At 69.2% G+C, this 43,750-nt stretch carries 38 protein-coding genes (1 of these 38 running past the window's edge); 26 read left to right on the plus strand and 12 right to left on the minus strand.

Features of this window, described 5'->3' with window-relative positions; all coding sequences use genetic code 11:
• Both ACJ8AN_RS14105 and ACJ8AN_RS14110 read right to left on the minus strand, forming a co-directional pair.
• Nucleotides 1–97, minus strand: partial view of a glycoside hydrolase domain-containing protein gene (locus ACJ8AN_RS14105; RefSeq protein ID WP_407755852.1) — the 5' end (the start) only. 1,592 nt of this gene lie to the left of the window's left edge; only the first 97 of its 1,689 coding nucleotides appear in the window; its start codon is at nt 95–97; its stop codon lies beyond the left edge, outside the window.
• 33 nt (nt 98–130) lie between these two features.
• On the minus strand, nt 131–943 hold the full coding sequence (locus tag ACJ8AN_RS14110) for a DUF3108 domain-containing protein (RefSeq protein WP_407755853.1): 813 nt from the start codon (nt 941–943) through the stop codon (nt 131–133).
• 328 nt (nt 944–1,271) lie between these two features.
• Between ACJ8AN_RS14110 and ACJ8AN_RS14115 the strand changes: the two genes are divergently transcribed.
• A complete protein-coding gene (locus ACJ8AN_RS14115) occupies nt 1,272–1,481 on the plus strand; it encodes a hypothetical protein (RefSeq protein WP_407755854.1) in 210 nt (69 codons plus the stop codon).
• A 28-nt stretch (nt 1,482–1,509) separates the two neighbouring features.
• On the opposite strand, the gene ACJ8AN_RS14120 is transcribed toward ACJ8AN_RS14115, so the two are convergent.
• Complete coding sequence (locus ACJ8AN_RS14120) at nt 1,510–2,175, minus strand: YggS family pyridoxal phosphate-dependent enzyme (protein ID WP_407755855.1); 666 nt, start codon at nt 2,173–2,175, stop codon at nt 1,510–1,512.
• On the minus strand, nt 2,172–2,771 hold the full coding sequence (locus ACJ8AN_RS14125; protein ID WP_407755856.1) for a Maf family protein: 600 nt from the start codon (nt 2,769–2,771) through the stop codon (nt 2,172–2,174). The genes ACJ8AN_RS14120 and ACJ8AN_RS14125 overlap by 4 nt, the downstream gene beginning before the upstream one ends.
• A gap of 46 nt (nt 2,772–2,817) precedes the next feature.
• Between ACJ8AN_RS14125 and ACJ8AN_RS14130 the strand changes: the two genes are divergently transcribed.
• Nucleotides 2,818–3,909, plus strand: a complete 1,092-nt coding sequence (locus ACJ8AN_RS14130) for a diguanylate cyclase (RefSeq protein ID WP_407755857.1) — start codon at nt 2,818–2,820, stop codon at nt 3,907–3,909.
• 86 nt (nt 3,910–3,995) lie between these two features.
• On the opposite strand, the gene ACJ8AN_RS14135 is transcribed toward ACJ8AN_RS14130, so the two are convergent.
• Nucleotides 3,996–5,579, minus strand: coding sequence for a SurA N-terminal domain-containing protein (locus tag ACJ8AN_RS14135; protein ID WP_407755858.1), 1,584 nt, complete (start codon nt 5,577–5,579; stop codon nt 3,996–3,998).
• A gap of 229 nt (nt 5,580–5,808) precedes the next feature.
• On the opposite strand from ACJ8AN_RS14135, the gene mreC reads away from it, so the two are divergent.
• From mreC to ACJ8AN_RS14175, 8 genes are all read left to right on the plus strand, one after another.
• Nucleotides 5,809–6,675, plus strand: coding sequence for a rod shape-determining protein MreC (mreC, locus tag ACJ8AN_RS14140; RefSeq protein ID WP_407755859.1), 867 nt, complete (start codon nt 5,809–5,811; stop codon nt 6,673–6,675).
• Nucleotides 6,675–7,187 (plus strand): hypothetical protein, encoded by a 513-nt coding sequence (locus ACJ8AN_RS14145; protein ID WP_407755860.1) that lies wholly within the window; start codon nt 6,675–6,677, stop codon nt 7,185–7,187. Before mreC ends, ACJ8AN_RS14145 begins: the two co-directional genes overlap by 1 nt.
• Nucleotides 7,184–9,196, plus strand: a complete 2,013-nt coding sequence (mrdA, locus tag ACJ8AN_RS14150; protein ID WP_407755861.1) for a penicillin-binding protein 2 — start codon at nt 7,184–7,186, stop codon at nt 9,194–9,196. Before ACJ8AN_RS14145 ends, mrdA begins: the two co-directional genes overlap by 4 nt.
• 7 nt (nt 9,197–9,203) lie before the next feature.
• Nucleotides 9,204–10,331: a rod shape-determining protein RodA gene (gene rodA / locus ACJ8AN_RS14155; protein ID WP_407755862.1), complete on the plus strand. Its 1,128-nt coding sequence runs from the start codon at nt 9,204–9,206 to the stop codon at nt 10,329–10,331.
• A gap of 179 nt (nt 10,332–10,510) precedes the next feature.
• Nucleotides 10,511–14,320 carry a hypothetical protein gene (locus ACJ8AN_RS14160; protein ID WP_407755863.1) on the plus strand — a complete coding sequence of 1,270 codons (3,810 nt, stop codon included), beginning with the start codon at nt 10,511–10,513 and terminating at the stop codon, nt 14,318–14,320.
• Nucleotides 14,321–14,327: 7 nt separating this feature from the next.
• Nucleotides 14,328–14,897, plus strand: a complete 570-nt coding sequence (locus ACJ8AN_RS14165; protein ID WP_407755864.1) for a prepilin-type N-terminal cleavage/methylation domain-containing protein — start codon at nt 14,328–14,330, stop codon at nt 14,895–14,897.
• A 20-nt stretch (nt 14,898–14,917) separates the two neighbouring features.
• Nucleotides 14,918–15,997, plus strand: a complete 1,080-nt coding sequence (locus tag ACJ8AN_RS14170; RefSeq protein ID WP_407755865.1) for a hypothetical protein — start codon at nt 14,918–14,920, stop codon at nt 15,995–15,997.
• 18 nt (nt 15,998–16,015) lie between these two features.
• On the plus strand, nt 16,016–16,675 hold the full coding sequence (locus ACJ8AN_RS14175) for a hypothetical protein (RefSeq protein ID WP_407755866.1): 660 nt from the start codon (nt 16,016–16,018) through the stop codon (nt 16,673–16,675).
• A gap of 30 nt (nt 16,676–16,705) precedes the next feature.
• On the opposite strand, the gene mgtE is transcribed toward ACJ8AN_RS14175, so the two are convergent.
• Nucleotides 16,706–18,085: a magnesium transporter gene (gene mgtE / locus ACJ8AN_RS14180; RefSeq protein ID WP_407755867.1), complete on the minus strand. Its 1,380-nt coding sequence runs from the start codon at nt 18,083–18,085 to the stop codon at nt 16,706–16,708.
• A gap of 89 nt (nt 18,086–18,174) precedes the next feature.
• On the opposite strand from mgtE, the gene ACJ8AN_RS14185 reads away from it, so the two are divergent.
• Entirely contained in the window at nt 18,175–18,993 is an 819-nt protein-coding gene (locus ACJ8AN_RS14185; RefSeq protein WP_407755868.1) for a PilZ domain-containing protein, read from the plus strand.
• Between the two features lie 70 nt (nt 18,994–19,063).
• Here ACJ8AN_RS14185 and trxA read toward each other — a convergent pair whose 3' ends face one another.
• Nucleotides 19,064–19,393: a thioredoxin gene (gene trxA / locus ACJ8AN_RS14190; RefSeq protein ID WP_407755869.1), complete on the minus strand. Its 330-nt coding sequence runs from the start codon at nt 19,391–19,393 to the stop codon at nt 19,064–19,066.
• A 193-nt stretch (nt 19,394–19,586) separates the two neighbouring features.
• Between trxA and ACJ8AN_RS14195 the strand changes: the two genes are divergently transcribed.
• The 8 genes from ACJ8AN_RS14195 to ACJ8AN_RS14230 all read left to right on the plus strand — a co-directional run bounded on the left by ACJ8AN_RS14195 (nt 19,587) and on the right by ACJ8AN_RS14230 (nt 28,831).
• The gene (locus tag ACJ8AN_RS14195; RefSeq protein ID WP_407755870.1) at nt 19,587–19,958 is read left to right on the plus strand and encodes a hypothetical protein; all 372 of its coding nucleotides are present in this window, start codon (nt 19,587–19,589) and stop codon (nt 19,956–19,958) included.
• A 27-nt stretch (nt 19,959–19,985) separates the two neighbouring features.
• Complete coding sequence (locus tag ACJ8AN_RS14200; protein ID WP_407755871.1) at nt 19,986–20,798, plus strand: inner membrane protein YpjD; 813 nt, start codon at nt 19,986–19,988, stop codon at nt 20,796–20,798.
• A gap of 2 nt (nt 20,799–20,800) precedes the next feature.
• Nucleotides 20,801–22,111, plus strand: coding sequence for a glutamyl-tRNA reductase (hemA, locus tag ACJ8AN_RS14205; RefSeq protein ID WP_407755872.1), 1,311 nt, complete (start codon nt 20,801–20,803; stop codon nt 22,109–22,111).
• Nucleotides 22,108–23,049 (plus strand): hydroxymethylbilane synthase, encoded by a 942-nt coding sequence (hemC, locus tag ACJ8AN_RS14210; protein ID WP_407755873.1) that lies wholly within the window; start codon nt 22,108–22,110, stop codon nt 23,047–23,049. The genes hemA and hemC overlap by 4 nt, the downstream gene beginning before the upstream one ends.
• Before the next feature lie 11 nt (nt 23,050–23,060).
• On the plus strand, nt 23,061–23,822 hold the full coding sequence (locus tag ACJ8AN_RS14215; protein WP_407755874.1) for a uroporphyrinogen-III synthase: 762 nt from the start codon (nt 23,061–23,063) through the stop codon (nt 23,820–23,822).
• 30 nt (nt 23,823–23,852) lie between these two features.
• Nucleotides 23,853–25,709, plus strand: coding sequence for a GspE/PulE family protein (locus tag ACJ8AN_RS14220; RefSeq protein WP_407755875.1), 1,857 nt, complete (start codon nt 23,853–23,855; stop codon nt 25,707–25,709).
• Nucleotides 25,710–25,927: 218 nt separating this feature from the next.
• Nucleotides 25,928–27,484, plus strand: coding sequence for a TldD/PmbA family protein (locus ACJ8AN_RS14225; RefSeq protein WP_407755876.1), 1,557 nt, complete (start codon nt 25,928–25,930; stop codon nt 27,482–27,484).
• Nucleotides 27,485–27,496: 12 nt separating this feature from the next.
• Nucleotides 27,497–28,831, plus strand: coding sequence for a TldD/PmbA family protein (locus ACJ8AN_RS14230; RefSeq protein ID WP_407755877.1), 1,335 nt, complete (start codon nt 27,497–27,499; stop codon nt 28,829–28,831).
• 24 nt (nt 28,832–28,855) lie between these two features.
• On the opposite strand, the gene ACJ8AN_RS14235 is transcribed toward ACJ8AN_RS14230, so the two are convergent.
• The 5 genes from ACJ8AN_RS14235 to ACJ8AN_RS14255 form a co-directional block, all read right to left on the minus strand.
• Entirely contained in the window at nt 28,856–29,227 is a 372-nt protein-coding gene (locus ACJ8AN_RS14235; protein ID WP_407755878.1) for a VOC family protein, read from the minus strand.
• Between the two features lie 28 nt (nt 29,228–29,255).
• The gene (locus ACJ8AN_RS14240) at nt 29,256–29,957 is read right to left on the minus strand and encodes a Coq4 family protein (protein WP_407755879.1); all 702 of its coding nucleotides are present in this window, start codon (nt 29,955–29,957) and stop codon (nt 29,256–29,258) included.
• Between the two features lie 105 nt (nt 29,958–30,062).
• Complete coding sequence (locus tag ACJ8AN_RS14245) at nt 30,063–31,595, minus strand: hypothetical protein (RefSeq protein WP_407755880.1); 1,533 nt, start codon at nt 31,593–31,595, stop codon at nt 30,063–30,065.
• 86 nt (nt 31,596–31,681) lie between these two features.
• On the minus strand, nt 31,682–33,808 hold the full coding sequence (locus ACJ8AN_RS14250; RefSeq protein ID WP_407755881.1) for a hypothetical protein: 2,127 nt from the start codon (nt 33,806–33,808) through the stop codon (nt 31,682–31,684).
• Nucleotides 33,808–36,207 (minus strand): bifunctional metallophosphatase/5'-nucleotidase, encoded by a 2,400-nt coding sequence (locus ACJ8AN_RS14255; protein ID WP_407755882.1) that lies wholly within the window; start codon nt 36,205–36,207, stop codon nt 33,808–33,810. Before ACJ8AN_RS14255 ends, ACJ8AN_RS14250 begins: the two co-directional genes overlap by 1 nt.
• A gap of 121 nt (nt 36,208–36,328) precedes the next feature.
• On the opposite strand from ACJ8AN_RS14255, the gene ACJ8AN_RS14260 reads away from it, so the two are divergent.
• From ACJ8AN_RS14260 to ACJ8AN_RS14290, 7 genes are all read left to right on the plus strand, one after another.
• Nucleotides 36,329–37,003 (plus strand): NUDIX hydrolase, encoded by a 675-nt coding sequence (locus tag ACJ8AN_RS14260; protein ID WP_407755883.1) that lies wholly within the window; start codon nt 36,329–36,331, stop codon nt 37,001–37,003.
• 54 nt (nt 37,004–37,057) lie between these two features.
• Complete coding sequence (locus ACJ8AN_RS14265) at nt 37,058–38,452, plus strand: MFS transporter (protein WP_407755884.1); 1,395 nt, start codon at nt 37,058–37,060, stop codon at nt 38,450–38,452.
• 287 nt (nt 38,453–38,739) lie between these two features.
• Nucleotides 38,740–40,299 (plus strand): hypothetical protein, encoded by a 1,560-nt coding sequence (locus tag ACJ8AN_RS14270; protein ID WP_407755885.1) that lies wholly within the window; start codon nt 38,740–38,742, stop codon nt 40,297–40,299.
• A gap of 51 nt (nt 40,300–40,350) precedes the next feature.
• Complete coding sequence (locus ACJ8AN_RS14275) at nt 40,351–41,094, plus strand: hypothetical protein (RefSeq protein ID WP_407755886.1); 744 nt, start codon at nt 40,351–40,353, stop codon at nt 41,092–41,094.
• Between the two features lie 148 nt (nt 41,095–41,242).
• Nucleotides 41,243–42,367: a pyruvate dehydrogenase (acetyl-transferring) E1 component subunit alpha gene (pdhA, locus tag ACJ8AN_RS14280; RefSeq protein WP_407755890.1), complete on the plus strand. Its 1,125-nt coding sequence runs from the start codon at nt 41,243–41,245 to the stop codon at nt 42,365–42,367.
• Nucleotides 42,368–42,415: 48 nt separating this feature from the next.
• Nucleotides 42,416–43,402: a pyruvate dehydrogenase complex E1 component subunit beta gene (locus ACJ8AN_RS14285; protein WP_407755887.1), complete on the plus strand. Its 987-nt coding sequence runs from the start codon at nt 42,416–42,418 to the stop codon at nt 43,400–43,402.
• A 7-nt stretch (nt 43,403–43,409) separates the two neighbouring features.
• Nucleotides 43,410–43,750: biotin/lipoyl-containing protein (locus ACJ8AN_RS14290; protein ID WP_407755888.1), on the plus strand; the 341-nt coding region annotated here is incomplete at its 3' end.

Raw genomic sequence — 43,750 nt, forward strand, 5'->3', positions numbered from 1 at the left:
GGACCTTCTCCAGCGCGGACACCACCCGAGGCTCCGGCGCCGCGGCCAGCATCCCCGCGAGCACCCATTGCGCCGCCCAACCCGCCCCCGCCCCCATGTCTCCCCCTGTCCGCGGCCACTGAGTGGCGCGCTAGAGTCCGTTGCGTGCCGTCGCCGCCGGTGCCGGCGCGAGGGCCTTGCCCTGCTCGTAGTCCATCAACTCCGCGACGATGGAGCCCAGGGCGAGCTCCGCCTCGATGCGCACCGGGACGCGGCGCCCGTCCGCCGTGAACCAGGCCACCATGTCGCGCTTGGAAGCCAGGTTGCCGGAGAACTCGGTGTACACGCGCATCCGGTACACGTCCTGCTTGCCCAGCGCCGTCGCGAGCGTCTCCCGCGCCTCCACCTTCGCCTTCATCTGGAAGCTCTTCGAGCCGGTGAAGACGGGGTAGCTGTACTCCCTGCCCACCTCGAGCGCGACGTTGCGCAGCGCGAAGGTGGCGCCGGCCACGTCGAGCGTGCCCTCGGGCAGCTCGTGGGTGGACTCGCGGGGCGTCTCGCCCTCCTTCTGCTTCACCACCAGGGCGGATCTGCCGTCCTCGCCCATCTTCACGCGCACGCGGCGGCGCTTGTTGTTCTGGTCCTCGAGCATGTCCGAGCCCAGCACCCGCTGCGTGGTGAAGTCCCAGTAGGAGACGTACTTGTCCTTCACGGGCCAGACGCCGGCCACGGACTCGGACTTCGCCATCGAGACGATGGGCCACACGTCCTTGCCCCACTGCTTCATGGGCGCGCCCACCGTCACCTGCGCCGAGCCCGCCGTCACCCCGAGGTACTGCACGCGGTAGCGCGCCTGCTCACCGGGGCTGAAGGCCGAGCGCGTCTCGCCCTGCGCCAGGGCCGCCCCCGACAGCAGGAGGCCGAACATCCACCCGGTGAACACTCCCTTGTACTGCTCGCGCATCGATGGCTCCTGGCTCGGTACCCCGCGGCCTGGCCAGTGGGCAGGTGCGGAAAGTAGGCAGCCGCGTCCTGGCGCGCCAACTCCACGGCCAGACTGCAACCCCCGGCTGATTCCTCATGGACGATAGGCCGGTGGGCGCATTCAACCGTGGATGGGGCCCGTCATGCCCGCCGGGCGCCAGAACCGGACAGACCCGGCCGGACAGCATGCGGCCAGGCACGGTGCGTCTCCCTGGAGAGGAGGCGCGCCCTTCCCCCCGCGAGGCTGCTAGCCTGGGGATGAACCGGCCGGTGTGTGCCGGAGCCGACACTGGCTCAGGAGGAACGCGATGTCGTTGAACTACTACGAGGACGATGACGACAAGAAGGACTCGGGTTCCAAGGGGGCCCGCAAGGACTTCGACTGCCCCGAGTGCAACGCCAACAATCCGGTCGAGGAGGCGCTCGCGGACGGCCAGGAGGTGCTCTGCAACTATTGCGGCTGCGAGTTCCTCGTGAAGGCCACCGACTCCGGCCGCTTCAAGTTCAAGGAGCTGTGAGCCCCAAGGAAGGGGGCCTCCGTCCGGCTCAGGTGCGCTCGCCGAAGATGGCGGTGCCCACGCGCACCAGGGTGGCCCCTTCCTCGATGGCCCGCTCGAAGTCGTGGGTGGTGCCCATGGACAGGCCCGTCAGCCCGTGCCGCCCGGCCAGCTCGCGCAGCGTGCGGAAGTAGCCGCGTGCCACCTGCTCGTCCTCGGTGGGCGGGGGCAGCGACATGAGGCCCTCCACCCGCAGCCCCGGCAGCGCGCGCACGGACTCCAGGAAGGGCCCCAGCGCGTCCGGCGCCAGCCCGCTCTTGCTGGCCTCGCCGCCCACGTTCACCTCCACGTAGCAGGGGAGGGGCGCGTCCTGCCGGCGGCGCGACAGCTCCTGCGCCACCTCCAGCCTGTCCAGCGCGTGGAAGGAGCGCGCGGCCTTGGCTACGTACTTCACCTTGTTCGTCTGCAGCGGCCCGATGGCGTGCCAGCGCAGGCCCTCCAGGTCCGCCAGCTCCGCGGCCTTGTCCCGCAGCTCCTGCGCGTAGTTCTCCCCGAAGTCCCGCTGCCCCGCCGCATACGCCTCGCGGATGAGGGCCGCCGGCTTCAGCTTGGACACCGCCACCAGGGTGACGCTCCCGGGCTCCCGGCCCGCGCGAGCGCACGCCTTCTCCACCCGGGCCCGCACCTCCGCCAGCCGCTCGGCCACGCCGCTCATGGCTGGCTCCAGGGGAGGGGGACGCCCGCCCGGGCCAGCAACCCGAGCGTCTCGCCCAGGGGCAGGCCGATGACGTTGGTGGGGCTACCTTCGATTCTCTCCACCAGGAACCCTCCCTTGCCCTGGATGGCGTAGCCTCCCGCCTTGTCCAGGGACTCGCCGGTGCTGGCGTACCAGGCGATTTCTTCCGGACTGAGAGACCGGAACGTCACCCGGGTGCGCACCACCAGGGCCTCCTCGCCCGCGGGGCCCGCGAGTGCCACACCCGTCTGGACTTCGTGTATCCTACCTGACAGGCGGGTCATCATTTCCCGGACCTCGGAGGTGTCATGCGGTTTGCCGAGAAGCTCCTCCCCCAGGACGACGGTGGTGTCGGCGGCCAGCACCCAGGCGCCAGGATTTCGATTGGCCACCGTTCTGGCCTTTTCCCGGGCCAGCCGGAGCACGTAGGCTGGTGCCGCCTCTCCCGGGTGGGGGGTTTCGTCGATGTCCGCCGCGGACACCTCGAAGGCCAGTCCAAGCTGGCCGAGCAACTCGCGCCGACGCGGCGAAGCGGACGCGAGAACGAGCCGGGTTTGACCCACTGTTGTGTGCATGTTACGGCTCGCCTCTAGCAGAACTGCGCCCTGGAGTGGACCCTGGATGAACCCCGCGGACCTGCTCGCGGCCATGACGCGCACGGTGGAGCAGTTGGCCGCCTACAACGACATCGCCAAGGCACTGACCTCGACGCTCGAATTGCGCGAGGTCCTGAACTTGATGATGGAGAAGGTGCGCAGCCTGCTGAGGCCTCGCAATTGGTCCCTGCTTTTGCAGGACGAGCGCTCCGGCAAGCTCTATTTCGAGATCGCCGTGGGCGAGGGGGCGGACGTCCTCAAGGGGCTGCAGCTGGCCCCGGGCGAGGGCATCGCCGGCACCGTCTTCTCCACGGGCGCGGCCCGGCTGGTGGAGGACGTGTCGAGGGACCCATCCTTCGCCTCGCGCTTCGATGATGCGTCGGCCTTCCGTACCCGCTCCATCGTGGCGGTGCCGCTCATCGCGCGGGGGAGGGTGCTGGGCGTCATCGAGCTGGTGAACGGGGTGACGGACCGGCCCTTCACCCAGGATGACCTGATGGCGCTCACGGCCATCGCCGACTTCGCGGCCATCGCCATCGAGAACGCGCGCAACTTCCGGCGGGTGCAGGAGCTCACCATCACCGACGAGCACACGGGCGTGTACAACGCCCGGCACCTGCGCGCGCAGCTGGAGCACGAGGTGCGGCGCTCGCAGCGCTTCCACCACCCGGTGTCGCTCATCTTCCTGGACCTGGACCGCTTCAAGTCCATCAACGACGCGCACGGGCACCTGGTGGGCAGCGCGGTGTTGAAGGAGGTGGGCGAGCTGCTCGTCTCGTGCTGCCGGCAGCTGGACTACGTCTTCCGCTACGGCGGGGACGAGTTCGCCCTGCTGCTGGTGGAGACGGGCACGGACGGGGCGGTGACGAGCGCCACGCGCATCCGCGACGCCTTCCGCAACCGCCTCTTCCAGCAGGCCCAGGGGCTGGAGCTGCAGATTACCGCGAGCCTCGGGGTGGCCACCTACCCGGAGCACGCGCTGTCCTCGGTGGACCTGGTGCGCGCGGCGGACTTCGCCATGTACGCCGCCAAGGCCCGCGGCCGCGACGACGTGTGTGTCGCCGTGCCGCACGCGGACATGCCCGGCGGCGTGGCCATGAAGCCCGGCCGCAAGTAGGCGGCCCATGAAGAAGGGGGCGCCCCCCGAAGGGTGACGCCCCCTGGAACCAGCGGGTGACGAGGGGTCAGCGCCCCTCGCGCTGGCTACCCGCCGGCGACCTGGTCGATGACGGTGGAGTTGAGCTGCACCTTGCCGCCCTTCTTGAGCTGCTTGAGGAAGGAGTCGGCCACCTCGTACGCCTTGGCCTGCTGGGCCTGCTTGCGCAGCTCGTCGCGCTTCTCGGCGAACTTCGCGTCATCCGGCAGCTGGCGCTCGGTGACCTGGGCCACCACGTAGCCCTCGCCCACGGCGTAGGCCTGGTCGAGCACCTGCGGGCCCTTGCTGGCGAACACCGCGGTGAGCAGGTCCGGCGCCGGGCCGAGGTGCGGCACGTTGGTGCTGGCGGCGTTGAAGGTGTCCGTCTGCACCGCCTCCGGACGCGTCTCCGTCTCGAAGCGCAGCAGCGCCGGCTGCTCCTTCTCGGGCGGGAAGAGCGCGGTGAGCGTCTTGCCACCCTTCTTCACCTCGGCCAGCGCCTTCTGCGCCTCGGCCTGGGCGAGCGCCTTGGCCTTCTCGCGCTTGTAGAGCGTGGTGGCGATCTCGTCCTGCACCTCCTCCAGCTTCTTGTCCTGGGCCGGCTTCTTGTCCTCCACCTTCACCAGGTGGATGCCGAACTGCGTCTCGATGGGCTGCGTCACCTTGCCCGCCTCGAGCGCGAAGGCCGCGTTGGCCAGCGCCGGGTCCCAGCTGCCGCGCTCCACCCAGCCCAGGTCCCCGCCCTTGGCCTTGGTGCCCGGGTCGTCGCTGCTGGCGCTCGCCACCTGGGCGAAGTCCTTGCCGCCCTCGAGCTCCTTGAGGAGCGACTGGGCGCGCGCCATCGCCTGGGCCTTCTGCTCCGGCGTGGCGTTGGGGGCCAGCTTCACCAGAATCTGCCGCGCGTGGACGCGCTCGGGCTGCTGGTACACGAAGCGGTTGGCCTCGTAGTAGTCCTTGAGCTCCTTCTCATGCGTCTGGCGGAAGGAGGCCAGGTCCGCGGAGGTCGGGGCCGGCACCTTGTCGGCGTACATGGTGGGCAGGAAGCGGGCGAACACGATGCGCGCCTGGTTGCCCTCCTTCTCGAAGCGGGTGCGCACCTCGTCGTCGGAGACGACGGCGCCGCTCTGCACCAGCTCGAGCATCTTCTGCGCCGTCAGGCGCTTGCGGATGTCCTCCTCGTAGTCCGCGGGCGTCTGGCGGAAGTAGTCGCGCAGCACCTGCTGGTAGGTGGGGTAGTCGAACTGGCCGTCCTTCTGGAACTCGGGGCTGCGCTCGAGGATCTTCAAAATCTCCTCGTCCGAGGCCCGGACCCCATGGCGCTCGCCGGCCTGGGCCAGCAGCTCCGTGTTCACCATGCGCTCGAGCACCTGGTTGGGCAGGCCGAACTGGCGGGCGACCGCCTCGGTGACGGGGCTGCCCTGCTGGCGCAGGTACTGGAGCTGGCTCGTGTACTCGCGGCGGAACTCCAGGACGGGAATCTCCTTCCCGTTGACCACCGCGGCGGCCGAGTGGGTGACGGGGCCTCCCGCCCCGGCCCGGTTCGCCCGGCCGAAGCCCGAGCTACCAGGACCAAACTCCAGAACGAACACCACCGCGATCGCGATGATGATGAGGGTGACGACGACCTTCCGCGGCTCGAGCGTGTCCTTCATGTTGCCGTGACCGTTTCCATGCCTTGAAACGCGTCAGTCCCCCCGGTGGAAGGATTCTCGACGCGCGTGTGTTGGGTGCCCGGTCGGATGGTGGACGTTGAAACGCCACCCTCCGTGAAGACCTTGACTGCCTAGAGCAACACCCCAGAAAATGCAAGCGATTCAGAGTAGTTAGCGAGCCCCCCCGTCACTTCCGCCGCTCCCTCTCTCCCACACGGACCTTCACGAAGTGCTGTCGCTCCTCAAGCGCTACCGTACGCTGCTCACCGTGGGCCTGCTCCTGCTCTACCCGTTCGGGGCCTTCCTGACGACGGGGAGGCGGGGCCGGGACCCCAATTTCGTGGACCGGGTGGTCATTGGCTTGACCGCCCCATTGCAGCGCGGGCTCATCGCCGTCATCGACGGGGCGAAGTCCGCGGTGTTCGGCTACATCGACCTGCGCGAGGTGCGTCAGGAGAACGAGCAGATGCGCGCGGAGAACCTGCAGCTGCGCTCGGCCGTGCAGGTGCTCGGCGAGACGCGGGCGGAGAACGAGCGGCTGCGAGGCCTGCTCGCCTACGCCGAAGCGGTGCCGGGGCCGGAGATCGCCGCGCGCGTCATCGGGGTGAACCCGGTGGCCAAGCTGCTCTCGGTGCGAATCAACCGGGGCGAGTCGGACGGGGTGTACCGCGGCATGTCCGTGGTGACGCCGGACGGGATTGTGGGCCAGGTGGTGCGCACCACGGGCGGGTGGGCGGACGTGGCGCTGGTGACGGACGCGCAGAGCCGCGTGGGTGTGCGGGTGCAGCGCTCGCGGGCGCGGGGCACGGCGGCCGGCCAGGGCAAGGGCCCGCTGCGGTTGGAGAACACGCTGCGCACCGAGGACATCCAGGAGGGCGATGCCATCATCACCTCCGGCACGGACGGCGTGTACCCGCCGGGGCTGGTGGTGGGGAAGGTGACGCACCTGGAGAAGACGGAGCACGGCATGTTCCTGGGTGGAAACATCGAGCCCGCGGTGGACACCACGCGGCTGGAGGAGGTGCTGGTGCGAGGCAGTCCCTTTGGTGCCCTGGTGCAGGGGCCCGCCGCCGGCGGTGCCGGAGGTGAGCGCTGATGAAGTTCCTGGTCACCATCGCCCTGGCGCTCCTGCTGCTCACCCTCGAGTCGGTGCTGGTGCAGCAGCTGGGCCTGGCCATCAGCCGCATCGACGTGACGGTGGTGCTCGTGGCCTTCCTGGCCCTGCGCGCCAGCATGCAGGAAGGGGCCTGGTCCTCCTTCGCGGTGGGCTACCTGCTCGACTTGATGAGCGGGCAGCCCACGGGCCTCTTCACCTTCCTGGCCGTCTTCACCTTCCTGGTGGGCAAGCTGGTGGTGAAGCTGGTGGACGTGCGCGGGCGCGCGGCCTTCGTCCTCTTCGCCATGGGCGCGGACGTGGGCCACGGCATGCTCGCGGGCTTCTTCACCTGGCTCACCACGAAGGCGGGCGAAGGCCCGGCCCTCGGGGTGCTGCCCGGGCTGCCGCTGCAGGTGATGCTCACCGGCGTGGCGGCCGCGCTCCTCTATCCCTTGCTGCGGCGCTTCGAGGTGTCGCAGGACCGTAACTCTTCCGCGGGGTTGCTGCGTTGACGCCTCCAACGCTGTCCGAGACGACTCCTGGGCGCGATCTCAAGCGCCGTTTCGTGTGGGTGGGCCTGGCCATGGTGGCCGGGCTGGTGGCGCTCTCCATCCAGCTCTACCGCCTTCAAATCACCCAGGGAGATGAGTACGTCGCCAAGAGCGTGGCGAACTTCGTGAAGGAGGTGCGCCTGCGCGCCGACCGCGGCCTCATCAAGGACCGGCGCGGCACCATCCTCGTGGACAGCCGTCCGTCCTTCGACGCCTTCATCATCCCGGCCTTCTGCACCAACTGCGCCGAGGAGGTGCTGCCGCGCCTGGGCGAGCTGCTCGGCTGGGACGAGGCCACGCGCAAGAAGATGGAGGACCAGGTGCGCGCGGCCCGCCGCACGGCGCCCTTCCAGCCGTTGCCGGTGCGCATCGACCTGGCGCGGGACGAGTACGACCGCATCAACGCCCGCCGCGACATGCTGGACGGCGTGGAAGTGGTGCCCGTGCCGCACCGCAACTACCGCACCGGGAGCGTGCTCTCGCACGTGCTCGGCTACATGAACGAAATCACCACGGACGAGCTCGAGAAGCTCAACTCCGAGGGCGGCCGCTACGCGCTGGGCGACTACGTGGGCCGGCGCGGCCTGGAGCGCTACTTCGAGACCACCGTGCGTGGCACGGACGGGGTGCGCAAGGAAGTCGTCAACGCGCGCGGCAAAATCATCGAGGAGTTCAGCGACAAGCTGGGCAAGGACGCGGTGGTGCCGTCGCGGCCGGGCAACAACCTGGTGCTCTCCATCGACATGCGTCTGCAGGAGGAGGCCGAGCGCTCCTTCCCGGGCGCGGCCGGCGCGGTGGTCGTCGTCGACGTGAAGACGGGCTTCATCCGCGCGGTGGTGTCGCGCCCGGGGTTCGATCCCAACCTGCTCACCGGCCGCATCACCCCCGCGCAGATGGCCTCGCTGGCCAAGGATCCGCTCCAGCCGATGATCAACCGCGTCTCCGCCGACCACTTCAGCCCGGGCTCCACCTTCAAGGTGATTACCGCGCTGGCGGCCTACAAGTCGGGCCTCTTCCGGCCGGAGACGGTGGTGAACTGCCCCGGGGGCTACCGGCTCGGCGCGCGCACCTGGCGCTGCCACAAGGACAGCGGCCACGGGCCGGTGAACGGCAAGCAGGCGCTGCAGTACTCGTGCGACACCTGGTTCTTCAAGGTGGCCGATACCATCGGGTTGGATCCCATCGCCGAGATGGGCAAGGCGCTCGGCCTGGGGGCTCCCACGGGCATCGGCGTGCTCGCCGAGGTGCCGGGCATCATGCCCAGCAGCGAGTACCACAACAAGGTCTCCCCGGGCGGCTACACCAAGGGCATGGCGCTCAACAGCGCCATCGGCCAGGGCGATGACAACGTGACGCCGCTGCAGCTGGCCCTGGTGTACGCGACCATCGGCAACGGCGGCTCGCTGCTCCGGCCGCAGCTCGTCGAGCGCGTCGAGGGTCTGGACGGCGAGGTCATCCGCGACTTCGAGCCGGCGGTGGTGAACAAGATCCAAATCCCCGAGGTGCACCGCAAGGCGGTGATGGAGGGGCTGGTCGCCACGGCGATGGAGCCGGGAGGGACGGCCTACCGGGCCATGGTGCAGTCGGGCGTCAAGGATCTCGGCATCAACGTGGCGGCGAAGACGGGCACCGCGCAGGTGGTGACGATCGGCACGGTGCGTCTCAAGGCGGAGCAGATGGACTTCTTCCAGCGCGACAACGCGTGGTTCGCCGCGCTCGCGCCCGCGGAGGATCCGGAGATCGCCGTGGTCGTCCTCAACGAGCACGGCGGCCACGGTGGCTCGGACGCCGGCCCCACGGGCATGGCGGTCATCAAGAAGTACTTCGAGCTGAAGAAGCAGGACGCGGAGAACCCGCCGCCGCGTCAGAACACCCCCTACGTCTCGACGCTGCCCAACGCGCCGGGCCTGGATGACGTCGCGCTCACCCGGGGTGGGGTGGCTGGAGGAAACGATGCAACTGCGGATTGAGCGTCGAATGGTTCCCCACATCCCGTGGGGGCTCATCTTCAGCGTGCTCGCGGTGTGCGGGCTGGGCATCTTCAACCTGGCCTCGGCCTCGCGCGCCCAGGCCTCGCCCGTGTGGACCAGCCAGGCCATCTACCTGGGCATCAGCCTGCTGGCCGGGCTCGTCGTGTGCCTGGTGGACTACCGCGTCCTGCACCGCATGGCGGTGCCCATCTACGTGCTCAACATCGTGGCGCTGCTCGCGCTGCGCGTCCTGGGCCACAAGGCCAAGGGCGCCGAGAGCTGGTTCGTCGTGGGCCCCATCCGCATCCAGCCCGCCGAGTTCATGAAGATCGGCGTGCTGCTCATGCTCGCCAAGGTCTACCACGACGACTTCAAGCCCGGAGACGGCTCCTACGGCCTCAAGCGCCTGGTGAAGCCCGTGACGGTGGTGATGGTGCCCTTCGTGCTGGTGCTCGTGCAGCCGGACCTGGGCACCGCGCTGATGATCTTCCTGTCCTCGCTCACCGTCATCCTCTTCGGCAAGGTGCGCTGGTACCTCGTGGCGGTGATGGTGGCCGGCCTCCTCGCCGGGGCCATCGTCATCTGGAACGACTACGTGCGCGAGCAGCCCGAGCCCCGCACCACGCTCGTGCGCCACCTGCTCAAGGAGCACCAGAGCAAGCGCATCTCCGGGTGGTTGGACCCGGAGTCGGACCTGCGCGGCAGCGGCTACCACGCGGCCCAGTCGAAGATCGCCGTGGGCTCCGGGGGCCTGTATGGCAAGGGGTGGAAGGAGGGGACCCAGACGGGCCTGTCCTTCCTCCCCGAGCAGCACACGGACTTCATCTTCTCCGTGTGGGCCGAGGAGCACGGCTATCTCAAGTGCGTCTTCCTGCTGATTCTCTACGGGCTCGTCTTCACCCTGGGCCTGGGGGTGGGCTTCAACGCCCGGGACAGGTTCGGCGCCTTCGTGGCCGTGGGCGTGGTGTCGATGATCTTCTGGCAGGTGTTCGAGAACATCGGCATGGTCATCGGCCTGCTCCCGGTGACGGGCATCACCCTGCCGCTGCTCAGCTACGGCGGCTCCTCGCTCGTCAGCGTCATGCTCAGCATCGGTCTGCTGGTGAACATCAGCATGCGCCGGCACATGTTCTGAGGTTCTCAGAAACAGAGACTCGCGAAACCAGACAGTGAGAAAGATGGGCCTGACGGTTCTAGCTGTTTTCCACGTCTTTCCCTGTCTGGTTTTGATGTATGTTCTCCGTAGTGAAGGTGTGCGCGGGTCCGACTACCCCCGGTTGGACATCCCCCTGACGCCCCTTTCGGAGGACGCAAATGACAGCGCTTCGCTTCCGCGCGTTGTGGCTGGTGTGTCTGTTGGCCTTCCCCCTGGCCGCCAACGCCACCGACGTCCGTTTCGAGCAGGGCTCTCTCATCATCCCGATGCAGAAGGCCTACCAGTCGCAGTGTGGAGTGACGGCGGCCTACGGGCTCGTCTACCGCCTGCTGCAGCAGGGCGTGACGGTGTACTGGGCGGTGCAGCCCAACAAGTCGAGCCACCACCGGTGCAAGAACGATCCGGCGGCCACGGGCACCTCCATCGACGGCTGTGACATGCAGGTGGCCAAGGACACCGGCCGTCCCGTGTCGCTGCTGAAGAACGCCACCGGCGTCTTCAAGGACGACTTCGACACCTTCGACACCAGCGCCAACCCGAACAGCACGGGCGAGCGCGCCTTCAAGGTGGACGTGAACCGGAAGCTCCTGCGCTACATGGGCGGGCCCTTCATCATCGACGCCACCGACGCGGCCAAGGCGGTGGACCTCATCAAGAACCACGCCGACTTCGCGCTCTTCCGTGGCCCGGAGGGCGCCGTCGATTGCGCCCCGGGCTCGGCCTTCAACGTCCGGGTGCACCGGGTCAACAACGCCTTCGTCGGCCCCGTGGCCCGCATCATGAACGAGGTGCCCCCGCCCATCGCGCTCGTGAAGGGACGCAACACCACCAACGCGGGCTCGGTGGAGATCCTCCGCCAGTACCTCACCAACGCCGGCCTGAACTTCACCGGCGCCGAGGGCACCTTCACCAACCACGGGAAGATCTTCGACGTGTTGGATCAGGACACGGACCTGATCTCCACCGGCACCTATCCCAAGGGCAAGCTCAACTACGCGCCCGACTCGAGCACGCCGAACAAGACCTACTACAAGGTGATGTGGTCCCCGCACTGGGAGGGCGACACGTCCACGACGCAGAAGCAGACCAACCTCAAGTCGGCCCTGTCGAACATCTCCCACTTCGTGGACCTGGGGAACAGCATCTTCAACGAGTGCGCGTCCATCGCCACGTACGAGGACAGCTTCAAGCCGGACGACAAGACGCGCGACGTCTACGCCGACAACGGGCCCACCCAGTTCATGTCCACCACCGACCCGGCCCAGCCGGGCGTGGGCCTGCAGACGATGACGACCAATGAGCTCGTCGGCAACAACGGCTTCGTGCCCAACGGACAGGACTGCTCGGATCCGGGGCGCTCGGGCGACTGCTACGTCTTCAACAACTACGCGGACCTCTTCAGCCAGAAGGGCGACTTCGAGTTCTCCGTCACCTTCGGCGCCGTCGAGGGCTTCCGGCCGCGCAAGCTCCAGAGCTACGGGCCCGGCACCTTGCGGATGATTTCGACGAAGTCGGGCACCGCCGCCAAGGACGGGTGGGACCTCTACATCTCGCGGCCCAAGGACAACAACCGCCAGAAGGGCAACGTGCTCTACCTGGCCGGCCACAGCCTGGCGGCCTCGGCCGCGGGTAACCGCATCGTGCTCAACACGCTGCTCAACCTGGCCTACAAGCCCCAGTCGCTGGAGACGAGCCGCTCCGAGCCGGTGGCCGACGTCACCTACAAGTCCGATGGCAGCGTGGACCAGATGCACGTGCTGTCGGGCACGTACCTGTACACGCCGCCCCAGGCGCTCTTCCCCGAGCGCATCAACTTCATGTCGGACCAGAACGCGATCATGTCCAGCAAGGCCGCGGACTGGGTGTTCCCCTATATCGAGGGCCGGTTCCGCTCGCTGCTGGCCAGCGGCATCGACACCAGCCGCCAGGGCTTCAACAAGAACGCCGAGTGGGAGGCCACCGAGCGCATGCCCCAGCCGGGCAGCCGGACCCTCTTCACCGTGCTGGGCTCGAACCAGGAGGGGCTCAAGCGCGTGCCCTTCAGCCTCGAGCAGCTCGGCACCCGCTGCGTGGATGCGCCCTCGACCGGGAAGATCGACGGGGTGTGTGACCTGCAGGAGGCCCTCACGCTGGATCGCAACGCCGCCGGCTCGAGCTGGTTGGACCTGGACGGCAATGGCCGCATCGACATCACGGTGCCGACCGCGAAGCTCTCCGAGCTCAACCACGTGAGCCAGCACTTCGTGCAGCGGGTGCGCGGCTTCTGCGTGGCGCACGACACCACCGACAGCACCCCGGTGGACACGATGACGCCCACCGTCTCCGACTGCGACAACCGCCAGTTCGGCGAGGTCCGCGCGACGCTCGGCGGCCTGGACCACGCGAGCTCCGCGGTGGTGGGCCCCAGCGACTACATCAAGGCCCCGCGCCCGGAGGTCATCTACATCGGCGGGCTCGACGGCCAGCTCCACGCGCTCTACCTGCGCGGCACGCAGCCCAACTTCAGCCCGCCGCTGCCCGGCACCGAGCTGTGGGCCTTCATCCCCAAGGGGCAGCTGTCGCGCCTGCGCACCAACAACGCCCGGGTGGATGTGTCGCCCGTGGTGACCGACGTGTACGTCGACTACGCGGACAAGGACGACGATGGCGTGCTCTCCCCGAACGAGCGCAACACCGGCCTCTACCGCTGGCGCACGGTGCTCATCTCCGGCTCGGGCCGGCTGGGCGGGGAGATGTTCGCGCTGGACGTGACCAACCCGCTCAAGCCCGTCGTGCTGTGGGACGTGACGGCGAGCGTGGACAACACCGATGACCCCGTCCGCACGAACAACACGGCCCCGCTGTGGTCGGATCGCACGGGCGTGCCCGCTCCAGACTACAAGGACCTGTCCTCGGCGGTGCACACGGGCCCGTACAACTACACGGACCTCGGGGACTCGCTGGACATGAACCTGGTGCCGGTGCGCCGGGGCAACCGTCCCAGCTTCCAGGTCATCGTCTCCACCAACGGCGCGAGGACGGGGGCGCAGCAGCTGCAGGTGTTCGCGCTCGACGCGGGCACGGGCAAGAAGCTGTGGCAGTGGGAGCGGCCCTACGGCGCCCTGACGTCCAACTCCGTGCCGGGCGGCACCTCCACGCTGGACGTGGACGGGGACGGCAGCATGGACCGCGTGTACGTGGGCGACATGGAGGGCCGGCTCTGGGAGCTGTCCATCCTCACCGGCGTCAACCTCAACTACTTCGACAGCGTGTCCGGCGGCCCGGTCAGCTACCCCCTGTTCGCCACCGAGAACGGCCTGCACCCCATCAGCACCGTGCCCGCCATCATGCGGCTGCCGTACAACCTGGACTCGGGGCCCTTCTCCACGCTGGGCGTGGGCAAGGCGGCCGCTGGCAAGCTGGCGCTCGTCTTCGGCACCGCGGGTCCGGACTGGGTGCTCGCGCGCAACTCCGTCACCAAGGGCCGCGTGTACGTGGTGGCCTCCAGCCCCGAGGACCTGCGCATCCGCGATCAGCTCTCCTATGACAAGGTGAACCAGGTCCTCTCCGACCTGGTGGGCTTCATGTCCCAGCGCGGTACCGCGAAGCCGGGCGCGGCCCTCTTCACGGAGCTGGCGGAGAAGGAGCGCGCCGTGGGCTCGCCCAAGCTCGTCGGCAGCAAGATCGTCCTCACCACCGCCTATGGCACCACCGAGTCGGATCCCTTCAGCTCGGACATGCAGGGGCGCACCCACGTGTTGGATCTGAGCCAGACGGCGGGGGACAAGGTGGTGAGCGAGAGCGGCAAGGCGGCCGCCGGCGGGCTCGTGCTGCCGGATGGCTCCATCATCACCCAGAGCATGGTGGGCCTGCAGAGGACGCCTCCGGCCGCGCTCGGGGGCGCCGTGCCCACGACGGGCCTCGCGGGCAGGCGGACCCAGGCACGGGTCGGCTCGTGGTTGGATCTGGGCCGTGCCCTCGCGGAGTAGGTGGACCATGCGCGCACGGAGACACGCTCGCGGGTTCTCGCTGATCGAGGCCATGGTGGCCATGGGGCTCGTGGCGGTGGCGGCGTTGGCACTGGTGTCCGCCAACACGCTCGCCGCCCGGTCCACCAGCGCCTCCTACCGTCACTACGTGGCCATGCGTCTGGCGCAGCAGCGGCTGGACGGGCTGACGCTCGGAGAGCAGAAGCTGAAGCTGAAAGCGGCCGCGGCCGGGGCGAGCTTCGTCCCCGATGGGACGCCCGAGGACTGCCGGGAGATTTTCGGCTCCGCGGTGTCGGGCCCGGTGGCGGAGCTGTGCAGCGGAGTGAATCCGGAGCTGGTGGGCTGGGTGGATGTCTACGGACGCCCGTGCAGGCGCACCGGTACGGCCGCCGAGGGCTACCACGCCACCTGCCAGTACCGGCGCTACGTGCATTACCAACAGGTGTCCTCCACGGGCGCGCAGGGGGACCTCTGGCGGATCTTCGTCGCGGTCAGCCACGCGCCAGATGGCGGGTGCCGCGACTTCAACGAGGGTGATTCCCAATGTGCCGTCACCAGTGCCGTCCTGACTCGCTAGGGGCCGCCCACGGGCGGAGCTTGGAGCGCGGGCTCACGCTGGTCGAGCTGATGATCGGCACGGCGCTCGGGCTGGTGATGCTCGCGGCGGCCGCCGCGGTGTTGCTGGCGGCCGGGCGCATGCAGCGCAACCAGCAGTTGCTGTCGGATGCCAACGAGGAGGCCCGCACGGCGCTGCGCGTGGTGGCCCGCTCCATGTCCGCCGCGGGCGCGGGTGGGGGCGTCTACAGCTACCTGGACAGCACGCTGGGGCGGCAGCAGCGTCCGGCCCTGTTCTTCGCCAACGGCACCGCGGCGCTCCATGCGCCGTCCATGCCGCAGCAGCCCGACACGCTCACGCTGGTGCGCTACGCCGCGGATCGGCGCAGCGTGCTGTTGGCGCCCCTGTCGGGCACCAACGTGGTGAGCGTGGCGCCGGATGCGCGCCAGCCGACGACGCCCGGCGTGGTGCCCGAGGTCTTCCAGAACGGGGAGGCCGCGATCATCACCAACTTCCAGCGGGCCATGCTCGTCACCATCAAGGCCAAGGCCATCAACGCGGCCCTGCGGACGGTGGACCTGACGGTGAACGAGAGCGATCCCTCGGCCCTGCAGGACGGGCAGATCCCCATCGAGCCCGGGGCCACCGTGTTCCCGGTCCGCGTCGTCCGCTACTCCGTGAGGTACGTGGCCGCGGCCGGGAAGGAGCCGGAGCGGGCCGACCTGGTGGAGGAGCAGTTGGACCCGCGCACGTTCGCGCCCTTCAGTCCGCCGCTCGTGACGGTGCTGGCGCGCAACGTCGAGGACTTCCAGGTGCAGTGGGGCTACGACCGCAACGACGACGGCGTGGCGGACGACTCCGGCTCCGGGGCCTACACCGACGTGGGGCCGACCAACGCGTCAATGGACCCAGGGCTCACCTTCGCCCGCATCAGCCTGTCGGCGCGCACGAGCACCACGCTGGTGTCCGACAAGGGCGAGCTCGTCGCGAAGGAAGACACCCCCTTCGAGCGGGGAATCGATCTCGGGAGCGCGGCGAGCCGCCCGCCTTCCAGTGGCTACCGCCGCCGAGTCATCAGCACCGTGGTGCTGCTCAAGAACCTCGTGGCCCCGCGCATCTGAGGGCAGGAGACGCATGACATGAAGTCCCGAGCCCGAGCCCCGCGGGGTTCAACCCTCCTGACGTCCCTGGCCGTGACGTTGCTGCTCGCCCTCATCATCTTCGGCGTGCTCGCGTACACGGGCGCCGAGCGCGAGCGCAGTGGCCGCTCCGTGCGCGACATCGACGCGCAGTCCTGCGCCGAGTCCGCCGCCCAGTGGGGCCGCAAGTACTACGGCGACAACTACGCCCGGTGGAACGACATGCTCAAGCCGAACTCCGGTTACAGCAACCCGGAGTCGACGGACCCCTCCAACTGGGGCGATGGCTCCTTCGGGCGCATCGATGGACACGCCGTGGATGCCAGTCACCCGCCGGACTTCCGCGTCACCCTCTCCGACAACATCGACGAATTCTTCCCGGCGACGCCCGACTCCACCACGGACAATGACCTCCAGGTGGTGCTCCGCGCGGAGTGCCTCGTGGGCCGGCTGGCGCTCTCGAGGTCGGAGCTGGTGGAGGAGACGCGCGTGCCCACCACGGACCCCTACCAGTGGCGCGGCCAGGTGCTCTCCGAGACGAGCCAGACGCGGCGCAACAAGGTGATGGAAGTGGTTCTCATCCACGTCCCGGGCAACGAGTACCGCGGGCAGCGGGGTGGGGGGACCACCGGGGACCAGAACGTGTCGTTGGTGCACTGAGGTGCACCGAGGCGCCCTCGAGCGGCGGGCTCAGAGCGCGCGGCCGCCGAGGATGAGGGTGACGACGGTGAAGTAGATGACCACGCCGGTGACGTCCACCAGCGTGGCCACGAAGGGCGCCGAGGCGGTGGCGGGATCCAACCCGAGCCGCCGCAGCAGGAAGGGCAGCATCGAGCCGCACAGCGTGCCGAACGTCACCACGCCCACCACGCTCAACCCCACGGCCACGCCCACCCAGGCGTAGTGGGGGCCGTAGAGCACCTCGTGCTGCGGCCACATGAGGATGCGGAAGAAGCCCAGCAGCCCGAGGAAGACGCCCAGGGCCAGGCCGCTGATCACCTCGCGCGCGGCCACCTTCCACCAGTCATTGAGCGTCACGTCGCGCACGGCCAGCGCGCGGATGATGAGCGAGGTGGCCTGCGAGCCCGAGTTGCCTCCCGACGAGATGATGAGGGGCACGAAGGCGCTGAGGAACACCGCCTGCGCGATGGCGTCCTGGTAGTAGGCCATGGCCGTGGCGGTGAACATCTGCCCCACGAAGAGCACCGTCAGCCAGCCCACGCGCTTGCGCAGCATCTCGACGATGCCGCTGTCCAGGTAGGGCGCCTCCAGGGCCTCCATACCGCCGATGCGCTGGATGTCCTCGGTGGCCTCCTCCTCGGCGGCGTCCAGCACGTCGTCCACCGTGATGATGCCCACCAGCACGCCCTGCGAGTCCGTCACCGGCAGCGCCACCCGGTCGTACTTCTCGAACATGCTGATGAACTCCTCGCGGTCCGCCGTGGCCGGGATGCTCACCAGCTGCCTGTCGTGGATGTCCGTCACCGGCGTGTTCGGGCCCGCCAGCACCAGCGAGGCCAGCCGCAAGTCGTCCAGCAGCCGCCCCTTCTCGTCCACGATGTAGAGCACGTGCAGCGTCTCGCGGCCCTGCCCGTGCGCGCGCACGTACTCGAGCGCCTCTCCCGCCTTCAGGTTGCCCGGGATGGTGAGGTACTCCGGCGTCATGTACCGGCCGGCGCTCTTCTCCGGGTAGCCCAGCAGGTTGCGGGCCACCTTCAGCTCCCCCGGTGACAGCGAGGTGAGCAGCCGCTTCGTCACCTCGGCCGGCAGCTCCTCGAGCAGGCGGGTCCGGTCGTCCGGTGCCATCTCGTCCAGCAGGTTCTTGAGCTGCTCCTTGCCCAGCGTCCCGAGCAGCTCCGTCTGCTGGTGCGGGGGGAGGTACTCGAAGACGAGCGCCGCCGTGTCGCGCGGCAGCAGCCGGAAGATGATGCCGCTCTCGTCCGCCGGCAGGTCCTCGATGACCTCGGCCATGTCCGCCGGGTCCATGTCCGAGAAGGCATCTCGCAGGGAGTTCCAGTCCTTGGCGGCGATGAGCGCGTCGAACTCGGGCTTCAGGAGGTTTCCCAGCATGCGATCTCCGCGCGCGGACGAGGGCGGGCATGGTGTATGAAACACGCAGGTTGGGGTATGGAAATCTGTCCGTTCCCCCGGAGGACAAGATGGACAGGAAGGGCTCCCGCAAGAAGGCATCCGGCCAGCCGGAGGACACCGAGGTCACGGAGGCAGCCCCTCCAGCGGCCCCCCAGACGGAGGTGGCCCCGCGGGCCCCGGCGCCCACGCGCGCCTCGGCTCCGGCTCCGGCCCCTCGTCCCGAGCCGGCCCGCCCGGTTCCTCCCGCCGCGCCCGCCGCGCGCGTGGATCCCTTCCGTCGTGGCACGGCCCCCGCCGCCCCGCCCCCGAGGCCCGGGTTTCCCGCCCGTCCCGCGGCGTCCCCGTCTCCGTCCCCGGCGCGCAGCAGCTTCTTCTCGCCCGTCATCGAGCCGGGGGGCGAGGACGAGCTGGAGCACCGCCACTTCCCGCGCGCGCGGCTCGCCACGAGCTTCGAGGTGTGGATCGACGATGGCGGGGGCGAGCGGCGCTTCACCGCCACCCTGCGCTCGGGCAACGTGAGCGTGGGCGGGGCGTTCCTGGAGAGCACCTTCTTCCTCCCCATGGACACGGAGCTCCGGGTGCGCTTCTCGCTGGAGCCCGGCGCGGCGCCCGTGGAGGCCCGTGCCCGCATCGTGCGCGAGCAGCGTCCGCGCCGCGAGGACGAGGCCACCGGCTTCGGCATCCGCTTCGAGGAGTTCTACGGACAGACGGAGGTGTCGCTGGCGCGCCTCTTCCTGGACACGCGGCTGCGCACCTTCGCCGAGGAGTACCTGCGCTCCAACCGCGCCCGCGGGCTGCCCAACGAGCTGGAGCGGGTGGTGGACGCGCTCGCGGCCTGGGAGCTGCTCAAGGCCAACAACCCCACGGACAGCTGGCGGGGCGAGTAGACGACGCACCGCGACAACGTCCCCGCGCGGAAGCCCGGACAGGGGCCCTCCGCGCGGGAGATGCAACGGCTCAGAGGGCCTTCTGCAGCGCGGCCTCGAGCTTCGACTTGGGCACCGCGCCGACGATCTGCTCCACCACCTTGCCGCCCTTGAAGACGAGCAGGGTGGGGATGGAACGGATGCCGTACTGCTGCGGGGTGTCCTGGTTGTCGTCGATGTTGATCTTCGCCACCTTCACCTTGCCCTTGTACTGGGTGGCCAGCTCCTCGACGGCGGGGGCAATGGCCCGGCACGGGGCGCACCACGTGGCCCAGAAGTCCACCAGCACGGGCTGGTCGGACTGAAGCACTTCCTTCGCGAAATCCCCATCCCCGATGTTCATCACGTCAGCGCCTGCCATGGTGTCTCCTCCGGCGTGCAGGTAAGCAAGGAGGCGCGTGCTCTAGTACGCGTCCGCCAGCCCTGCAAGGACGGGATTCTTCCCGCCCCTCTGCTTGCTTAGATGCGGACGGGGCGGGTAGGTCGCAACCGGTTGTTCTGGATTGATAGATGGCGCTTCGGCCCGGAGCGCGGAGGTGTAAGCTAGCGCCGTGATGAGGCTCTTCCTTCCCCAGGCCCAGCTCGAGGAGTGGGCACTGGAGGACAAAGCGGACGTGAAGGACGGGGTACTGGTGGTGACCGGTGAGGAAGGCGTGTACCCGGTCACACCCGCCGTGCATATCGTGCAGCTCGTCACCGGCGAGGATGCCAATGGGCTGGTCACCAAGGTGAAGACCGAGGATCAGCTCAAGTCCCTGGGGGCCGAGCAGATGGCCGACTCAGTGTTGCTCGGGGACACGGCGTACGAGGTGGTCCCCGGTTATGTGGCCGAGGTTCCCTCTCCCTCGGATGCTTCCTCAGCGGACGGCAAGACGGGCTCCGAGGCGGATCTCCTCGCCGCCTTCTTCCTGAACAAAATGGGCTGACCCCTCGGCCTGTTGGGTTGTTTCTCCATGAATCACGCGCTGGTCTCGCTCGCCTGCCACGCCTATGTCGTCGCGGCGTTGGTCTATCTGGCCTACCTCGTCCGACAGGTGGACCCACTCGCCACCGCGGGGCGGCTGCTCGTGGGCACGGGCCTGGCCCTGCACGGGGTGGCCCTCTTCGGGCTCTTCGGGGCCCAGGGCGGCGGTCCCGTGGGCGTGGCCCAGGGCTTCTCCACCTTCGCCTTCCTGCTGCTGGCCATCTTCCTGGTGGTGGACGTGCGCTACCGCAAGCCGGTGATTGGCGCCTTCATCACCCCGCTGGCGGTGGCGGTGCTGCTGCCGGGCCTGCTGCTGGACGGGGGCGGGCAGGTGCTGCACCCGGCCATCCGCCAGCCCCTGTTGCCGGTGCACATCACCATCGCCCTGTTGGGCGTGGCCGCCTCGGCGGTGGCCGCGGGCGTGGCGGGGATGTACCTGTTGATGGAGCGGCAGGTGAAGGGCAAGCGCTTCGGCCTGCTCTTCTCGCGCCTGCCCTCGCTGGAGTTCCTCGACACCCTCAACCGCCAGCTCGTGGTGGTGGGCTTCATCGCGCTGTCGGTGACGCTCGTCACCGGGGCCTTCTTCTCCAGCGCGGCGCCGGGCTTCTTCTGGGCCTGGCAGTCCAAGCAGATCGCCACGCTGGTGGCCTGGGGTGTCTTCGCCGCGCTCGTCAGCGCCCGCTCCTTCGGCGGGTGGCGGGGCCGGCGTGTCGCGCTGTTGACCATGACGGGGTTCGGGTTGCTGCTGGTGTGCTTCCTCTCGTCGTATGACTTCTCCCACGTCGGCGGGGGGTGGCGCTAACCATGGAGTTCCTGTGCATTGGCCTGTCGCACCGGACCGCGCCACTGTCCGTGCGTGAGCGGCTCGCGCTGCCCGAGCCACGTCAGGTGGAGCTGCTGCAGCAGCTGGCCCAGGCGCCCAACGAGGCGCTGCTCGTGTCCACCTGCAACCGCGTGGAGCTGTACCTGGCCGCGCCCGACCTCCACCGCATGCGCGAGAGCGCCCGCGAGGAGCTGCAGCGGCTCGGCGGGCCCGAGACGCTCGAGCACCTCTACGAGCACCGGGGCGAGGCCGCGCTCGTCCACCTCTTCCGGGTGGCGGCGAGCCTGGACTCCATGGTGCTGGGCGAGGCCCAGATTCTGGGCCAGGTGAAGGACGGCTTCGAGCTGGGCCAGGGCGCGGGCGCGGTGCGGGGCGAGCTGACGCGCGTGTGCGCCGCAGCCTTCGGGTGCGCCAAGCGGGTGCGCACGGAGACGGCGATTGGCCGGGCCGCCACCTCCATGGCCAGCGCGGCCGTGGCGCTCGCGAGCAAGGTGTACGACGGGCTGTCGGACAAGACGGTGCTGCTGGTGGGCGCGGGCGAGATGGCGGAGCTGGCTGCGCGTCACCTGAAGCAGGCCGGAGCCACCCGGCTCTTCGTGGCCAACCGCACGCTGGCGCGCGCCGAGTCGCTCGCGGCCGAGGTGGGCGCCACCGCGCGTCCCTTCGAGGAGCTGTTCTCGCTGCTCACCGCGGCGGACGTGGTGGTGTGCAGCACGGCCTCGCCGGTGCCCCTTTTCACCAAGGAGAACGTGGGCGCGGTGGGCAAGGCGCGCAAGCACCGCACGCTCTTCATGGTGGACCTGGCCGTGCCGCGCGACATCGCCCCCGAGGTGGGGGAGCTGCACTGGGTGCACGCCTACGACGTGGACGACATCCAGAAGTTCGTGGCGGAGAACGCCGCCGCGCGCGCCGAGGAGGCGCAGAAGGCCGGGGTGCTGGTGGCCCAGGAGGTCGCCCGCTTCGCGCGGGAGCGCGCCGTACGCACCGGCGTGCCCGTGCTCGCCCAGCTGCGCCAGCGCGGCGAGTCCATCGCCAGGGCCGAGGTGGAGCGCACGCTGTCGGCCATCGGTGACGGCCTCACCGACAAGCAGCGCAAGAGCGTCGAGGCCATGGCGCGCGCCATCGTCAACAAGCTGCTGCACGAGCCCACGGCCCGGTTGAGGGCGGTGGGCCCCGAGCACGAGGGCAACCGGCTGGCGGGTGCCGCCGCCGAGCTCTTCGGACTCGAGGACACGCCCGCACCGTCGGGGACGGCCGGTCCCAACGTGGTGGTCAACGGAGGCAAGGGATGAAGGCCGTACGAATCGCCACGCGGCAGAGCCCGCTGGCGCTCTGGCAGGCCCATCACGTGGGCGCGCTGCTCACCCATCAGCACCCGGGGCTGGAGGTCTCCTTCGTGGAGATGACCACCGCGGGGGACCGTTTCCTCTCCGCGCCCCTGTCCACCGTGGGTGGCAAGGGCCTGTTCGTGAAGGAGATAGAGCAGTCGCTGCTCGATGGCCGCGCGGACCTGGCCGTGCACAGCCTCAAGGACATGACGTCCGTGCTGCCCGCGGGCCTGCTGCTCGCGGCGGTGCCCCAGCGAGAGGACCCGCGCGACGCCTTCTGCAGCCCGGCGGGCCTGTCGCTGGACATGCTGCCCAAGGGCGCGCGCGTGGGCACGTCGTCGCTGCGGCGCAGCTGCATCCTGCGCTCGCGGCGGCCGGACCTGGAGATCGTCAGCCTGCGCGGCAACGTGCAGACGCGGCTGGCGCGCATGCGCGAGCTGGGCCTGCATGGCGCGGTGCTCGCGTACGCGGGCCTCAAGCGCCTGGGGCTGGAGACGGAGATCTCCGAGGTACTGCCCACCAGCGTCAGCCTGCCGGCGGTGGGGCAGGGGGTGCTCGCCATCCAGTGCCGCACCGAGGACGCCGAGGTGCGCAGCCTGCTCGCGCCGCTGGAGGACTCGCTCACGCGCGTGGCGGTGACGGCCGAGCGCGCCTTCATGGCCCGGCTCGAGGGCGGCTGCACCGTCCCGCTCGCCGGACACGCCACCGTGGAAGGCGGCACCGTCCGGCTGCGTGGACTGGTGGGGCGGCCAGATGGCTCCAAGGTGGTGGAGGCCGAGCGCAGTGGCCCCGTCGAGACGGCGCTCGCGGTGGGTGAGGCGCTCGCCGAGGAATTGTTGTCGCGCGGCGCGGCGGAAATCCTTCGTGATTTTGGCCACGCCTCGCCCGTGCCGGAGTCCTAGAGTGCCTCGCCGTGGACAGGCGACTCGAAGGCATCCGTGTTCTGGTGACGCGCCCGCGTGAACGCTCGGAGGAGCTGTGCTTCCTCCTGGAGGACGAGGGCGCTGAAGTGCTGCATGTGCCGTTGCTGGAGCTGCTGCCTCCAGAGAATCCGCGTCCGCTGATGGCGGCGGCGGAGTCCATCCAGCGCTACAAGTGGGTGGTGTTCGCGAGCCCCGCGGCGGTGGATGCGCTGATGGAGGCGCTGCGCGAGGCGGGCACGATGGCGTGCCTGTCGCAGGTGCGCATCGCCGTGGTGGGCCCGCGCACCGCGCGCACCGTGGAGGGCTACGGGCTGCACGTGGCCGTCGAGTCCCCCGAGGGCACGGGCGCGGCGCTCTACGAGGTCATGCGCCCCGGCCTGGAAGCCGAGGACGAGGTGTTGCTGCCGGCCGCGGAGGAGGGACGCCGCGAGCTGGAGGACGCCCTGCTCGAGCAGGGCGCACGGGTGGCACGGGTGACGGCCTACCGCTCGGCCTCGGTGCCGCTGTCGCCCGAGGCCCGGACGCGGCTCGCGTCCTCGCCGCCGCACGTGGCGCTGTTCGCCTCGCCGCGCACCGCGGAGGCCTTCCTGGAGGCAGCCGGGCGGGAGGGGCTGGGCACGGCTCGGCTGGTCGCCATAGGCCCCACCACGGCGGCGGCGCTGGAGCGGCTCGGGTTGCCGGTGGCCTCGGTGGCCGAGCGGCCCACCCCGGAAGCGCTGGTCGAGGCCACCGTCCGGGCCATTCGCGGGTAGACTGCGGCCCGCCGTCACAAGGAGACGCCGTTGCCCGCGCCCGCCACCCCGCCTGCTCCGCCCCCTCCGGCCACTTCCCGGAGCAAGACCGACTTCTCGCTCTCCTTCGTGCTCGAGGCGCTCGTCTCGCAGCGCATCCTCACCGCCGAGCAGGCGCAGAACATCCTCACGCGCGAGCCGGCCGCGCGCGCCCGCGTGCTGAAGAACCAGGGCATCGTCGGCAAGGACGCGGCCCGCTACGAGGTCTCCCCGGTCGAGCTCGTCGCCGCCTTCCAGGTGCCGCTGGCGGACGGACGCGGGGTGCTCGACGAGGACCGGCTCACCGAGCTCGCCGCGCGCGCCGCCGGCATCCCCTACAAGAAGGTGGACCCGCTCAAGCTGGACATGGCGCTGGCCACCCGCACCGTGTCGCGCCCCTTCGCGCAGAAGCACGTGCTGCTGCCGCTCGAGCGCAGCGCGGAGGGCCGCCTGGTGGTGGCGGTGGCCAACCCCTTCGACAAGGAGCTCTACGAGAGCATCCACGTCCTCACCGGCATGCCCATCGAGCCGGTGCTCGCCTCGAAGACGGACATCCTCAAGGCCATCGCGGACACCTACGGCTTCAAGAACACGCTGACGCGCGCCGCGGATGATTTCTCCGCCAACCCGCAGAACTCGACGCAGGTGGGCAACTTCGAGCAGCTCGTCTCGCTCAGTGGCCGCAAGGAGCTGGACGCGGCGGACCAGCCCGTGGTGCAGGCGGTGGACTACATGCTGCGCTACGCCTTCGACAACCGCGCCTCGGACATCCACATCGAGCCCAAGCGCAACTCCTCGCTGGTGCGCCTGCGCATCGACGGCGTGCTGCACCCCGTCTACACGCTGCCGGCCGGTGTGCACCCGCCCATCGTGTCGCGCGTGAAGACGCTCTCGCGCATGGACATCTCCGAGAAGCGCAAGCCGCAGGACGGCCGCATCAAGACCGAGCGCGATGGCCGCGAGGTGGAGTTGCGCGTCTCCTGTCTGCCCACCGCCTTCGGCGAGAAGGTCGTCATCCGCGTGTTCGATCCGGAGACGCTGGTGCAGGACATCGCCCAGCTCGGCTTCGACCCCGAGGAGAAGGCCTCCTTCGAGTCGTGGATTGATCAGCCGCACGGCATCATCCTCGTGACGGGCCCGACGGGAAGCGGCAAGACGACCACGCTCTACTCGGCGCTCAAGGCGGTGGCGGGCCCGGACGTGAACGTCACCACCATCGAGGACCCCATCGAAATGGTGTGGGACGGCTTCAACCAGGTGCAGGTGCAGCCCAAGGTGGGGCTGGACTTCGCCGGAGCGCTGCGCAGCATCCTGCGCCAGGACCCGGACGTCATCATGGTGGGCGAAATCCGCGACGGGGAGACGGCGGAGAACGCGGTGCAGGCCGCGCTCACGGGTCACCTGGTGCTCTCCACGCTGCACACCAACGACGCCGTGGGCGCGGTGGCGCGACTGAAGGATCTCGGGGTGCCGCCCTTCCTGCTGGCGCAGAGCCTCATCGGCATCATGGCCCAGCGCCTGCTCCGCCGCGTGTGTCCGCACTGCGCGCAGCAGACCTCGCTGTCCCAGGATGAGCTGGCCATGCTCGGCACGCCCATTCCGCTGCTTCCGGGTGGCGTGCGCATCGTCAAGGGCGCCGGCTGCCCGCGCTGCCGTGGCACCGGCTACTGGGGCCGCACGGGCGCCTTCGAGATCGTCAACATGAACAACGAGCTGCGCGAGTACGTCTCGCGCGGGGCCAGTCACCAGCAGATGCTGGACTCGGCGCGCCGGGGCGGGACGCGCACGCTGCGCGAGGCGGCGGTGCGCAAGCTGGCCATGGGCCTCACCTCCTTCGACGAGGTGGTGCGCATGACATCCGTGTCCTGAGCGGCGTCTCCCGAGCCCACACCCCGAGCCGTCCCCCGGAGGGCCGTGCGCCAACCTGTCAGGCGCCCGGTCCTCTTTCTGTTGTTTGGGCCACGGAGCGGTGGCCGAGGCGGATTTCCGGAATACCCGCATGCCCGGGCGGTTACTCTCCGAGTGCGCTGTGACTGCACGCTGTGACCGCACCATGAGGGAGTGCCATGGCGGGAGGAAGGACCGGAATGACGCGACGTGATTTCGTCGGCTACGGCACGACGGCAATGGCAATGGCGGGAGCGGGCGAGTTGCTGTCCGGCTGTTCGACGACGCAGCGGGCGGGCCCGGGAGGGCCTGGAGGCGGCTCGGACGGGCCGTCGGATTCCATCGGGTACTTCGCGCGCTTCGGCGTCACGGAGAACCTCATCCGCGAGACGCTGGCGGCCGCGCTGTCGAGGGGCGGGGACTACAGCGACCTGTTCTTCCAGCACCGCGTCTCCACGTCCATGGCGCTCGAGGACGGCGCGGTGAACAAGGCGTACACCACGGTGGAACTCGGCGTGGGCGTGCGCGTCATCAAGGGCGACCAGACCGGCTACGCGTACACCGAGGAGCTCACGCTGGACGCGATGCGCAGCGCGGCCCGCACGGCGGCGGCCATCGCGGATGGGCCCTCGCGCGCGGGGCCGCGGTCCTTCCACCTCTACAAGGACATTCCCCAGCGCTACGTGCTCAAGGCGGGCTGGGACGCGGTGCGCCCCGAGCAGAAGCTGCCCATCCTCGAGGGCCTCAACGGGGCGGCCTTCAAGGCGGATCCTCGCGTCTCCAAGGTGACGCTGTCGTTCTCGGATGAGCACGGCGCGGTGCTCGTGGCGGACAGCAACGGCCGGCTCGTCGAGGACGTGCAGCCCATGACGACGCTCTACCTGTCGTGCGTGGCCGAGCAGAACGGCAAGCGCGAGCAGAACACCTACGGCGTCGCCGGCCGCGCGGGCCTGGACTTCTACTCGCCCGAGCGCCTGGAGCGCATCGTGCGCGAGGCGGTGAGCCGCACCACCATCCTCTTCGAGGCCTCGCAGCCTCCGGCCGGGGAGATGCCGGTGGTGCTCGCGGCGGGCTCGTCCGGCATCCTCCTGCACGAGGCCATCGGCCACGGCATGGAGGCGGACTTCAACCGCAAGGGCACGTCCATCTACGCGGACAAGATCAACAAGCCCATTGCGCACCCCTTCGTGAACATCGTCGACGACGGCACGAACGAGTACGCGCGCGGCGCCATCAACGTGGACGACGAGGGCAACGAGCCCGGCAAGACGATGCTCGTGGAGAACGGCGTGCTCACCACCTACCTCCACGACTCCATCTCCGCGAAGCACTACAAGGTGAAGCCCACGGGCAACGGCCGGCGCGAGAGCTACCGGCACGCGCCGCTGCCGCGCATGCGCTCGACGTACATGCTCCCGGGGCCGCACAAGCCGGAGGAGATCATCGCGTCGGTGAAGCGGGGCATCTACTGCTCCAACTTCACCAACGGGCAGGTGAACATCGGCGCGGGCGACTTCACCTTCTACGTGAAGAACGGCTACCTCATCGAGGACGGCAAGCTCACGCGCCCCATCAAGGACGTGAACATCATCGGCAACGGACCGAAGGTGCTCGAGAAGGTGGACATGGTGGCCGATGACCTCGTCATCGACGAGGGTGGCTGGACGTGCGGCAAGGATGGGCAGGGCGTGCCGGTGTCCCAGGGCATTCCCACGGTCCGGGTCGCGTCGATCACCGTCGGCGGCCGCAACGCGTAAGGGGAGGGCGACATGAGCACGACGAAGACGAACCTGTCGGAGGTCGCACAGCAGGCGGTTGCCCTGGCGCGCCAGAAGGGGGCCTCCGAGGCCTCGGCGAGCGCGGGCCGCTCGCGCGAGGTGGAGGTGCAGTGGCGGGATGGCCGGCTGGAGAAGGTCTCCGAGGCCACCACGCGAGGCCTCGGGGTGCAGCTCTACGTGGACGGGCGCTACTCGGCCGTCTCCACGAGCGACCTGCGGCCCGAGGCCCTGGAGCGCTTCATCTCCGACTCCATCGCCATGACGCGCGCGCTGGCGAAGGACGAGTACCGCCGGCTGCCGGAGCCCGAGCTCTACGAGGGCCGCGCGCTGGTGGACCTGTCCATCGAGGATCCGCGCCAGGACTCGCTCACCGCGGACGAGCGCCAGCGCTTCGCCCGGGAGCTCGAGGCGGCCGCCCGCGCGGTGGACCTCGAGGGCTCCATCCTCTCCGTCACCACGAGCTTCGGAGACGTGCTCCGGGAGACGTACCGGGTCAGCTCCAACGGCTTCGAGGGAGGGATGCGCGGCACGCAGTTCTTCGCCTCCGCGGACGTGAGCGCACGGGACTCGGACGGGCGCCGGCCGGAGGAGAGTGACTTCTCCGTGGCGCGCTTCTTCGAGGACCTGACCGACGCGGGCACCCTGGGCCGCCGCGCCGGAGAGCGCGCCCTGGGGCGCCTGGGCTCGACGAAGGGGGCCTCGGCGGTGCTGCCCATGGCCGTGGACAACCGGGCCGCGGGCCGGCTCGTGTCCATGCTGCTCGGGCCCATGTCGGGCGCGTCCATCCAGCAGAAGCGCTCGTTCCTCGACGGGAAGCTCGGCCAGAAGGTGGGCAGCGAGCTGCTCGCGCTCTCGGACGAGCCGCACCTGAAGCGGGGTCTCGGCTCGCGCCTGTTCGACGGCGAGGGGATTGCCGCCCGGCCACTGCCACTGTTCGAGGCGGGCATGCTGCGCTCCTACTTCATCGACAGCTACTACGGCCGGAAGCTCGAGACGCGTCCCACCACGGGCAGCGCGTCCAACCTCTCCTGGAAGCTGGGGACGAAGGACAGGGCCGGGCTGCTGGCGGACCTCGAGGAGGGCATCCTCGTGACGGGGTTCCTCGGCGGGAACTCGAACGGCGTCACGGGTGACTTCTCCCTCGGCATCCAGGGCTTCCGCGTGCGCGGCGGCAAGCTCGCCGAGCCCGTGGGCGAGATGAACATCTCGGGCAACCAGCTCGACTTGTGGAAGCGGCTCGTCGCGGTGGGCAATGATGCCTTCGCCCACAGCGCGATGCGCACGCCCACGCTCGTTTTCGAGGGCGTGCAGTTCGCGGGCACGTAGCCCGCGGCGGAGCGGCTCCCGAGGCTACGCGGGCTCGATGAAGTTGAGCCGGTAGCCGTCGGGATCCGTGACGACGATTTCCCGCGTGAACCAGGGCTGCACGGTGGGCCCGTCGACGGCGGCTCCCAGGGCGCGGGCACGCGAGGCCACCTCGTTCACGTCCACGGCGCCCACGCGGAAGCCCAGCAACACGCCCGAGCCGCGCGGTCCCTGCAGGGCCACCGCCGCGGGCACCGCGACCAGGTACACCTCGGCCTGGTTCTCCCAGCGCAGGTGGATGAATGGCGGATCCGCGTTCATCCGCTTGAAGCCGAGCGCCTCGTAGAACCTCGCCGAGCGCTCGGCGTCCGACACGAGCAACTTCGTGAACGACGACAGCAGCTGATCACTCTCCATGCGCGCCGCTCTGTAGCACGAGCCCTTTTCAGGCGCTCGCGGTGACCGGAGGCGTGTTCTCCCGTGGCGAGCAGAACTGTTCCTGGAAGTGCTTCAGCGGAGTCTCCCAGTGCTCCTCCCAGGGGATGCTCGCGATCGGCCGCGACACCCGGCCTCGTTGGAACGCGGCCCGGACGCGCCGCAGGTACTCGGCCGGGTGCCTCGGCAATTCCACGGCCACGCCGTGCCCGAGCGCGATGAGCGAGGTGGGCGTGCGCAGGTTGCCGTACTGGAAGGCCTGCAACTCCTGCTCGCCCAGCATGTCCGTGCCGTAGCCGGTGAGCAGGTGATGCAGATCATGGGTCTCGCGCATCCGCTGGGCGAGGTACTGGACGTCCGAGAGCTGCCGGTCGTGGCTCGCGAGGGGGTTGAGGCCCTTGTCCAGGTAGAAGCGCGCGAAGGCATGGCCGAGCGTGCCCGGAGGCAGCCGGGAGAGCGCCTCGAAGTCCACGCGGTCCACCGAGAGCGAGGGGCGCTCGGAGAGAAGCCGGCTGCCCTCGGCCTCCTGGGCGAGCTGGCGCACCCACTGGATGTACCGCCCGCCATCGATGCTCTCCTGGAACAGCGGTCCATGGACGGGATCGGTGGCGTCCTTCACGAGCATCCGGAAGGACTGGAAGGCCACGCGCAGACGCGTGAACAGCGGGGCCTCGGCGGGGGAGGGATGCGGTGCGGTGGGGGTCGGCTCCATGGGGGCTCTCCTGGAGCGCGCTTTCTAGCGCATCCGGGCCCGGGAAATGAAAAGGCCCCGGGTTCCGGAGAACCCGAGGCCTGGGGTGATGCGGGGCGGAGACGGCTAGAAGCGCGCCTGCAGGAGCATGTTGAAGCCCAGGGCGTGGGGCTTCTCGAAGCTGGGCTGCGCGACGCCGAAGACGTCGTCCCGGAAGGTCGTCCGGTTGCGGTCGTAGGTGTAATAGAGCTCGCCCACGGCGGCGACGCTCTCGGACAAATCCCACCGGAACGTGCCCTTGGCCGAGATGATGGGCGTGGCGTCGCAGACGTCCTGGCCGTCGCACGAGGTGGGCAGGATGCTCAGCGAGTTGACGTCACGGACCACCACGGTGCGCGTGCCGGTGAGGCTCGGGGGCGGGTTGTTCCCGCCGAAGAGCGGATCCGGGCTGCGGAACGACGCCGGCTGCTGCACGCCCACGATGAAGCCGGGGGTCAAGTGGAGGGAGGGGATGTTGAAGTCGGCGCCCGCGGCGAGGAACATCTCCGGCTTGAGCTCGGTGCCTTCCGGGAAGTCGCTGAAGGGCGGCAGGCCGGGGACCTCGAACTGGATGAAGGACAGGCTGCGGTAGAGGCCCAGCACGTGGAAGCGCCAGAGGTTCCACTTGGCGCGCGCCTGCAGCGCCACCGCCGTGGACTCCTGCGGCACCGTGCGGCCGAACACGTCCGGATCCGACAGCGTCTGCACCAGGTAGCTGCCCTCGAGCGACACCGAGTACGACAGGCCGCCCGGGTACTGCTCCGGCGAGAAGAAGCGCTGGTAGACGTCCGGATCGTTCCGGTACAGCTTGAAGTCCACGCTGGTGCCCACCGGCACACCCACGTGGTAGACGGCCTGCGCGGACACGCCCGCCGAGTTCACCGGCGCCTCGACACCCAGCGCCGCCAGGCCGGGGACGATGCCCTTCTGGAAGTAGCCGCCACCGGCCTCGATGCGCAGCGTCTCCACCGGATCCCATCCGGCGCCGGCCATGAAGCCGTAGAGCGTCTCCTGCTCCTTGATGAGATCGTTGAGCACCAGCGCCGTCTTGGCGCCCGCGAAGGCGTACCACTTGTCGCGGGTGAGCTGGAGCTTGGCGCCCGGCACGCCCGCGGCGGTGGCGCGGGTGGTGAAGACGCCGCTGCCGCCCCAGGAGATGCGGTAGGCGTAGCCCAGGCGGAAGCGGTCCGCGGACACGGGGAAGCCGGTGAGCGACAAGCCCTCGTTCTCACCCCAGCCGCGAGGCCGGTAGTTGAGGCGGATGTAGCTGGAGTTGTCGCGCAGGGTGATGCCGCCCGAGGGCTGCTCGAGCATCAGCACCGTGAGGGCCGCCTCGGTGGTGAGGCCCTCGAAGAACGCCGGCATCCGCTTGTAGAGGACGATGTTGGACAGCGTCTCGAAGCCGGAGAACCGGGTGTTGAAGTTGTCGTAGAACTGGGTGTTCTGCAGGCCCGCGCCGAACCGGGCCGTGGGGCTGTTGGGGGTCGTCTCTCCCGCGTTGGCGAAGACGTTGTCGTCCGCGAAGGCGAACGACAAGCGGGTGTCGACGAAGTCTCCGGCCCAGGCGGGCGCGGAAAGGGTCATCAGCCCGGTCAGGGCCAGCGTGCGCAGCGTTCTCAAATTCCCTCCAAGGGGCGGCGGGGGGACGCCGCTCCTTCCCGGCGCCCCAGAGCGGGGCGCTCGACTGCCAGTCAAAAAACTACGTTTCACTCACAAGGCTTGATGGGGCGCGGGCACTGCAGGTCCGGTCCCGGGTAGCAGCACAGGTCGTCCACGTCGCGCGGCAGCACCATCCAGCGCGGGCGGGCCGCCTGGACATGGCGCAGGTGGCCCACCACGTCGAAGGTGGCCCCGTGCAGGTAGCGGCACTGCTGGGCGCGATCCGCGTCCGCGTCCTTCTCGTCGCAGTCCACCTTCAGGTCCGGCACGGCGTCCTTCGTCGTGAGGAGCATGCGGGTGTGGGTGTTGCGCGACACGTAGCAGCGCGGCGCCGGGGGCGCGGGCGTCTCCGTCGACGGAGGCGGCAGCTGCTTCGCCAGGAACGCCACGAAGCCCTGTCCGTTGGGGAGGACGAGGTCCTTGCGCGTCCTGGCCGGCAGCAGCACGTCCGTGTTGGCCGCGGTGACGTTGGTGTCACCGGCGCGCAGATAGGTGTCCAGATCGCAGAAGACGCTCACCTGCACGTCGGCCTCGTAGCCCGTGGCGATCTTCTTGGAGGTGGTGTCGGAGACGAGCACCTCCTGCGTGCGCGAGGGCAGCGCGTTGTCCAGCCCGGCCTCACGGGGCCCGGGGCCCGCCATCTCCACCACGAACTGGCCGAAGCTGTTGTACTGGGCGCGCTCGGAGCAGACGGTGTTGAGGAAGGGGCCGGAGCCGGTGGTGCACTCGACGTTGCACTGGCGCTCGGGGATGTCGGGGTCCGGGTTGGGGGGCGTGGGGGAGCAGCCGCCGTAGATCCAGTTACCGGCCGCGTCCTTCGTCTGGCAGAAGAAGGGCACCTCGCCGTTGCCGTTGAGGTCGCAGTTCTTGAAGACCTGCGGGAAGCGCACGCGGCGCAGCTTCACCAGGCCAGACTCGAGGCTCTCCAGCTTCAGGTTGCGCGTGTTGTAGCCGCACAGCACGTCGGTGATGAAGGGAGCGAGCACGTTGTCGAGGAAGCAGTGCCGCAGGTTGAGCTCCACCGGCGGGTTGAGCTTCAGGTACTTGGTCCACTGCTCCGGGGGCAGCTCGCGCACGTGCTCGCGCACCGTCCACGAGGGGAAGGTGAGCTGCGTGGTGGAGGTGAACTCCTGGATGGAGCCGGACAGCGTCCACAGCAGGTCGCCCGTGTCGAGGCCCTCGGGGAAGCTGTAGTTGTAGACGAACATCGAGCCGTAGGTGCCGGGGAGGTACCCGCTCGGCTCGGGGGTGCGCACGCCCGAGGCGAAGGTGGTGTCCTCGGGAATGGGGCACGAGGTGAGATCCGTGACGAAGAAGCCCGAGGGATCCGTCCCCGTCACCAGCAGCGTGACGGGCTTGGGCGGCTGGGGATCCGGCTTGCCGTCGCCGTTGAGGTCCTGGTCCGGGCAGTTCTGGTACAGCACGGAGCCGGACTCGGGGGCGCGGCCGATGGTGACGAACTGGCTCACGAAGGGCGAGGAGCGGTTGTCATAGCCCTGCGGCGTCTGGACGGCCGCGAGCGTGGGCTCCTGGAAGAAGAGCGTGTCGGAGGAGCCGGCGGCGTACGTCCGGCCCGCGGCGGGCTCCGGTGGGATGAGGACGCCCGCGTCGGAGAGGCCCCCGTCGGGCTCCAGCGGGATGCCCGCGTCATTGATGCCCGCGTCGGGCAGGCCCCCGATGCCACCATCGGCGTCGTAGCGGAGCTCGACGGGCTCGTCCATGGCCCAGACACGCACCTCGCCGTAGACGTGCTGGGCCCGCAGCTTGCCGACACCGCGGCCGCGGGTGAGCTGCATCCAGGCGTACCTGTAGCTGTCGGAGACATCGCCCGGCACCACCTTGAAGGTCACCGGCCCGGTGAAGTCGAACGGCTTGCCGGCCCGGTCCAGGGCGGTGACGTCCACCTGCAGCTCCACCTGGCCGCCGGGGACGGCGTAGCGGCAGTCCGCCGTGCCCCGCACCGCGGCCGGCACCTGGTCCAGCCGGGTGCCGTACTGCTTGATGCAGGAGGGGACGACGGAGAGCGGCTGCAGGCTGCCGCTGTCGCTCACCGAGGAGATGCTCTGCACCACCACGCGGAAGGAGCCCACGGTGCCGGGCACGGTGGAGTCCATGTTGTAGCAGCCGGACACGGAGGCCGCGGTCGCGGCCAGGAGGAGCCAATGCTTCTTCATCACTTCACCTTCCGGCCAATGCGGCCGTCCTCGAGGGCGTTGGCGATGGGCATCTCGGTGGGGTTCTGGCAGAAGTTCTTGAGCTGCAGGGTGACCGAGCCGCACTCCGGCGCCCCGGCCAGAATCTCACGGCAGTAGCAGCGCCCGCTGTAGGGGCCCTGGGGCACGGCGCACGCGGTGCGGGCCGAGGCCGCGGTGAGGCCGGCCACATTGCAGCGCGCGGTGGCCTCGGCGAACTTGTCCGCCGGCAGCGACAGGAGCGGCAGCAGCTCCTGGCACGAGCAGTCCCCGAGCTTCTTGGCCAGCGCGTCCTCGTAGGCCTGGGTCTGCTGGCAGAAGTTCTGCTGCTGCGCACTCACCTCCCACTTGCCGTCCACCAGCGCGCCGCAGCGCTCGCCCGTCGAGGACGTCTCGCGGCCCGCGTTGATGTCGTCGCAGTTGCAGAAGCCCTGCATGTAGCCGATGAGCGAGTCGCGCAGGGAGATGCCCGTTTCAATCCGGGTGGTGTTGCGCTTGAGGACGCTGAAGCCCGAGCCGCCCTTGGCGATGTAGTCGTTCACCGCCACGCGGTACATGCCATGGGGGTTGATGGGGCTGCCGTTGATGGACACGTCCGTGGCGGGGTTGGCGTAGCAGCGGCTGCCGTCCTGATCCTGGAGGCACTGCCAGGCGGCGTGGCCCGCGCGGTTGTCCTGGGGGCAGTCCTCGGCGTTCTTCGCCGGCTCGCACGGAATGCGCAGATCATTGAGCTGCACCTGGGCGCAGTCCATGGTGAAGCGCGCGCCGGAAATCTGCGCCTGGCTGACGCAGCCGCGGCTGGCGGAGCGCTCGGCCACGAAGTCGAGCATCTCCTGAATCTCCGTGCCCGACAGGTACATGATGTTGATGGTGTTCTCGAAGGGGAACACGTTGAACATGGCCTCCTGCGTCACCACGCCCGCGTAGAGGCTGTCGCGGATGCCCAGCGAGTTGGTGAGGGCCATCTCCGCCTCCACGGTGCGGCGCTTGCGCATGGAGTCCGCGGTGATGTTGCCCAGCGGCGAGTCACCGCCGGTGGAGGTGTTGCGGCGCGACACGTCACTGGGCGCGTAGGAGAAGATGGAGGTGAGCTGGAGGTTGAAGTCCATGCCCAGCAGGTAGGGCTGCAGCAGGTCCGTCGTCTCGCGGTCCTCGAGCTCCTGGCACTTCGCCATGGCCTCGCGCACGCCCGAGGCGTTGATGAACTGGCCCGGGGTCCAGAAGTTGTCCTTGTTGAAGTAGCGGGCGCGCTGGGCGTCGTCGCACCACAGCGCGTCCAGCGGGGACACGCGGAAGTCGTGGCTGACGATCTCGGCGCCGTCGATGGTGCGCGCGTCCGTCTTGGGCACCTTCACCACCAGGTCCAGGCGGCCCACGTACTTCGCGAAGGCGCCCGAGTGGGCCAGGATCACCTTGCGGCCGCTGGGGTCCGCCAGCTCCTGGGGCGGGTTGAGCACCACGTGCAGGTGGCCGCCGAGCACCACGTCCAGGCCGGACACGCCGGGGATGAACACCTTCACCACCGCCTTGGGGTTGCCCTCGGCGCTGGGGTCCGTCCACTCGAGCACCTGCCAGCGGTCATGGTCGCGCTCGATGAAGGGTCTGGCGCGCTCGTACTCGTAATAGGCCTCGTAGCCGCGGATGAGGTCCTGGTCCTCGGTGAGGCCCAGGTGGCTGACCACGATGAGCAGGTCCACCACCGGGCGCAGCATCTCCACGTAGGCGCGCGCCGCCTCGTTCTGCTCCAGCGGCGTGGCCTGCAGCGAGTTGCCTCCCTCCGTCAGCGAGTTGAGCGAGGAGATGTTGGCCATGCCGATGATGCCGACCTTGAGGCCCTGCACGTTGCGGATGACGTAGGGGACGGTGTTGAGCGAGGCCTCGGAGTTGGCGGAGTCCGTGGGCTTGTCCCAGTAGTAGTTGGCCGCCATCAGCGGGAACTGGGCGAAGTCGCGCGCCTTCTGGACGAAGTTGGCCAGGCCCGCGTCGAACTCGTGGTTGCCGATCACCGCCGCGTCCAGGTGCATCTTGGACAGGAAGCGGAACTCGGCCTCACCGCCATTGACGTTGAAGATGGGCGCGCCCTGGAAGCAGTCGCCCGAGTCCAGGTGCAGCAGCCGGTCGGCCTTCTGGCGCTCGCGCTTGAGGATGGCCGCGATACGGGTGGCGCCACCGAAAGGGCCTGCCTCGGGAATCATCCCCAGGTCCGTATCCGTCTTCAACGGAGAGAAGTCGTAGGGGATGAGCCGCGAGTGGATGTCCGCGGTATGCAGGAGCGTGAGGCGGACTTCCTGTCCGCCCAGGTCGAGCTCCTGTCCATCCATCACGGGCATGCACGAGGCGCAGATCAGGACACAGAAGAGTCCGAGCAGGAGACGTCGCATTCGGGGGCGGATCCGGGGGGCTTGTAGAATTTGACCGCTAGACGACGGCGCAAGGTACGGGATCATCTGGTGGTGGGCAAGCAACGCCCCAGCGTCACGGATTTCCGCTAGGGGAGCAGACATGCGTTCGAGCAGCCATTCTTCAGTGACCGATATCGAGATAATCGAGGATTTCTCGTCGACGGCGAAGTGCGACGAGGGCTTCCTCATGCTGCGGCGGCTGAGGTGTCAGAACCGGCGCGCGGACGGCACGGCGTCCAAGGTGTACCGGGTGGACGTGGTGGACCGGCCGAGGCTGGACGCGGTGGCGGTGCTGGTGTTTCGCCGCGGTGCGTCGGGCTTGGAGGTGCTGACGCGGATGAACCTGCGGCCGGCGGCGTACTTCCGGCGGGGCAAGGAGATGACGGTGCCAGACGGGGCCACCTACCTGCGGGTGGAGGAGATCGTCGCGGGGCTGCTGGAGCCGGAGGACAAGGGCGAGGCGGGCCTGCGGCACCGGGCGGCGGAGGAGGTGCGCGAGGAGGCCGGCTTCGACGTGAAGCCGGAGGAGATTCAGCTGTTGGGGGCGGGCTTCTTCCTGGCGCCGGGCATCCTGTCGGAGAAGGTGTTTCCGGCGGCGGTGGACGTGACGGGCAAGGAGCAGGGCGAGCCGAAGGGGGATGGTTCACCGCTGGAGGAGGGCACGCACCTGCAGTGGAGGCCCATCCGCGAGCTGCTGGCGATGTGCCGGCGCGGGGACGTGCCGGACGCGAAGACGGAGATCGCCCTCCTGCGGCTGCTCGCCGAGCAGGCGTGATTCAGGTGGGTGTGATTGTCGCGAGCGCGCCGGGCGGGTAGGGTGCCCGGCGCCATGCACGACGCTGCCCCCTCGTCCTCCTCGCCGCGGCCGGAGTATTCGCCGAAGTTCCGGATGCGCCGCGCGCAGAACTGGCTCACGCTCGGAACCATGTACGCGGCCATGTACATGGGCCGCTACAACTTCTCGTTCGCCAACGCGAAGCTGTCGGAGACGTACGGCTGGAGCAAGACGCAGGTGGGCGCGATCATCAGCGCGGCCACCCTCATCTACGGCATCTCCGCCATCTTCAATGGCCCGCTCGCGGACCGCATCGGCGGGCGCAAGGCCATGCTGGTGGGCGCGAGTGGCGCGGTGGTGTTCAACCTCGCCTTCGGCCTGGGGGCGTACCTGGGCTTCCTGGGCACGGGGACGTTGCTGCTCGGCTACCTGGCCACGGTCTGGTCGTTGAACATGTACTTCCAGTCGTACTCGGCCCTGGCGCTCATCAAGGTGAACTCGGGCTGGTTCCACATCAGCGAGCGCGGCGTGTTCTCCGCCATCTTCGGCTCGATGATTCAGGCAGGCCGGGCGCTCATCTACTTCATCGGGCCGCTGCTGGTACTGGCGCTGCCCTGGCAGTTCGTCTTCTTCGTGCCCGCGGTGGTGATGACGACGCTGGCGGCGCTCACCTTCCTGTGGGTGCGGGACGCGCCGGACGAGGCGGGCCTGCCCGCGCTGGACACGGCGGATGCCTCCAGCGGCTACACCGGCAAGGTGGACTTCAAGTACGTGGCGAAGGTGGTCTTCACCAACCCCGTCACGCTCACCATCGCGGCGGCCGAGTTCTGCACCGGCTTCGTGCGCCACGGTTTCGAGCAGTGGTTCCCGCGCTACATGCAGGAGGCGCAGCACCTGTCGCTCGACAGCCCCATCTTCAAGAGCGGCGCCACGGGCGTGGTGCTCGCGGGCATCGCGGGCGCGTTCACCGCGGGCCTGCTGTCGGACCTGCTCTTCAAGGCGCGCCGTCCCCCGGTGGCCTTCTTCGGCTACGTGCTGCAGATCCTCTGCATGGCCGTCATCTGGGCCGCGCCCAGCCAGGGGCTGATCATCGCCGCCTTCGTGGTGAACTCGTTCGCCATCAGCATCGTGCACTCCATGCTGTCGGGCACCTCGTCCATGGACTTCGGCGGGAAGAAGGCCGCGGCCACGGCGGCGGGCATGTTCGACGGCATGCAGTACGTGGGCGGCTCGGTGGTGGGCACCGGCATGGGCTGGCTGTTGGACCATTTCGGCTGGGGCGCCTGGGGCCCGAGCATGATCGGCTTCGCGGGCATTGGCGCCGTCCTCATGCTCACCCTCTGGAACGCCCGGCCCAAGTCGCACGCGTCCCAGACGGCTCCGGCGGCGGCCCCCACGGCGCTCCCCTCCAGCGAGCAGCAGTCCTCCCGGACCGGCACCCAGGGGTGAGAGAGGCCTCCGGAGCCGCTTCCGGGCAGCCCTCTCGCCACTCGTTGATGTCAACGAGTGAAGTGTTTTTTGTCCTACATATAAGGCTGTCTTCACTCGTTGACGTCAACGAGTGAGCCGCCGCGAGGCGCCCCGCAGGCCGCGTGCACCGGGTCCGCATCCCACCTCGTGGGTCGGTTGAGAGCGTGGCGCCCCAACGGATGCCTGGACAGGAGCGTCGTTCATTGGCCGCCAGCGTGTCCCGGGGGTCACTATGAGGTGACAGGGGCGTGACCTAGAGTACGGGCGTGTCCCAGGCTCCCACACCGCTGTTGCAGAACCGGCTCGACGTCCACGACCGGAAGCAGTTCGAGATCAAGCTCGAGTACCAGCCCTCGGGGGCGGACGACGAGACGCGCTATCTCGTGGAGACGTTCGTCTTCCTGCCCTCGAGCCTGAACATCGACGCGGAGACGTACCCGCGGGCCAACTTCTACGCGGACATCCACAACTACGTGCGCTTCAAGACGCCGGTGATGACCCTGGCGGAGCTGCTGAGCATGGACAGCTCGCCGCTGGCGCGGCTGGAGGCGGGGCTGCTCACGGGGCTCGTCAGCGAGTCGGAGCTCGTCTACCAGGCGAAGCTCCTGTCCTGCATCTTCCGTGGGGCGCTGCGGCGCTTCGCCAACGGTGTGGACGAGCAGTGCGAGGGGATGAGCCGGGGCCCGGGTGAGGCGCAGTGCGATCGGCTGGAGCGCGAGGCGCGCTCGGCGGCGGACGGGGCGCGGCGGGTGCTGGAGCGCTTCCGCGCGTGGGCGCGCTCGGCCAACCGCTACCGGATGCAGGAGAAGACGCGCGCCTCCATCCGCCTGGTGGACGAGTACCTCAGCCTCACGGTGGAGCAGTTCTTCCGCAAGGCCGTGGCGGACATGGACGCGCTGCCGCGCTCGGGCGTCTACATCGAGCTGCGCAAGGAGCTGATGGACGAGGTGCTGCAGGAGGAGCAGTACCGCAAGGATCACCAGCTGCGCTCGGTGATCAGCCCCACCGGTGACAACGAGGAGTACATGCACCGGTTCGGCTTCCTGAAGAAGTTCTGCATGAACATCCTCTTCCTGTCGGCGCGGCGGGCGCAGCGGCGCCAGGGCTGGGAGGAGGTGCTGTTCGCGCTCGCGGCGGGCGTGGCCATGAGCTTCGCCACGGCGGTGGCCTTCTGGGCGCAGGTGCGCTTCACGCAGGCGAGCCTCAACTTCTTCCTCATCATGGTGGTGGGCTACATGATGAAGGACCGCATCAAGGAAGGGATGCGGCGCATCTTCAGCCAGGTGGCCGCGCGGCACCTGTACGATCGCACGGCGCGCATCGTGGACCCGGTGACGGAGCGCTGCCTGGGCACGTGCGAGGAGAAGGTGGACTACGGGCGCGCGGTGCGGGTGCCGCCCGAGGTGGCCGCGTTGCGCTCGCGGGACGACTTCATCACCGTGTCCCAGGGCGAGCTGTCCGAGACGGTGCTGCGCTACCAGAAGCAGGTGGTGCTGGACGTGGAGCTGCTGCCGCGCAGCGGGCACGGGGTGAGTGGCATCACCGACATCATCCGGCTCAACGTGGGGCGCTTCCTGCGCGACATGGACGATCCCGAGTACGCGCTGGAGTACGTGGACCTGGAGGACTTCACCGTCGGGCGGGTGCGCGGGGCCAAGAGCTACCAGGTCGACATGGCCTTCCGCTTCATCGTCCAGGAGTCGGGCCAGGAGCGGGTGTCGCTGCAGCTCGTCCGGCTGGTGCTGGACCGCAACGGCATCAAGCGGATGCTGCGTCTGTACCCGGAGCAGCCCCACCGCCCCGAGCCCCTGCGCTCGGCTGCTTGAGCGGTTGAATTCCGCGCGGTCCGGGTGCCAGGTGCCCTATAGAAGAGGGCCATGGCTTCGGACCTCAGAACCCGCGTCCGGGAGGGCTGGCAGCACACGCTGCGCGGCATCCTGGAGAAGGCACGCTCGCTCGGCTCGCAGGCGGTGCTCGCCTTCGATCTCGACTCGACCCTCTTCGACAACCGGCCCCGGCAGGCCCGCATCCTCCGCGAGTTCGGCCTCGCGCGGGCGCTCGAGAAGCTGAGCGCCTGCGAGCCGCACCACTGGGAGAGTGGCTTCGACATGCGGGGGGCCATGCGCAACTGTGGCCTGTCGGCCGAGGAGGTGGAGGCGCACTTCGACGCGGCCCGCACCTTCTGGCTGGAGCGCTTCTTCACCAGCGCCTACTGCGTGGACGACGTGGCCATCCAGGGCGCCGCGGCCTTCACCCACGCGGTGGTGGCCACCGGGGCGCACCTGGCGTACGTCACCGGCCGCCACGAGGGCATGCGCGAGGGCACCGTGGAGTGCATGCGCCGCAACGGCCTGGCCGTCCCCGGCGAGGGGCGGGTGCACCTGCTGATGAAGCCGAACGAGCGCGACAACGACGACGCCTTCAAGCGCGAGGCCCATGCGCGGCTCGGGGAGTTGGGGACGGTGATCGCCGCCTTCGACAACGAGCCCACCCACGCCAACGACTACCTGAGCCGCTTCCCCCAGGCCCAGGTCGTTCACCTGGCGACCGACCATTCCGGACGGCCGGTGGTGCTCCTCGACGAAATCGTGTCCGTGCCGCACTTCTCCCACGAGACGTGACGCACTGCGCCTCAAGGGTGGGCCGCCGGACTTGCCTGCCTGGAGGTGCACGAAACCCCTTGCAGTCCCATGTCCGCGCGCTATGAGGCGCACGGTGTCTGCCAGCCCCTTCGTGTTGGGGCGGTCTTACTGGACGGAGGCATTGGCGGTGGCCAGCAAGTACTCGAAGGACCTGCTGTTGACGATGTACCGGAAGATGTACCTCATGCGCCGCTTCGAGGAACGAGCGGGCCAGCAGTACGGTCTCGGGAAGATCGCTGGCTTCTGCCATCTGTATATCGGCCAGGAGGCCGTGGCAGCCGGCGTCGAGGAGGCCATCCGTCCGGATGACTACATGCTGTCGGGTTACCGTGACCATGCCCAGCCGCTGGCGCGTGGCTCGGACCCGGGCATGGTCATGGCGGAGCTCTTCGGCCGCACCGGCGGCTACAGCAAGGGCAAGGGGGGCTCGATGCACATCTTCGACATCGAGAACCACTTCTACGGCGGCTACGGCATCGTGGGCGCGCAGATTGGCCTGGCCGCGGGCATGGCCTTCGCCAGCCGCTACCGCAACGAGGACCGCATCACCGTGTGCTACTTCGGTGACGCCGCGGCCAACCAGGGCATCTTCCACGAGACGCTCAACATGGCGGCCAAGTGGAAGCTGCCGGTGCTCTACATCTGCGAGAACAACCGCTACGGCATGGGCACGGCCATCTCGCGCACCTCGGCGGTGCCGGAGATCCACAAGCGCGGCGAGGCCTTCGGCATCCGCCACGAGGCCGTGGACGGCATGGACGCGCTGAAGATGTACGAGGCGGTGAAGGACGCGGCCGCGTACATCCGCGCCGGCAAGGGCCCGGTGCTCATGGAGGCCAACACCTACCGCTTCCGCGGCCACTCCATGGCCGACCCCGCCACCTACCGCACCAAGCAGGAGGTGGAGGACGAGCGCAAGAACGACCCGATTCCCCGTCTGCGCGACTACGCCCTCAAGCAGGGCCTGGCCAAGGACGAGGAGTTCGAGGCCATCGAGGCCGAGGTGAAGGAGAAGGTGGACGCGGCGGTGAAGTTCGCCGACGAGTCGCCCGAGCCCAGCCTGGACGAGCTGTGGAAGGACACCATCGTGGACGAGGGCGAGGAGGACGTGAAGCCTCGCGAGCGCGTGCTGGGCGTGAAGGTGGCGAAGTGGCCGAAGTACCCGTCGGGCCAGGAGCTGAAGGTGACCTGGGACCTCGAGCCGCGCGAGCAGGCGGACAAGGCGGACAAGGCCGCGGGCCTCAAGCGCTAGTTCTCTTCCACTGACCCCAACCTACGGATTTCGTATTCGGAGCCAACAATGGCCGAGTTGATGTACCGCGAGGCGCTGAACCAGGCGCTCGCCGAGGAGATGGAGCGCGACGCCAACGTGTTCCTCATTGGTGAGGAGGTGGCTCGCTACCAGGGCGCCTTCAAGGTGTCGCAGGGCCTGCTGGACCGGTTCGGGAGCGCGCGCATCGTCGACGCGCCCATCTCCGAGCTGGGCTTCACCGGTATGGGCGTGGGCGCGGCCATGGTGGGCCTGCGTCCGGTGGTGGAGATGATGACGTGGAACTTCGCCATCCTGGCGATGGATCAGATCGTCAACAACGCGGCGAAGCTGCGGCACATGTCCGGCGGCCAGCTGCGCTGCCCCATCGTGTTCCGCGGCCCCGGTGGCGCGGGCGGCCGGCTCTCCAGCCAGCACAGCCAGGCGCTCGAGGCCAACTACGCGCACTTCCCGGGCCTGAAGGTCATTGCCCCGGCCACCCCGGCCGACGCCAAGGGCCTGCTCAAGTCCGCCATCCGCGACGAGAACCCCGTCATCATGATCGAGGGTGAGCGCCTCTACGCCCTCAAGGGCGAGGTGCCCGAGGGCGAGCACATCGTCCCCATCGGCAAGGCGGACGTGAAGCGCGAGGGCAAGGACGTCAGCATCATCACCTGGTCGCGCATGTACTACTTCTGCGAGGAGGCCGCGAAGCAGCTCGAGGCCGAGGGCATCTCCGTGGAGATCCTCGACCTGCGCACGCTGCGTCCGCTCGACGAGGAGGCCATCCTCGCCACCGTGCGCAAGACGAACCGTGCCGTGGTCGTCGAGGAGGGCTGGCCCCTGGCCGGCGTGGGCGCGCAGGTGGTGGACATCATCCAGTCCAAGGCCTTCGATGACCTGGACGCCCCCGTCCAGCGCGTCACCGGCCTCGACGTGAACATGTCCTACGCGGCGAACCTGGAGAACGCGATCCAGCCGGACGCGCCCAAGATCATCGCAGCGGTGAAGAAGGTCCTCTACCGCGAGGGAGCCTGAGAAAAGTATGGCCACGCCCATCCAGATGCCTGCCCTCTCTCCGACGATGAAGGAGGGCAAGATCGTCAAATGGCTCAAGAAGGAGGGCGACAAGGTCGCCGCCGGCGATGTCGTTGCCGAAGTGGAGACGGACAAGGCGACGATGGAGATGGAGAGTTCTGAGGGCGGGACGCTGGCGCACGTGCTCGTGAAGGAGGGGGAGAAGATCAAGGTCGGCGGGGCGATCGCGGCACTCGCCACGAGCAAGGAAAACCTGGCCGACGTGAAGAAGCAGTACGCGGGCGGAGGGGCGGCCAAGGCGCAAGCGGCGCCGGCTCCCGCGGCAGCAGCCCAACCGGCGATCGCACA

Origin of the sequence: Archangium sp., from assembly GCF_045802675.1 — a bacterium.
GTDB lineage: Bacteria > Myxococcota > Myxococcia > Myxococcales > Myxococcaceae > Archangium.

Excerpts from the sequence above, each read along its gene's own strand:
- ACJ8AN_RS14110 (WP_407755853.1), bottom strand. The coding sequence starts at position 943 with ATGCGCGAGCAGTACAAGGGAGTGTTCACCGGGTGGATGTTCGGCCTC.
- ACJ8AN_RS14115 (WP_407755854.1), top strand. The coding sequence starts at position 1,272 with ATGTCGTTGAACTACTACGAGGACGATGACGACAAGAAGGACTCGGGT.
- ACJ8AN_RS14120 (WP_407755855.1), bottom strand. The coding sequence starts at position 2,175 with ATGAGCGGCGTGGCCGAGCGGCTGGCGGAGGTGCGGGCCCGGGTGGAG.
- ACJ8AN_RS14125 (WP_407755856.1), bottom strand. The coding sequence starts at position 2,771 with ATGCACACAACAGTGGGTCAAACCCGGCTCGTTCTCGCGTCCGCTTCG.
- ACJ8AN_RS14130 (WP_407755857.1), top strand. The coding sequence starts at position 2,818 with ATGAACCCCGCGGACCTGCTCGCGGCCATGACGCGCACGGTGGAGCAG.
- ACJ8AN_RS14135 (WP_407755858.1), bottom strand. The coding sequence starts at position 5,579 with ATGAAGGACACGCTCGAGCCGCGGAAGGTCGTCGTCACCCTCATCATC.
- ACJ8AN_RS14145 (WP_407755860.1), top strand. The coding sequence starts at position 6,675 with ATGAAGTTCCTGGTCACCATCGCCCTGGCGCTCCTGCTGCTCACCCTC.
- rodA (WP_407755862.1), top strand. The coding sequence starts at position 9,204 with ATGGTTCCCCACATCCCGTGGGGGCTCATCTTCAGCGTGCTCGCGGTG.
- ACJ8AN_RS14160 (WP_407755863.1), top strand. The coding sequence starts at position 10,511 with ATGACAGCGCTTCGCTTCCGCGCGTTGTGGCTGGTGTGTCTGTTGGCC.
- ACJ8AN_RS14165 (WP_407755864.1), top strand. The coding sequence starts at position 14,328 with ATGCGCGCACGGAGACACGCTCGCGGGTTCTCGCTGATCGAGGCCATG.
- ACJ8AN_RS14175 (WP_407755866.1), top strand. The coding sequence starts at position 16,016 with ATGAAGTCCCGAGCCCGAGCCCCGCGGGGTTCAACCCTCCTGACGTCC.
- mgtE (WP_407755867.1), bottom strand. The coding sequence starts at position 18,085 with ATGCTGGGAAACCTCCTGAAGCCCGAGTTCGACGCGCTCATCGCCGCC.
- ACJ8AN_RS14185 (WP_407755868.1), top strand. The coding sequence starts at position 18,175 with ATGGACAGGAAGGGCTCCCGCAAGAAGGCATCCGGCCAGCCGGAGGAC.
- trxA (WP_407755869.1), bottom strand. The coding sequence starts at position 19,393 with ATGGCAGGCGCTGACGTGATGAACATCGGGGATGGGGATTTCGCGAAG.
- ACJ8AN_RS14195 (WP_407755870.1), top strand. The coding sequence starts at position 19,587 with ATGAGGCTCTTCCTTCCCCAGGCCCAGCTCGAGGAGTGGGCACTGGAG.
- ACJ8AN_RS14200 (WP_407755871.1), top strand. The coding sequence starts at position 19,986 with ATGAATCACGCGCTGGTCTCGCTCGCCTGCCACGCCTATGTCGTCGCG.
- hemA (WP_407755872.1), top strand. The coding sequence starts at position 20,801 with ATGGAGTTCCTGTGCATTGGCCTGTCGCACCGGACCGCGCCACTGTCC.
- hemC (WP_407755873.1), top strand. The coding sequence starts at position 22,108 with ATGAAGGCCGTACGAATCGCCACGCGGCAGAGCCCGCTGGCGCTCTGG.
- ACJ8AN_RS14225 (WP_407755876.1), top strand. The coding sequence starts at position 25,928 with ATGACGCGACGTGATTTCGTCGGCTACGGCACGACGGCAATGGCAATG.
- ACJ8AN_RS14230 (WP_407755877.1), top strand. The coding sequence starts at position 27,497 with ATGAGCACGACGAAGACGAACCTGTCGGAGGTCGCACAGCAGGCGGTT.
- ACJ8AN_RS14235 (WP_407755878.1), bottom strand. The coding sequence starts at position 29,227 with ATGGAGAGTGATCAGCTGCTGTCGTCGTTCACGAAGTTGCTCGTGTCG.
- ACJ8AN_RS14240 (WP_407755879.1), bottom strand. The coding sequence starts at position 29,957 with ATGGAGCCGACCCCCACCGCACCGCATCCCTCCCCCGCCGAGGCCCCG.
- ACJ8AN_RS14250 (WP_407755881.1), bottom strand. The coding sequence starts at position 33,808 with ATGAAGAAGCATTGGCTCCTCCTGGCCGCGACCGCGGCCTCCGTGTCC.
- ACJ8AN_RS14255 (WP_407755882.1), bottom strand. The coding sequence starts at position 36,207 with ATGCGACGTCTCCTGCTCGGACTCTTCTGTGTCCTGATCTGCGCCTCG.
- ACJ8AN_RS14260 (WP_407755883.1), top strand. The coding sequence starts at position 36,329 with ATGCGTTCGAGCAGCCATTCTTCAGTGACCGATATCGAGATAATCGAG.
- ACJ8AN_RS14265 (WP_407755884.1), top strand. The coding sequence starts at position 37,058 with ATGCACGACGCTGCCCCCTCGTCCTCCTCGCCGCGGCCGGAGTATTCG.
- ACJ8AN_RS14275 (WP_407755886.1), top strand. The coding sequence starts at position 40,351 with ATGGCTTCGGACCTCAGAACCCGCGTCCGGGAGGGCTGGCAGCACACG.
- ACJ8AN_RS14285 (WP_407755887.1), top strand. The coding sequence starts at position 42,416 with ATGGCCGAGTTGATGTACCGCGAGGCGCTGAACCAGGCGCTCGCCGAG.